The sequence below is a fragment of the Hamadaea sp. genome, assembly GCF_013362815.1.
Lineage (GTDB): Bacteria > Actinomycetota > Actinomycetes > Mycobacteriales > Micromonosporaceae > Hamadaea.
The window spans coordinates 1-57671 of the sequence record NZ_JABFVK010000087.1 but is presented as its reverse complement, the minus strand read 5'-3'; the positions used below and the strand labels follow the sequence as shown (position 1 = coordinate 57671).

51 protein-coding genes (1 of these 51 running past the window's edge) are annotated in these 57671 nt (G+C 69.0%); 27 read left to right on the top strand and 24 right to left on the bottom strand.

Annotated elements, in window-relative coordinates:
* The 8 genes from HOV77_RS30330 to HOV77_RS30295 all read left to right on the top strand — a co-directional run.
* Positions 1–558 carry the 3' end of a Wzz/FepE/Etk N-terminal domain-containing protein gene (locus HOV77_RS30330; protein WP_290868357.1) on the top strand. The gene continues 1137 nt to the left of window position 1, outside the view, so the window shows 558 of its 1695 coding nt (coding positions 1138–1695); the start codon falls outside the window, past its left edge; its stop codon occupies positions 556–558.
* A gap of 50 nt (positions 559–608) precedes the next feature.
* The gene (locus HOV77_RS30325; RefSeq protein ID WP_290868355.1) at positions 609–1985 is read left to right on the top strand and encodes a hypothetical protein; all 1377 of its coding nucleotides are present in this window, start codon (positions 609–611) and stop codon (positions 1983–1985) included.
* Positions 1982–3262, top strand: a complete 1281-nt coding sequence (locus tag HOV77_RS30320; protein ID WP_290868352.1) for a hypothetical protein — start codon at positions 1982–1984, stop codon at positions 3260–3262. The genes HOV77_RS30325 and HOV77_RS30320 overlap by 4 nt, the downstream gene beginning before the upstream one ends.
* Entirely contained in the window at positions 3259–4131 is an 873-nt protein-coding gene (locus tag HOV77_RS30315; RefSeq protein WP_290868349.1) for a sulfotransferase domain-containing protein, read from the top strand. The genes HOV77_RS30320 and HOV77_RS30315 overlap by 4 nt, the downstream gene beginning before the upstream one ends.
* Positions 4128–5666: a polysaccharide biosynthesis C-terminal domain-containing protein gene (locus tag HOV77_RS30310; protein WP_290868346.1), complete on the top strand. Its 1539-nt coding sequence runs from the start codon at positions 4128–4130 to the stop codon at positions 5664–5666. Before HOV77_RS30315 ends, HOV77_RS30310 begins: the two co-directional genes overlap by 4 nt.
* Positions 5667–5684: 18 nt before the next feature.
* Positions 5685–6620 (top strand): methyltransferase domain-containing protein, encoded by a 936-nt coding sequence (locus tag HOV77_RS30305; RefSeq protein WP_290868343.1) that lies wholly within the window; start codon positions 5685–5687, stop codon positions 6618–6620.
* Entirely contained in the window at positions 6617–7591 is a 975-nt protein-coding gene (locus HOV77_RS30300; protein WP_290868340.1) for a glycosyl hydrolase, read from the top strand. The genes HOV77_RS30305 and HOV77_RS30300 overlap by 4 nt, the downstream gene beginning before the upstream one ends.
* Positions 7592–7911: 320 nt before the next feature.
* On the top strand, positions 7912–8628 hold the full coding sequence (locus tag HOV77_RS30295; protein WP_290868337.1) for a hypothetical protein: 717 nt from the start codon (positions 7912–7914) through the stop codon (positions 8626–8628).
* Between the two features lie 114 nt (positions 8629–8742).
* Here HOV77_RS30295 and HOV77_RS30290 read toward each other — a convergent pair whose 3' ends face one another.
* Positions 8743–9594, bottom strand: a complete 852-nt coding sequence (locus HOV77_RS30290) for a WecB/TagA/CpsF family glycosyltransferase (RefSeq protein WP_290868333.1) — start codon at positions 9592–9594, stop codon at positions 8743–8745.
* 89 nt (positions 9595–9683) lie between these two features.
* On the opposite strand from HOV77_RS30290, the gene HOV77_RS30285 reads away from it, so the two are divergent.
* The 6 genes from HOV77_RS30285 (at position 9684) to HOV77_RS30260 (ending at position 15639) form a co-directional block, all read left to right on the top strand.
* Positions 9684–10625, top strand: coding sequence for a sulfotransferase (locus HOV77_RS30285; RefSeq protein WP_290868331.1), 942 nt, complete (start codon positions 9684–9686; stop codon positions 10623–10625).
* On the top strand, positions 10622–11533 hold the full coding sequence (locus HOV77_RS30280) for a glycosyltransferase family A protein (protein WP_290868328.1): 912 nt from the start codon (positions 10622–10624) through the stop codon (positions 11531–11533). The genes HOV77_RS30285 and HOV77_RS30280 overlap by 4 nt, the downstream gene beginning before the upstream one ends.
* 193 nt (positions 11534–11726) lie before the next feature.
* Positions 11727–12500: a DeoR/GlpR family DNA-binding transcription regulator gene (locus HOV77_RS30275; protein WP_290868325.1), complete on the top strand. Its 774-nt coding sequence runs from the start codon at positions 11727–11729 to the stop codon at positions 12498–12500.
* Positions 12497–13585, top strand: coding sequence for a galactose-1-phosphate uridylyltransferase (gene galT / locus HOV77_RS30270; protein WP_290868322.1), 1089 nt, complete (start codon positions 12497–12499; stop codon positions 13583–13585). The genes HOV77_RS30275 and galT overlap by 4 nt, the downstream gene beginning before the upstream one ends.
* Positions 13586–13606: 21 nt before the next feature.
* A complete protein-coding gene (locus HOV77_RS30265) occupies positions 13607–14443 on the top strand; it encodes an alpha/beta hydrolase (RefSeq protein WP_290868319.1) in 837 nt (278 codons plus the stop codon).
* Between the two features lie 5 nt (positions 14444–14448).
* A complete protein-coding gene (locus HOV77_RS30260) occupies positions 14449–15639 on the top strand; it encodes a hypothetical protein (protein ID WP_290868316.1) in 1191 nt (396 codons plus the stop codon).
* 458 nt (positions 15640–16097) lie between these two features.
* Here HOV77_RS30260 and HOV77_RS30255 read toward each other — a convergent pair whose 3' ends face one another.
* The 5 genes from HOV77_RS30255 to HOV77_RS30235 form a co-directional block, all read right to left on the bottom strand.
* Positions 16098–17315: an NADP-dependent isocitrate dehydrogenase gene (locus HOV77_RS30255; protein ID WP_290868315.1), complete on the bottom strand. Its 1218-nt coding sequence runs from the start codon at positions 17313–17315 to the stop codon at positions 16098–16100.
* Positions 17316–17457: 142 nt separating this feature from the next.
* On the bottom strand, positions 17458–18135 hold the full coding sequence (locus HOV77_RS30250; protein WP_290868313.1) for a uracil-DNA glycosylase: 678 nt from the start codon (positions 18133–18135) through the stop codon (positions 17458–17460).
* A gap of 204 nt (positions 18136–18339) precedes the next feature.
* A complete protein-coding gene (gene mdh / locus HOV77_RS30245) occupies positions 18340–19290 on the bottom strand; it encodes a malate dehydrogenase (RefSeq protein WP_290868311.1) in 951 nt (316 codons plus the stop codon).
* A 216-nt stretch (positions 19291–19506) separates the two neighbouring features.
* Complete coding sequence (locus tag HOV77_RS30240) at positions 19507–20283, bottom strand: M23 family metallopeptidase (protein WP_290868309.1); 777 nt, start codon at positions 20281–20283, stop codon at positions 19507–19509.
* Between the two features lie 275 nt (positions 20284–20558).
* Positions 20559–21119, bottom strand: coding sequence for a M23 family metallopeptidase (locus HOV77_RS30235; protein WP_363261226.1), 561 nt, complete (start codon positions 21117–21119; stop codon positions 20559–20561).
* 512 nt (positions 21120–21631) lie between these two features.
* Between HOV77_RS30235 and HOV77_RS30230 the strand changes: the two genes are divergently transcribed.
* The 3 genes from HOV77_RS30230 (at position 21632) to sucD (ending at position 24742) form a co-directional block, all read left to right on the top strand.
* The gene (locus HOV77_RS30230) at positions 21632–22039 is read left to right on the top strand and encodes a cobalamin B12-binding domain-containing protein (RefSeq protein ID WP_290868307.1); all 408 of its coding nucleotides are present in this window, start codon (positions 21632–21634) and stop codon (positions 22037–22039) included.
* 610 nt (positions 22040–22649) lie between these two features.
* Entirely contained in the window at positions 22650–23828 is a 1179-nt protein-coding gene (gene sucC / locus HOV77_RS30225; protein WP_290868306.1) for an ADP-forming succinate--CoA ligase subunit beta, read from the top strand.
* Between the two features lie 2 nt (positions 23829–23830).
* The gene (gene sucD, locus HOV77_RS30220; RefSeq protein WP_290868373.1) at positions 23831–24742 is read left to right on the top strand and encodes a succinate--CoA ligase subunit alpha; all 912 of its coding nucleotides are present in this window, start codon (positions 23831–23833) and stop codon (positions 24740–24742) included.
* A gap of 65 nt (positions 24743–24807) precedes the next feature.
* Here the strand turns inward: sucD and HOV77_RS30215 are convergent, their stop codons facing one another.
* Positions 24808–25371 carry a hypothetical protein gene (locus HOV77_RS30215; protein ID WP_290868304.1) on the bottom strand — a complete coding sequence of 188 codons (564 nt, stop codon included), beginning with the start codon at positions 25369–25371 and terminating at the stop codon, positions 24808–24810.
* A 9-nt stretch (positions 25372–25380) separates the two neighbouring features.
* Positions 25381–25638: a DUF4190 domain-containing protein gene (locus HOV77_RS30210; protein WP_290868303.1), complete on the bottom strand. Its 258-nt coding sequence runs from the start codon at positions 25636–25638 to the stop codon at positions 25381–25383.
* A 114-nt stretch (positions 25639–25752) separates the two neighbouring features.
* Here HOV77_RS30210 and HOV77_RS30205 point away from each other — a divergent pair, with 114 nt between their 5' ends.
* On the top strand, positions 25753–27126 hold the full coding sequence (locus HOV77_RS30205; RefSeq protein WP_290868301.1) for a DUF6350 family protein: 1374 nt from the start codon (positions 25753–25755) through the stop codon (positions 27124–27126).
* 39 nt (positions 27127–27165) lie between these two features.
* Here HOV77_RS30205 and HOV77_RS30200 read toward each other — a convergent pair whose 3' ends face one another.
* Together HOV77_RS30200 and HOV77_RS30195 are read right to left on the bottom strand one after the other, a co-directional pair.
* The gene (locus HOV77_RS30200) at positions 27166–27402 is read right to left on the bottom strand and encodes a hypothetical protein (protein ID WP_290868299.1); all 237 of its coding nucleotides are present in this window, start codon (positions 27400–27402) and stop codon (positions 27166–27168) included.
* A gap of 169 nt (positions 27403–27571) precedes the next feature.
* Positions 27572–28201 carry a DUF4190 domain-containing protein gene (locus HOV77_RS30195; protein WP_290868297.1) on the bottom strand — a complete coding sequence of 210 codons (630 nt, stop codon included), beginning with the start codon at positions 28199–28201 and terminating at the stop codon, positions 27572–27574.
* Between the two features lie 113 nt (positions 28202–28314).
* Here HOV77_RS30195 and purN point away from each other — a divergent pair, with 113 nt between their 5' ends.
* Both purN and purH read left to right on the top strand, forming a co-directional pair.
* Positions 28315–28932 (top strand): phosphoribosylglycinamide formyltransferase, encoded by a 618-nt coding sequence (purN, locus tag HOV77_RS30190; RefSeq protein ID WP_290868295.1) that lies wholly within the window; start codon positions 28315–28317, stop codon positions 28930–28932.
* Positions 28929–30542, top strand: a complete 1614-nt coding sequence (gene purH / locus HOV77_RS30185; protein WP_290868294.1) for a bifunctional phosphoribosylaminoimidazolecarboxamide formyltransferase/IMP cyclohydrolase — start codon at positions 28929–28931, stop codon at positions 30540–30542. Before purN ends, purH begins: the two co-directional genes overlap by 4 nt.
* 160 nt (positions 30543–30702) lie before the next feature.
* Here the strand turns inward: purH and HOV77_RS30180 are convergent, their stop codons facing one another.
* The 5 genes from HOV77_RS30180 to HOV77_RS30160 all read right to left on the bottom strand — a co-directional run bounded on the left by HOV77_RS30180 (position 30703) and on the right by HOV77_RS30160 (position 36342).
* The gene (locus HOV77_RS30180) at positions 30703–31713 is read right to left on the bottom strand and encodes a dipeptide ABC transporter ATP-binding protein (protein ID WP_290868292.1); all 1011 of its coding nucleotides are present in this window, start codon (positions 31711–31713) and stop codon (positions 30703–30705) included.
* A complete protein-coding gene (locus HOV77_RS30175) occupies positions 31700–32689 on the bottom strand; it encodes an ABC transporter ATP-binding protein (RefSeq protein ID WP_290868290.1) in 990 nt (329 codons plus the stop codon). Before HOV77_RS30175 ends, HOV77_RS30180 begins: the two co-directional genes overlap by 14 nt.
* Before the next feature lie 5 nt (positions 32690–32694).
* Positions 32695–33648 carry an ABC transporter permease gene (locus HOV77_RS30170; RefSeq protein ID WP_363261221.1) on the bottom strand — a complete coding sequence of 318 codons (954 nt, stop codon included), beginning with the start codon at positions 33646–33648 and terminating at the stop codon, positions 32695–32697.
* Positions 33641–34564: an ABC transporter permease gene (locus tag HOV77_RS30165; RefSeq protein WP_290868288.1), complete on the bottom strand. Its 924-nt coding sequence runs from the start codon at positions 34562–34564 to the stop codon at positions 33641–33643. The genes HOV77_RS30170 and HOV77_RS30165 overlap by 8 nt, the downstream gene beginning before the upstream one ends.
* 161 nt (positions 34565–34725) lie before the next feature.
* Positions 34726–36342 carry an ABC transporter substrate-binding protein gene (locus HOV77_RS30160; protein ID WP_290868286.1) on the bottom strand — a complete coding sequence of 539 codons (1617 nt, stop codon included), beginning with the start codon at positions 36340–36342 and terminating at the stop codon, positions 34726–34728.
* Positions 36343–36825: 483 nt separating this feature from the next.
* On the opposite strand from HOV77_RS30160, the gene HOV77_RS30155 reads away from it, so the two are divergent.
* Positions 36826–37701, top strand: a complete 876-nt coding sequence (locus HOV77_RS30155; RefSeq protein ID WP_290868284.1) for a bifunctional methylenetetrahydrofolate dehydrogenase/methenyltetrahydrofolate cyclohydrolase — start codon at positions 36826–36828, stop codon at positions 37699–37701.
* 297 nt (positions 37702–37998) lie between these two features.
* Here HOV77_RS30155 and pcrA read toward each other — a convergent pair whose 3' ends face one another.
* Complete coding sequence (gene pcrA, locus HOV77_RS30150) at positions 37999–40410, bottom strand: DNA helicase PcrA (RefSeq protein WP_290868283.1); 2412 nt, start codon at positions 40408–40410, stop codon at positions 37999–38001.
* Positions 40411–40568: 158 nt separating this feature from the next.
* Here pcrA and HOV77_RS30145 point away from each other — a divergent pair, with 158 nt between their 5' ends.
* Together HOV77_RS30145 and HOV77_RS30140 are read left to right on the top strand one after the other, a co-directional pair.
* A complete protein-coding gene (locus tag HOV77_RS30145; RefSeq protein WP_290868281.1) occupies positions 40569–42461 on the top strand; it encodes a bifunctional metallophosphatase/5'-nucleotidase in 1893 nt (630 codons plus the stop codon).
* Between the two features lie 216 nt (positions 42462–42677).
* Positions 42678–43007: a chorismate mutase gene (locus HOV77_RS30140; protein WP_290868279.1), complete on the top strand. Its 330-nt coding sequence runs from the start codon at positions 42678–42680 to the stop codon at positions 43005–43007.
* A gap of 3 nt (positions 43008–43010) precedes the next feature.
* Here HOV77_RS30140 and HOV77_RS30135 read toward each other — a convergent pair whose 3' ends face one another.
* Positions 43011–43694: a response regulator transcription factor gene (locus tag HOV77_RS30135; RefSeq protein ID WP_290868277.1), complete on the bottom strand. Its 684-nt coding sequence runs from the start codon at positions 43692–43694 to the stop codon at positions 43011–43013.
* Positions 43694–44899, bottom strand: a complete 1206-nt coding sequence (locus HOV77_RS30130; protein WP_290868274.1) for an ATP-binding protein — start codon at positions 44897–44899, stop codon at positions 43694–43696. Before HOV77_RS30130 ends, HOV77_RS30135 begins: the two co-directional genes overlap by 1 nt.
* A gap of 134 nt (positions 44900–45033) precedes the next feature.
* Between HOV77_RS30130 and HOV77_RS30125 the strand changes: the two genes are divergently transcribed.
* The 3 genes from HOV77_RS30125 (at position 45034) to HOV77_RS30115 (ending at position 48264) form a co-directional block, all read left to right on the top strand.
* On the top strand, positions 45034–46476 hold the full coding sequence (locus HOV77_RS30125) for a PspC domain-containing protein (RefSeq protein WP_290868271.1): 1443 nt from the start codon (positions 45034–45036) through the stop codon (positions 46474–46476).
* Positions 46473–46724 carry a hypothetical protein gene (locus tag HOV77_RS30120; protein ID WP_290868269.1) on the top strand — a complete coding sequence of 84 codons (252 nt, stop codon included), beginning with the start codon at positions 46473–46475 and terminating at the stop codon, positions 46722–46724. The genes HOV77_RS30125 and HOV77_RS30120 overlap by 4 nt, the downstream gene beginning before the upstream one ends.
* A 298-nt stretch (positions 46725–47022) precedes the next feature.
* On the top strand, positions 47023–48264 hold the full coding sequence (locus HOV77_RS30115) for a phosphatidylserine decarboxylase (RefSeq protein ID WP_290868266.1): 1242 nt from the start codon (positions 47023–47025) through the stop codon (positions 48262–48264).
* 57 nt (positions 48265–48321) lie between these two features.
* On the opposite strand, the gene HOV77_RS30110 is transcribed toward HOV77_RS30115, so the two are convergent.
* Complete coding sequence (locus HOV77_RS30110) at positions 48322–49236, bottom strand: CDP-alcohol phosphatidyltransferase family protein (protein ID WP_290868371.1); 915 nt, start codon at positions 49234–49236, stop codon at positions 48322–48324.
* Between the two features lie 341 nt (positions 49237–49577).
* Entirely contained in the window at positions 49578–50456 is an 879-nt protein-coding gene (locus HOV77_RS30105; RefSeq protein ID WP_290868263.1) for an NUDIX domain-containing protein, read from the bottom strand.
* Positions 50457–50607: 151 nt separating this feature from the next.
* Here HOV77_RS30105 and HOV77_RS30100 point away from each other — a divergent pair, with 151 nt between their 5' ends.
* Entirely contained in the window at positions 50608–51603 is a 996-nt protein-coding gene (locus HOV77_RS30100) for an NUDIX hydrolase (RefSeq protein ID WP_290868262.1), read from the top strand.
* A 77-nt stretch (positions 51604–51680) separates the two neighbouring features.
* On the opposite strand, the gene guaA is transcribed toward HOV77_RS30100, so the two are convergent.
* From guaA to HOV77_RS30080, 4 genes are read right to left on the bottom strand one after another with little or no spacing between them, the layout of a single operon-like run.
* The gene (gene guaA, locus HOV77_RS30095) at positions 51681–53231 is read right to left on the bottom strand and encodes a glutamine-hydrolyzing GMP synthase (protein ID WP_290868259.1); all 1551 of its coding nucleotides are present in this window, start codon (positions 53229–53231) and stop codon (positions 51681–51683) included.
* Between the two features lie 31 nt (positions 53232–53262).
* Positions 53263–54966 carry a GMC family oxidoreductase gene (locus HOV77_RS30090; RefSeq protein ID WP_290868256.1) on the bottom strand — a complete coding sequence of 568 codons (1704 nt, stop codon included), beginning with the start codon at positions 54964–54966 and terminating at the stop codon, positions 53263–53265.
* Positions 54967–54999: 33 nt separating this feature from the next.
* The gene (locus HOV77_RS30085; RefSeq protein ID WP_290868253.1) at positions 55000–56442 is read right to left on the bottom strand and encodes a M1 family metallopeptidase; all 1443 of its coding nucleotides are present in this window, start codon (positions 56440–56442) and stop codon (positions 55000–55002) included.
* A 13-nt stretch (positions 56443–56455) separates the two neighbouring features.
* Positions 56456–57577 carry a GuaB3 family IMP dehydrogenase-related protein gene (locus HOV77_RS30080; protein WP_290868250.1) on the bottom strand — a complete coding sequence of 374 codons (1122 nt, stop codon included), beginning with the start codon at positions 57575–57577 and terminating at the stop codon, positions 56456–56458.
* Positions 57578–57671 lie beyond the last annotated feature (94 nt).

Sequence of the window (57671 nt, the reverse complement as noted above, 5' to 3'; positions counted from 1 at the left end):
GCGGGAATGGTCGGGGTGCAACCCACCCCCGGGTTGTCCGATGTCATCTGCGGCCGGGTCGCGCTGGCCACCGCGTTGCAGCGCGCTCCGCGTACGCCGCACCTGCGGGTGCTGGCCACCGGCGCGACCGCCAGCGCGGCCGGGCTGTTGCAGTCCCAAGCGCTCCGCGACATCGTCGCCCAACTGCGTACGCAGTGCGACTACCTGATCATCGAGGCCCCGTCGACCGAGGCGAGTGCGGACGCACAGAGTCTGGCCGGGGTGGCCGACGCCGCCATCGTCGCGATCGAGCTTCGGCGTACGCGGTATCCCCAGGTCACGGACGCCGCCGAGCAGCTGCGCCGGGTCGGCACTGTTTTGCTGGGCGCGGTCGTCGTGCCGCGGCTCAAGCCGACCGCTCCCGGTCCGGCACCCACTTTCGCTCCGTCGGCTGCGCAGGCCTCGTCGGCTGCTCTCGTCTCGTCGGGTGCTCTGGTCGAGGACACCCAGCACTTCCAGTGCCTCGACGACACCAAGCTGGCCGAGCTCGACGCGACCGCCGGGCAGGGCGCCGCGTGACCGCTCCCCCCGTCTCGCGCGAACGCTGGATCAGGGATCCAGGTCGAATCTTGGGTCAAGATTCGACCGAGATCCCTGATCCAGCGCACAAAGCAACAGCGCCGAAAGCGCCGGGGCCCTGGCCGCTGGTAGCGCTCCTGGCGTTCTACCCGGTCTGGTGGGCGCTCGGCCTCGGCGTACTGATCTTCCCGATTCTCGCGGTGCCGATGGTCGCTCAGCTCGTGAAGAAGCACCGCCGTGGCGAGCGGATCAAGCTGCCCCCGGGCTTCCCGCTCTGGCTGGTCTTCCTGGGCGCGGTCGTGATCGGCGTCGCCGTGCTCGGCTCCGATCCGGACGGCGTCGTCGTGGCAGGCGCGGCCGAACGGATCACCGGCGTGGCGTTCCGCCTAATCGAGTACGTCGCGCTCACGGTCCTGCTGATCTACGCCGGGAACCTGCCGACCGGCACGCTCTCGCAAGCCCGCCTGGTAAAGCTGCTGGCCTGGCTCTTCGTGGTCACGGTCGCGGGCGGCCTGCTGGGCACGTTCGCGGGCCACTTCGGCTTCACCTCGCCCGTCGAACTGCTACTCCCCCCGGGCGTGCGCGGCAAGGGCTTCATCAAGTCGCTCGTCCATCCCTACGCCGCGCAGATCATGGACATCGTCGGCGACCCGCAGCCGCGCCCGGCCGCGCCGTGGGGTTACACCAACACCTGGGGCAACAACTTCTGCCTGCTCGTCGTCTGGTTCGTGGTCGCGGTCCGCGCCACCCTCACCCGCCGGGTCAAGGTCGCGGCCTTCGCACTCCTGGTGGTCGCGGCCGTTCCGGTCGTCCACTCGCTCAATCGGGGGCTCTGGATCGGGCTCGGGGTCACTCTCGCCTACGTGGCGGTACGCCAGGCGCAGTCGGGCCGCCTGGGCATGCTTCTGGCCGGGGCGGGCGCAGCGGCAGCGTTGGCCGGCGTACTCGCGGTGACGCCCCTGGGGGACGTCGTCAACAAGCGCCTCGAGAACGGGAAGTCCAACGGCGTACGCCTGTATCTCACCGAGCGGGCGCTGGACGGATTCCACCAGTCGCCGCTGGTCGGGTTCGGTTCGACCCGCAACACGCTCGGCGGCCGGCAGTCCATCGCAGTCGGCGAGAGCGCCGGCTGTGAACGCTGCGGCAATTTCACCGTCGGCGGCAACGGCCAATTCTGGCAACTGCTGTTCGCGCACGGCGCGGTCGGCACCGTCGGCTATCTGGGCTTCTTCGGCTACGGCCTGTGGCGGTTCCGCCGCGACCGCACGCCGATCGGGATCGCGGGCCAGGCCGCGATCGTGGGGACCTTCGTCGCGATGTTCTGGTACAACTCGCTGGTCACCCCGCTCGCCTTCACCTTCCTGGCGTACGCGCTGCTCTGGCGCGCAAACCTCCCGAAGACGAACTCTGATCGGGGTGTCGCATGAGTCCGGTGACCACTGCTCCCGCCCAACTGACCGCCGCCGACGCACAACTACGCCATCAGTACCTCGCCGAAGTCCTCGATCTGCTCTATCCCGCGCCCTGTTCGCTCACCGGCGACGGGCCGGACCGGGTGGCGGAGTATCTCGTCGTTCCCCATGCGCGACGGCCGAAGCTGCTGATCCCGATGGGGTCCCGGCGGGTCGCCGCCGCCGCCGTACGCCGGTTCGCCGAGCCGCAGACCCGGCTCGCCAAGCTCAAACGGGACGCCGTCGTGGCGGCGTTGCGGACCGGGGCGTGGCCCGCACTCCTGCGTGATCGCGTACGCATCAACGCACCGTCGCCCGGGGCCGACTCCATCGACAGCTACCTGGAGCAGCACCTTCAGGCCCCGCTGAGCATCAGTATCCACATCGGACCGGCGAGGGCCAACCGGAAGCCGGTCCTGCAACTGCTCACGCCGACCGGGCGTACGTTCGGCTTCGCCAAGCTGGGCACGGGACCGCTGACGCGTCGGCTCGTCCGGGCCGAGACCGCGGCGTTGACCGCGTTGTCGCACATCGACCTCAAGGAAGTCGCCGTCCCCCGCGTCCTCCACACCGGACAGTGGCACGGCCATCAAGTGCTCGTGCAGTCCGCGCTGCCGATCTGGCGTCCTCGCGTACCACTGGCTCCGGAAAGACTGACCACGGCGATGCTGGAGGTGGCCCGGGCGGTGGGCACCACCCGGGGCTGGCTGGCCACCAGCCCGTACTGGGCCGACCTGCGCAACCGCCTCGTGCAGGTGGCCGACCACGCCGACGGCGCGCCGTTGCTGGACGCCGCGCGGACCTTGATCGACCGAAGCGGTGACGTGCCGCTGAGCTACGGCGCGTGGCACGGGGACTGGGCCCCCTGGAACATGGCTTGTGTTCGCGGCGGCACGGAAGCCGCCCCTGGCGGCACCGGCGAGACCGACCCTGATCTCCTGGTGTGGGACTGGGAAAGGTTCACGCCGGGCGTGCCGATGGGCTTCGACGCGCTTCATTACGAGCTGCAGCGCCGGATTCAGCAAGACGCGGACGCTCGGGGCTGTGTGGCGGACGTCGTCGCCCAGGCGTCCACATTGCTCGATCCGTTCGACGTGGTCCCCGACGGGCGCGAAGTCACCGCCCTGCTCTACCTCGTGGACCTCGCCGCCCGCTATCTGGCCGACCGCCAGGCCGAGGCGGGTGCGCGCCTCGGTGTCCTCGGCACCTGGCTGCTGCCCGTGCTCATCGACCGCGTCCGGAGGCTGACGTGAACTCCAGTACCGTCCCCGAACCCGTCAAGCGGATCATCCACGCCGGATCGCGTTCGTTCGGCCGGCTCACCGCCGGTTCGCGCATGCTGCCCTCGTTCCTCATCTGCGGCGGGCAGCGCTGCGGAACCACCTCGCTCTACCGGGCGCTCTCGCAGCATCCCCTGGTGCTCAAGGCGGTGCTGCACAAGGGCGTGCACTACTTCGACACCAACTACCACCGCGGGCCGGACTGGTATCGCGCCCACTTCCCGCTGCGCCGGGCCGCCGAGAAGCTACTCGAAGAGCACGGCTATCCGGGGCAGACCTTCGAGTCCAGCCCTTACTACCTCTACCACCCGCATGCGGCCGCCCGGATCGCCCGCGACCTGCCCGGCGTACGCGCGATCGTGCTCGTGCGGGATCCGGTCGAGCGGGCGTACTCGCAGCACGCCCACGAAGTCGCCCGGGGCTTCGAGCTGGAAGCCGACTTCGCCCGCGCGCTCGCCCTGGAACCGAGCCGGCTGCGGGGTCAGCAGGCCCGGCTGACCGCCGACCCGTTCGCGTACTCGTTCGCCCACCAGCACCACGCGTACCGGGCCCGGGGCGAATACGCCATCGCGCTGGAGCAGATGGCGCATCAGCTCGGCCGGGACAACATCCTCGTCCAGGAGGCGGAGGAGTTCTTCACCGACCCGAAGACCGTCTACGAGCGGGTGCAGGACTTCCTCGGCCTGCCGCACCTCGGCTTCCCCGAGTTCGAACAGCACAACGCCCGGCCCCGGGAGACCGAGCTGCCCGACGAGATCCGCGCGGAGCTCCGCGTGCACTTCGCTCCGCACGATGCGGCCTTGACCGCCTGGCTTGGGCGTACGCCTGCCTGGCGACAATGACCACGGAGAACCCGACACGTATCCAGCCGCCGCCGCATCGGGAAGTCGTCTCCCGCGGCGACGCGCTGGCCTCCACCGCGCGCGGCGGCGTCGCGAACCTGCTGGGCGCGGGCCTGGCCGGAGTCGCGGGCCTCGGAGTGACCTGGCTGGTCGCGCGCGGGCTCGGAGCCGAGCAGGCGGGTTCGTTCTTCGCCGCCACCGCCGCGTTCACCCTGGTGGGCGGCGTGGCGCGACTGGGCACCGTGACCGGGCTGGTGTACTGGCCGGCCCGGCTGCGCGCACTGTCCACACCGGAACTGATCGGCGCGTGCCTCCGGGTCTCGCTGCCGCCCGTGTTCCTCGCCGGGCTGGCACTCACCCTGGTCACCTACTGGCTCGCGCCGATCGTGACCCCCGAGTACGCCGATCCCCTACGCGCGCTGGCGTTCTTCCTGCCGCTCGCCGCGCTCGCCGACGCTTTGCTGGCCGCGACCCGCGGCTATCGGCAGATGCGCCCGACCGTACTGCTCGAGAAGATCACCCGGCCGGCGCTGCAACTGATCCTGCTGGCCGCGGTGTTCCTGGTCGGCGCGCCGGTCGCGGTGTGGGCCGTCGCCTGGGCCGCGCCGTTCCTGCCGGTCTGCGTCGCCGCCGGCTACCTCCTCTGGCGCGCTTTCCGCGCTGGATCAGGGTTCCGGGTCGAATCTTGGCGCAAGATTCGACCGAGATCCGTGATCCAGCGCTCGGAAGACGCCGGGATGGGGTGGCGGTTCTGGCGGTTCACCGCGCCCCGGGCCCTCGCGAACGTCGCCCAGACCGCTCTCCAACGCATCGATGTGCTGCTGGTCGCCGCGCTCGCCGGGCTCGCTCCGGCGGCGGCGTACTCGGTCGCGGGGCGGTTCGTCGTCGTCGGCCAGCTCGCCAACGGCGCGATCTCGCAGGCGGTGCAGCCGCGGCTCGCGGAGGCGCTCGCGGTCGGGGACCTGCCCACCGCCCGGCGGCTGTACCAGACGGCGACCGGCTGGCTCATCCTCACGAGCTGGCCCTTGCACCTCACCGTCCTTCAGTACGCCGGTGACTACCTGGGCCTGTTCGGCGCGCACTACCGGCAAGCCGTTCCGGTGGTACGCGTTCTCGCCCTCGCAATGCTGCTGGCCACCGGCTGCGGCATGGTCGACATGGTGCTCGCCATGGGCGGGCGCACCGTCTGGAACCTCGTCAACGTTCTCGCGGCCCTGACCGCGATGGTCGCCGCGGATCTCCTCCTCATCCCGGCGCTCGGCATCGCTGGGGCCGCCATCGGGCTGGCCTGCGCGGTCGCCGTGAACAACCTGCTGCCCCTCGCCCAGATCGTGGTCTCGATGCGGCTGCACCCCTTCGGCGGCGACACCCTCGCCGCCGCGCTGCTGACCGCCGTCAGCTTCGGCGCGGTGCCGGCCGCGCTGCACGCGTCCCCGCCTTGGCTGGCCATCGGAGCCGGGGCGGTCGCGTACCTGCTGGGGGTGGTGCTGCTGCGCCGCCGCCTGCCCCTGACCCCATTGAGCCGGCGGGTCTGACAACACTCGAGGAGAACCATGCGCACCGATTACACCCAGATCTTCCAGGACTCCGCGGCGGTGGAGAAATACGAGCACATCGTGTACGCCCCCGACAGCTACTGGTCGGCGATCAACCGGCGGCAGCGGGAGTACCTGCGGCGGCTGGCCCGGCGGGCGTTCCCCTATCGCCGTCCGGTGCAGCACGACTTCGCCTGCGGCACCGGCCGCGCCATCCGCATCCTGCACGGGCTGGTCCGGGGGGCGCACGGCTACGACACCAGCGCCGCCATGCTGGCCAAGGCGCAGGAGGTCGGCGCGTACGCCGTTATGCACCAGATCGACGAGACCGGCCCGGTGCCCACTCCGGTCCCGACCGACGCGCCCGCCCTCGTCACCGTCTTCCGGCTGCTCCTCAACGTCGACGAGGTGGTACGCGACCGGGCGATCGCCTTCGCCGCCCAGGCCCTGCCGCACTACGACGCCGGACTGCTCGTCGTGGAGAACCACGGCAACGCCCACTCTTTGCGGCACCTACGTCATCGCCGCCACGGCGCGAAGCCCTGGTTCGCCGAGCTCTCCCACGACGACGTCGCCACGATCCTCGACCGGCACGGGTTCACCGTCGTCGAGCAGCGCGGCTTCGCCCTGTTCACCCAGGGCTGGTACGGCCGCCGCTGGCTACGCCCGATCGCGCAGCTCGTGGACGATCTGGCCACCCGGGTCGGCCTCGCCGGCAAGTACGCCGTCAACGTGCTCTACATCGCCCGGCGTACCCGGCCGACGTTGGGCAGCCTGGCCAGCGGAGACCTGACGTCGACCACGTCCGAGTTGCCGACCGTTCCTTCGCACTCGGACTCGGCGGCCCCGGCCGACTCGGGCGCTTCAGCTCCCTCGGGCTCGGCGGAGCCGGCGGAACCTTCGTCGGCGGAGCCGGAGCGGCCGCGACGCGACCCGGACGCGGAGAGCTGGTGAGGCGCTTTCTAGCCACGGTGGCGGTCGGGCTACTGGCCTTGACTGCCTGCTCGCCGCCACCGCAGAAGCCCACGCCGACGCCGTCCCGATTGGACGACGTCCGGCCGAACGCCGGTCCCTTCACCGGGGGCGCGGTGACCCCGCCGATCACCGGTGCCTGGCTGGGCGCGTGGGTCCGGCCGCCTCAGCTCACCCAGGCCGGCCGGATCGCGGCGGTACGCCAGTACGAGGAGTCGCTCGGCAGCCGCCTGCGGATCGTCAACACATACCGGCGGATCGACGAGCCGTTCGACACCTTCAGCGACCGCCAGCTCGGCCGCAAGGGCAGCACGCTCATGCTCAGCTGGGCCACCGGCGACACCCGCTCGATCACCCTCGGGCACGCCGACCGGGTCCTGCGTACGCGGGCCGCCGAGCTCCGCCGCTTCGGCGATCCGGTGCTGCTTCGCGTCCGCTGGGAGATGGACCGGCCGAACCTGGCCGCCACGATGTGGAGCCCCGAGGACTACATCGCCGCCTGGCGGCACATTCGAGCGGTGTTCGCTGAAGAAGGCGTACGCAACGTCGCCTGGGTGTGGTGCCCGACCGCGGAAGGTTTCGCCGCCGGCCGGGCAGCCGCCTTCTACCCCGGCGACGACACGGTGGACTGGATCTGCGTCGACGCGTACGCCGGAAGCAAGTACGCGTCGCTGCGAGACCTCCTCGCCCCGTTCCTCCTCTGGGCCGCCCAACGCCCGAAGCCCATCGTCGTCGGGGAATTCGGCGTCGCCCGCAGTTGGGGTCCGCCGACGCGGGTTCGCTGGCTTTCCGACGCCGCTGCCTTCGTGCAGAGCTGGCCGCAGATCAAGGCGGTGGCCTACTTCGAATCCGATCCCGACGGCAACGGGGAGAACGGGCGATTCCGGCTGGTGAACGACGCTGCGGCGTTCGCCGCCTTCCGCTCCTCGTTCACCTCGCTCACCCCCCACTAGTTTGGCGCTGGATCAGGGTTCTGGGTCGAATCAAGGCGCAAGATTCGACCCAGAACCCTGATCCAACTGTGGCGGGTTATCCACAGGCGTTGTGATCTCACCATCCCGACTGCAACGGTCGGCTGATGCCGCGTCGACCACAGATTCCACCAGCACTCCGGGGACGGATCTTCCGGGGTGGCGACGCCGTACGCGAAGGTCTCGTCACTCGGACGCAGCTGTCCGGCAAGACCTGGCGGAGACTCTTTCGGGATGTGTATGTGGAAGCAACTGCGGAAGTGGATCACCTGACTAGATGCGCAGCCGCGGTTGAACACCTCTTGCCGGAGGGCATCCTTACCGGAGTCTCGGCCGCATTCGCGTACGGGATTCCGCTCAGTGCGACCGACCTCGTCGAGCTGTTACTGCCCGCGCCTCATGGCCCAGTCAAGGGCGTGCTCCTGCATCACGGGCCGACGCTTGCCGACGACGTACGCGACCTGGCCGGGCTGCGGATCGCATCGCCGACTCGCGCATGCTGGGATCTCGTTCGCCATCGCCCGTTGGCAGACGCCATCGTCTATCTGGATCAGTTCCTGGGCCGACGTCTCGTCACGGTGGCAGAACTGGAGAAGTACGCGTGGGAGCGGGCGGCCGAGGCGTACTGGCAGCGCTTTCTGCAGGCCACCCGGCTGGCCGATGGCGGCGCGGAGTCGCCCGGAGAATCTCGCGGCCGGCTTATGCTCGTCACGAACGGCGTTCCCCGCCCGGTCACCCAATTCGTGATCACCCATCGCGGAGCGTTCATCGCGCGCGTGGACATGGCCTGGCCGGATTATCGCGTCGCGCTCGAATACGACGGCTTCGAGTACCACAGTTCGCGGTCGGACCTCGCCCGCGACCGTGTTCGATTGAACCAGCAAGTCCTCGCCGGCTGGCTCGTCATTCACGTAACCGGGGATCGGCTACGCCGCGACCTTCCGGCTGTCGTAGCAGAAGTTCTCGCCGCGCTCCGGAAACGCGGGTGGCCCGAACGGCCGCACCTCTCCGACTCCTGACGTCTCCCAGATCAGCTGCGCTGGATCAGGGTTCTGGGTCGAATCAAGGCGCAAGATTCGACCCAGAACCCTGATCCAGCGCGAAAGCGAACGCGAGCGCGGGGCGCGAGGGGGTCAGGGGCGGCGGAGGGCGGCGCCCGCGAGCAGCCGGACGGCGTACGGGGCGTCGTGGCGCAAGTAGCGAGAGGCGAGCCGCCGCGGCTCCTGGGCCAGCCGGTGCGCCCATTCGAGTCCACTGCGCTGCATCCAGATCGGGGCCCGCTGCTGCTCACCGGCGATGAAGTTGATCGCCGCCCCGCAGCCGAGGAACCAGGTCGACGGCAGGGCGTCACGGAGATCGGTGATCACCCGCTCCTGCCGCGGGAAGCCCAGGCCGACGAAGCAGACGTCGGGACGGGCGGCGATCACGGCGTCCAGCACTGGGGCGTACAAGTCGGGATCGGAGTCGAAGCCGAACGGTGGGGCCGAGCAGCCTGCGATGGCCAGCCCGGGGCAGGCGGCGGCGAGTTCCGCGGCGGCCCGGTGCGCTCCGTCAGCGGTACGCCCGGCGACCCCCACGGCAGAGGCCATGAGCAGCCAGTCGTCGCCTTCCGCCGGTTCGGTCGCCGACGGCACCGGCGCTCCGCCGAGCAGGTAGACCGATCCGGCGATGTCACCGATGGCCTGCGAGATCGTCCAGATCAGGCTGGATCCGGCGACCCGTTCGGGCAACGGGTTGCCCGCGAGTTTGCTCGCCCACACCAGCGGCATGCCGTCGGCGACCACGAGGGTGGCGTCGTCGAGGAAGCTGCGTACCTCTGCCGCGATCGGGCGGTCGCTGTCGGCGAGCCGCAGGATGTCGACGTTCGGGGTGACGATCCGGCCGCCTTCGCCCCGGCTCAGCGCCTCCACGACGCAGGCGGCGACCTCTTCCTCGGTGATCGCGTCGAATTCCCGGCCGGCCAGTCTCACGCGCTCATTTCCCACGAAATTGGACAATAGCGGGTCAATGCCTGCGTATCACTCGTTAACCGCAGTGACACACGAACCGACACAACCGTGCAGGGGGTGCGCCGATGGCGCGGGTCATCTTCCTCGGCGGGCTGGGACGCAGCGGCACGACGCTGATCGAGCGCGTCCTCGGCGAGGTGCCGGGCGTCTGCGCCGTCGGCGAGCTGGTCCATCTCTGGCAGCGCGACCTGCGCGACGACGAGAAATGCGCCTGCGGCAGCCACTTCTGGGGCTGCGACTTCTGGGAACGCGTCGGCATCGCGGCCTTCGGCGGCTGGCACCGGGTCGACGTCCATCGGGTCCTCGCGCTGCGCGATCTGGTCGAACGCACCCGCCACATCCCGCGCCTCGCGACTCGCGTGCCCAGCGGCTATGCCGAACTGGTACGCGAATACGCCGACTACTACGTCCGCATCTACGAGGCAGCGGCCGCCGTCAGCGGCGCGGAGGTGATCGTGGATTCGTCGAAGCACTCCGCGCTCGCTCATGTTCTCCGCTACGCGACAAGTGCCGAACCACCGCTCGACCTTCGCGTACTGCATGTGGTTCGGGACCCTCGTGGGGTGGCGTACTCGTGGACGAAGAAGGTGCTCCGGCCGGAGGCGGCCACCGACGAGATGACCAGGTACTCCCCGGCGCGCTCGGCTCTGCTGTGGACCGCGCACAACGCCGCGTTCTCGCTGCTCCGCCGCCGGGGCGTACGCGTACGCACGCTGCGCTATGAGGAATTCCTCGCCGATCCGCAGTCGACGCTGCGGCGGCTGGTCACGTTCGCCGGGCTCGACCCGTCCGCAGTGGACCTCGGATGGCTGGAATCCGACCAGGTGACCCTGGGCGTGTCGCACAGCGCTGCCGGGAACCCGATGCGGTTCGCCACGGGCGTCGTGCCCCTGCGACAGGACGACGCTTGGCGTACGCACCTCGCACCGAGACAACGGGCAGTCGTGAACGCGGTGTGCGCGCCGATGCTCAAGGCGTACGGGTACGAATTGGGGGTCAAGCGATGACGATCTGGCCTTCGGTTGATGTAGTCGTGCCGACACGCGACCGGCCCGAGCTGCTCACCCGCACGATCGACGGCATCCTGGAGCAGGACTACGAGGGCCCCATCCGCATCCTCGTCGTCTACGACCAGGCCGAGCCCGACCCGTCCCGGGAATCCGACGACGAACGTCCGGTGACCGTGCACTGCAATGTGCGTACCCCTGGATTGGCCGGAGCCCGGAACACCGGCATCCTGGAGTGTGACGCGGACCTGGTGGCTTTCTGTGACGACGACGACGTCTGGGTGCCGAACAAGCTGCGGGACCAGGTGACGGCCTTGCGCCATCACGCGGAGGCCGAGATGGTGACCTGCGCGATCGAGGTGCAGTACGCGGACCGGCGCAGCATCCGGCTGGCCGGGTGTGACCTCGTGACCATCGATGATCTTGCGCGGTCCCGGATGGCGATGCTGCACTCCTCGGGGTTCCTGTTCCGGCGAACCGCGCTGATCGAGACCGGAATGGTCGCCGAAGACGCCCCGGGCAGCCAGAACGAGGACTGGGACCTGCTGATCCGGGCGGCGCGGCGGCATCCGATCCTGCACGTCGACGAGCCGCTCGTGCGGGTGCTGTGGGGCCGGAGTTCGTTCTACGCCTACGAGTACGCCACCAAGATCTCGTCGCTGCGCTGGATGATGGCCCGGCATCCCGAGATCAAGGGCTGTCCGCCCGGCGCCGCCCGGGTGTACGGCCAGCTCGCCTGCTGGTCGGCGGCGGCCGGCAACCGCTCGGACGCCTGGAAGTGGACCCGGGAGACCGTACGCGCGAACTGGCGGGAGCCTCGGGCTGCCATCGCCCTCGCTGCGCTGACCGGGGCCGTGCGGATCGAGCGGGTGCTGAGTGCGCTGCACAAGCACGGCCACGGGATCTAGTTTTCTGCGCTGGCCTTCCGCTGGCCTTCCGCTGGCCTTCCGCCGGCCTTCCGCCGGCCTTCCGCCGGATCAGGGTTCTGGGTCGTATTCGCGCCAAGATTCGACCCAGAACCCTGATCCAGCGCTGCTCCGCAGTGGGGGTGTATGTTGGAACGTGTTGAGACACGTTTGAGCATGTTCACCTGGAGGCGCAGTGCTCGCAGCCCAGCGGCAGGCCGCGATCTTGGACGCGGTCCGGGCGACCGGCGGCGTACGCGTAGCCGACCTGGTGGACCGGTTCGGCGTCTCGGACATGACCATCCGTCGTGACTTGGAGATGCTGTCCGATCGCGGGCTGATTCTCAAGGTGCACGGTGGTGCGACCGCGCTGCGGCCGGGGGCCACCGAGGAACCCGGGTTCGCCGCCAAGGCGGAGCTCCACCAGCGGCAGAAGGAAGCGATCGCCGACCGCGCTGCGGAGTTGGTCCAGCCGGGGACGGCGATCGCGCTGTCGGCCGGGACGACGACCGCCCGCTTGGCGCAACGACTCACCCAGGTCGAAGGACTGACCGTGGTGACCAATTCGATCCCGGTCGCCGACCTCTTCCATCGGGCCGGGCGCGCCGACCAGACCGTCGTGCTCACGGGCGGGGTGCGTACGCCGTCGGACGCGTTGGTGGGCCCGATCGCGAGTGCGGCGATCCGCAGTCTGCACGTCGATCTGCTGTTCCTCGGTGTACACGGGATGAGCGTCCGGGCCGGGTTCACCACTCCGAATCTGCTGGAGGCCGAGACCGACCGGGCGTTGATCGATTCCGCCCGCCGCACGGTCGTGGTGGCCGACTCCTCCAAATGGGACGTCGTCGGCATCGCCTCGATCGCCGAACTCGATGAGGCGCACGTCCTCGTCACCGACGGCGGTCTCCCCGACGAGGCCCGCGAGACCCTCCGGGAAACCGAACTCCTCATCACAAAGGACCAACCGTGAAGCACACCTCGATCCGCTTGGCCGACGGCCGCGAGCTGATCTACTTCGACGAGGCCGACGACGCCGTACGCGCCTCGGTGGACCAGCGGGATCTCGCGGCCCCGCCCGCGCCGACCCAGCTGCGGCGCGACCCGCTGACCGAGGAATGGGTGGCCATCGCGAGCAGCCGTCAGGGCCGCCCGCTGCTGCCGCCGACCAGCGAATGCCCGTTGTGCCCGTCGAAGCCCGACTACTTCACGGAGATCCCCGCCGACGACTACGACGTGGTCGTCTTCGAGAACCGATTCCCGTCGTTCTCGACGAGCGCTCCCATCGAGCCGGCGAGTGACGACTACCCCAGCACCCGGCCGGGCGTCGGCCGCTGCGAGGTCGTGTGCTTCACACCGGACCACGAATCGTCCTTCGGCAGGCTCTCCGAGACCCGGGTGCGCACCGTCCTCGCCGCGCTGGCGCAGCGTACCGCCGAACTGTCTCAGGTTCCCGGCGTCGAGCAGGTCTTCTGCTTCGAGAACCGCGGTGTCGAGATCGGTGTCACGATGCACCACCCACACGGGCAGATTTACGCGTACCCCTATGTCACGCCCAAGACCCGGCAGCATCTCGCGGCCGCGCGCCGCCACCACGAGGCCACCGGCCGCAACCTCTACGCGGACGTCCTGGCCGCGGAGATCGCGGACGGTGCGCGCGTCCTCGCGCGCAACGACCACTGGACCGCCTTCGTGCCGGCCTTCGCGCGCTGGCCGTTCGAGGTCCATCTCGCGCCGCACCGCCAGGTCCCGGACCTCGCCGCGCTGTCCGACGAAGAGCGCGAGGCCGCGGCTCCGCTGTGGCTTTCACTTGTACGCGGTTTCGACGCGCTCTTCGACGCTCCCATGCCTTACATCGGGGCCTGGCATCAGGCACCGGTACGCGAAGACCGCGAGCTCGCCTACCTCCACCTGCAGTTGTTCAGCATCCGGCGGGGTCCCGGGAAGCTGAAGTACCTCGCCGGTTCGGAGTCGGCGATGGGCGCCTTCGTCAACGACATCCCGCCGGAGGAGTCGGCTTCCGCACTCCGTGCCGCAATGCAGGCGACCTTGTCGTAGGTCCCCGCTAGTGTCGGTGGCATGCGACCGCTGCATGTCACGCTGCCCGACGCCACCCTGAGTGTGCGCCATTTCGGTGATGGCGCGCCGGGTCGCGGGTTCCTGCTGGTGCACGGGCTCGCCTCGAACGCCCGGTTGTGGGACGAGACCGCGGCCGCCCTGGTCGAGGCGGGTCACCCGACGTGGGCCGTCGACCTGCGCGGGCACGGCGACTCGACGCTGCCCGCCGACGGCTTCGACACGGCGACCGCCGCGAACGACCTCGCGGCGGTCTGTGCCGCGCTCGGCCTCAGCTCGGTGATCGTGGCCGGGCAGTCTTGGGGCGGCAACGTCGTCGTGCGGTTCGCCGCCGAGCATCCGGAGCTGGTCGCCGGGCTGGCGCTGGTCGACGGCGGCTGGATCGACCTCGCCGGCGAGTTCGCGTCCTGGGAGGACTGCGAGGATGCGCTGCGGCCGCCGTCCGTCGACGGGATGCGGGCCGGCGACCTCGAGGCGTACCTGCGGCGGGCTCATCCCGACTGGTCGGCCGCTGCCGTCGCGGCGACTGCGTACAACCTGCGGGAGCTGCCCGACGGCACGGTCGAGCGGCGGCTGCCCATCCCCCGGCACATGGAGATCGTGCGGGACATGTGGGACCACCCCGTGTGGGACTGGCTGCCCCGGATCACCGCGCCGACCCTGCTGCTTCCCGCGCTCCCCAACGATCCCGTCCGAGCCGAGCGGACCCGGGGCCGGGTCGAGCGAGCCGCCGCCGCGGTGCCCGACGCCCGCATCCGGGAGTACGCCGGCGGCGACCACGACTTGCACGCCCAACGGCCCAAAGAGCTGGCCGCCGATCTGCTGAGCCTGGCGGAGTGATCTGAATGACCGAACTGATCGTCCTCATGGGATCGGGCGAGACGACGCCCACCATGATCAAACCTCATCGCGCCATCCTCGATCGAGTCGGCGACGCCCCCGCCGTCCTGCTCGACACCCCATACGGCTTCCAGTCCAATGCCGACGACATCTCGGCCCGGGCGGTGGCGTACTTCAAGGCCAGCGTGGGCCGAGACATCGGCGTGGTCTCCTGGCGGCGGCGCGACCTCCCACCGGTGGAGGCTGAGCGAGCGCTGACCTCGTTGCGACAGGCCGAGTGGCTCTTCGCCGGTCCCGGCTCCCCGACGTACGCCTTGACGCATTGGCGGGACACGCCGATTCCGGGCCTGATCACGAAGTCGAAGGTCGTCATCTTCGCGAGTGCGGCGGCGCTGACCCTCGGCTCCCATGCCATCCCGGTCTACGAGATCTACAAAGCGGGCCTCGATCCGCACTGGGTTCCGGCGCTGGACATCTTCCGGGAGCTGACCGGCGTACCGGCGGTGATCATTCCGCACTACGACAACGCCGAGGGCGGCCACCACGACACCCGGTTCTGTTACCTCGGCGAGAGCCGGCTCGCCCGGATGGAGCAGTGGCTGCCCGAGGAGTCGGTGATCGTCGGGATCGACGAGCACACCGCCGTTCTCGTCGACCTGCCCACCCGATCCGTGCAGGTCGTCGGTCAGGGCGGGCTGACCTTGCGCCGACGCGGCGAGAGCCGGGTCTACCCCACCGGCAGTACGCTGCCGCTCGAAGCGCTCGCCGACACCTCGGCCGCTGCGGTCGCCCCTCCGGCGCCACCGGCGCCTTCGGAGGCCGCCGCGGAGCCGGCCGCCGCCTCCGTCGGCCAGGTCGCCGAAGCGCTCAACGCCCGGTTCGCCACTGCCCTCGCCGCCCAGGACGTGCAGGAATGCGTCGCCGCCGCGCTAGAACTCGAGACCGCGATCGACGACTGGGCCGCCGACACCAACGTCTCCCCCGACCACGAACACGCCCGCAGCCTCCTGCGCGGCATGATCGTGCAGCTCGGGCAGTTGGCGACCGAGGCGCACGAAGCGGTCCCCGCCCTGGTGTCCTCCGTACGCGCCGCCCGCGAGCAGGCCCGGGCCGGTCGCGACTTCGCCATGGCCGACGCGCTCCGTGATGCCTTGACCGGGGCCGGATTCACCGTCCAGGACCAGCGCATCAAGTAGCACCGCTCGCTAAAGGGCGCGTCCGGGAACGGGCGTGCCCCTTTTCTCGTCACTTGTTCCGCCTCGCCCCGCGGGCTCGCTCGCTCGCTTGCTCGCCCGCTCGCTCGGCGCTCGGCCGGCGCTCGGCTGCATGATCATCGCGTTATCCGGGATAACGCGGCCTTGCGAGCTCGAATAACCGCGTTGTCCCGGGATAACGCGCAAGCGCGCTACCCGCCACAAACGCGCTACCCGCCACAAACGCGCTGCCCGCAACAACGCGCTACCCGCCGCAAGCGCGGGCGCTCCCGGCGCAGGGCGGGCGCTCCCGGTGCACGGCGAGCGCCGAAAGACAGGGACGGGGCGGGCTCCCATGGAGCCCGCCCCGGGGAAGGGACGGCAGGTGAATTCACTTCGGGTGAGTGCGGCTGGCTCCGCTCTCACTATTCGTAACGAATCACCCAAACCGGAGTAACGCGTCAGGCCGAGAGTCGCTTGGCCAGGTTCGTGTCGAGGGTGTTCATGAACTCCTCGGTGGTCTGCCACGGAGCGTCCGGCGCGATGAGGAGAGCCAGGTCCTTGGTCATCGCCCCGCCCTCGACGGTGTCGATGATGACCTGCTCCAGCGTGTCGGCGAACTCGGTGACGGCCGGGGTGCCGTCGAGCTTGCCCCGGTGGGCCAGGCCCCGCGTCCAGGCGAAGATCGACGCGATCGGGTTGGTCGACGTCTTCTGGCCCTTCTGCCACTGCCGGTAATGCCGGGTGACCGTGCCGTGCGCGGCCTCGGCCTCGACCGTACGCCCGTCCGGCGTCATGAGAACCGAGGTCATCAGGCCGAGCGAGCCGAAGCCCTGGGCCACGATGTCGGACTGGACGTCACCGTCGTAGTTCTTGCAGGCCCAGACGTAGCCGCCCTCCCACTTGAGCGCGGCGGCGACCATGTCGTCGATCAGCCGGTGCTCGTAGGTCAGGCCCTTGGCGTCGAACTCGGCCTTGAACTCGGCCTCGAAGACCTCAGCGAAGATGTCCTTGAACCGGCCGTCGTACGCCTTGAGGATGGTGTTCTTCGTCGACAGGTAGACCGGGTAGTTCCGCAGCAGGCCGTAGCTGAACGAGGCGCGCGCGAAATCGCGGATCGAGTCGTCGTAGTTGTACATGCCCATGGCCACGCCGCCGCCGGGGAAGTCGGCGATCTCGAACTCCATCGGCGCGCTGCCGTCGGCCGGCGTGTAGGTGACGGTCACCTTGCCCGGGCCGGGGACCACGAAGTCGGTGGCCTTGTACTGGTCACCGTGCGCGTGACGGCCGACCACGATCGGCTTGGTCCAGCCGGGGACGAGCCGCGGCACGTTGCTCATGATGATCGGCTCACGGAAGATCACGCCGCCGAGGATGTTGCGGATCGTGCCGTTCGGCGACTTCCACATCTTCTTCAGGCCGAACTCCTCGACCCGGGCCTCGTCCGGCGTGATCGTCGCGCACTTGACGCCGACGCCGTGCTGCTTGATGGCGTTGGCCGCGTCGATCGTGACCTGGTCGTCGGTCGCGTCACGGTGCTCGATGCTGAGGTCGTAGTAGTGCAGGTCGACGTCGAGATAGGGCAGGATCAGCTGCTCACGGATCTGCTTCCAGATGATCCGGGTCATCTCGTCGCCGTCGAGCTCGACGACCGGGTTGGTCACCTTGATCTTCGCCATGGTGCCGGGCGCTCCCCTCGGAGGTGTTGGCAAGTCGCATTAACAGTACGAGCGTACTGCCATCGGGCCGAGGGTACCGACCGGGGGCGGGAACCGGGCGCGATCCCCGCGAGAATCACACCCGGAATCCGGACGAACGACCTCAGGCGCCCCAGTTAACCTCGCCCCGGCCGGCTTCGGCGAGGGCGGCGTTGGCTTGCGAGAACGGCCGCGTACCGAGGAAGCCGCGCGGGTTCATCGGGCTCGGATGGCCGGCCTCGATCACCACGTGGTTCGGGTTGCGGACAAGGGCCGCCTTCTTGCGTGCGTAACTGCCCCAGAGTAGGTAGACCACACGGTAAGGGGACTCGTTGACGGCCTTGATCGCCGCGTCGGTGAAGGCTTCCCAGCCCTTGTCGGCATGACTCGTCGGCGTGCCCTCGCGAACGGTCAGCACGGCGTTGAGCAGCAGTACGCCCTGCTGCGCCCACCGAGTCAGATCCCCGTTCGGCGGCGGAGTCACCCCGAGATCCTCCTGGATCTCCTTGTAGACGTTGCGCAGCGACGGCGGCACGGAAACCCCCGGCCGAACGCTGAAACTCAACCCGTGCGCCTGCCCCCGCTTGTGATAGGGATCCTGCCCCAAAATCAAAACCCGAGTCTGCGCCGGAGTACAAAGCCGAAAGGCAGAGAACAGATCGTCGATGGGAGGGTAGACGATCTGCGAAGCGTACTCACCCTCCACAAACGACGAAAGCCGAGCCACCACATCCAGGTCAAGGTGCGGCTTCATGACGTCCCGCCACTCACCAGGCAGAAGTTCCAACAGGTCGAAGGCCATGCCGCACACCCTACCGTCCAGGTAAGACATGCGGCCCGACAAGTCGAGCCTCCCAACTCCGTCGAGCCTTCCAACTCCGTCCAACCCCACTAGCCCCAACCCCCACGGCCGCGCCAAACAGAAGGAGGGGCGGAGTAACCACCGGCGGGATCAAGCCTGACCGCCCAGAGGTGGTTACTTCGCCCCTCCTAACCCAAAGAGCGCCTAGAGCGAAGCGACGTCAGCCTGCTTCGCGCGAACCGCCTCAGCAGCCTCCTTGAGCCCCGCCAACTCCGACTCGGTCAAAGAAGTCTCAACAACGGAACGGACACCCGAAGCTCCGATAGCAGCCTCGACACCGAGGTAAACCCCGGAGATGCCGTACTCCCCGTCAACCCAAGCACACACGGGCATGACAGCGCCGCTGTCCTCGGCAACCGCCTTGGCCATACGCGCTGCGGCCGCCGACGGCGCGTAGTACGCCGAGCCGGTCTTGAGCAGCGCGACGACCTCGGCCCCGCCGTTGCGCGTACGCACGACGAGCTCTTCGATCTTCTCGGCGGGCAGCAGGTCGGTGAGCGGCTTGCCGTCGACGGTGCACTGGGACGGCACGGGCACCATGGTGTCGCCGTGCGAACCCAGGGTCAGCGTCTTGACCGACTTGACCGGCACGTTGAGGGTCTCGGCGACGAAGTTCGTGAAGCGAGCGGTGTCGAGCATGCCGGCCTGGCCGATGACCCGGTTCTTCGGGAACTGGGTGGCGATCTGCGCGAGGGCGGTCATCTCGTCGAGCGGGTTCGACACGACGATGATCACGGCGTTGGGGGCATGCTTGGCGATCTGCTCCGCGACGCCACGGACGATCTTGGCGTTGACGCCGAGGAGGTCCATCCGGCTCATGCCGGGCTTGCGCGGAAGGCCGGCGGTGATCACGACGATGTCGGAGTCGGCGATCGCCTCGTAGCCCTCGCCGTTGGGGCCGGTCGTGACGCCGACGATCTTGGTTTCGAAGCCTTCGATCGGGCGGGACTGGTTCATGTCCAGCGCGAGGCCTTCGGGCTTGCCCTCCACGATGTCGGTGAGCACCACCGTCTCGAAGACGTCGTATTCCGCCAGGCGCTGCGCGGTCGTCGAGCCGTAGAAGCCGGCGCCGACGACGGTGACCTTCTTGCCCATTGTTCAGACCTTCCCAAAACTGCGGCCCACGGCTCGCATCCTCACGTTCACGACCGGCGATGCCGGACGTCTCGCACCATAGCCCCGCTGCCCGATCCAGGCCCGTCCGGGTCCGGTTCGTGTGGTCTATATGGTTACGCCGAGAGCAGCAGACGAAGCCGCCGCCCGGCGCCAGAGGGTTCCGGCGTGGGCGGCGGCTCCGCTATGGAGTTGAGGTCAGCTGCAGCTGGTCGTGATCCCGTGCGCCTTCAGCCACGGGGCGGGGTCGATCTGCCCCCACATGCCCTTCCACACCTCGAAGTGCAGGTGCGGCCCGGTCGAGTCGCCGGTGGAGCCCTCGTATCCGATGACCTGGCCGGCGGCGACCTTCTGGCCCGCCTTCACCGTGGTCTTGTTCATGTGGGCGTAGTGGGTGTAGGTCCCGTTGCCGTGGTCGATCAGCACCGAGATGCCGTAGCCGGAGTAGACCCAGCCTGCGGCGATCACAGTGCCCGCGCCGACGGCGTGCTCGGGGGTGTTCTCGGCGGCGGCGAAGTCGATCCCGGCGTGCAGTACGCCCCAGCGCTGTCCGTAGCAGGAGGTGACCTGCGCCCCGGGGAGCGGGCTCTGCCAGGCGGCGGCCGCCTTCGCCGCAGCCGCCTTCTTCGCGTCCGCAGCCTTCTTGGCCGCCGCGGCGTCCGCTGCCTTTTTCGCGTCGGCGGCTTTCTTGGCGGCGTCCGTCGAGGCTGACGCGGAAGCTGCGACGTCTCGCGCCGAACGGTCGGCGATCATCGCGGCGGCGCTCCGCGACGTGTCCAGTGCGGCGGCTGATGTGGGGGTTGTGGGGGTGACGGAGAGGTTCGCCGCGGCGAGCCCGACTCCGGTGATGCCGGCGAGCGCAGCGATCACGATGACCTTGCGGCTTTTGCCGGCGAGTCCGCCCCGAACCCGGGTGACGAGGTGCGTCATACGCCGCCCAGCGTCCAGAACGGTCTTCGATTTATCCTCAGGCACCAATGCCTCCCTCGGGGGTCCTCGTTGACACGAGGCACAAGAGTGCCTGGTCAGAGCCCTAATGGCGACCCCTAGGGGTAACGGCCTTCCGGCAAATCGGGCCATTTCCACAGAATTCAGCTAGGTAAATGGGCGTGACCTGAATCACCGCAACGTTTGTGACCGCGATCACATCGAACCGGACATCCCGTACGCGACAGACCAGCGCTGGGCAAGGCGGGGACCAGCAAAAACGCCCACACCGCAACGGTGTGGGCGAATGTCCGCAGACGGATCTAGCTGAAGATGTTCTCCATCTCGAGCTTCAGATCGACGCCGTGTTGCTTGAACCAGGCGACCGGCTCGACAGCCTCGCCATTGACGTGGATCTCCAGGTGCAGGTGCGGCCCGGTCGACTGGCCGGTGTTGCCGACGAGTGCGATGACCTGTCCGGCCTTCACCTTGTCGCCCGCCTTGACCAGCAGCTGCGACGAGTGACCGTAGACGGTGGCCAGGCCGTTCCCGTGGTCGATCATGATCATGTTTCCGTAGCCGCCGCGCCACTCGGCGATGACGACGGTGCCGTCGTGGACGGCTGTGAACGGCGTGCCTTCCGGCGCGGCGAGGTCGACACCCTTGTGCGGGCGGCCCCAGCGCATGCCGAAGTTGGAGGTGAACTCGTAGTCGTGCAGCGGCAGCAGCCAGGCGTCGGACGCCGCGACGGTCGTAGAGGCCAGCCCGGCCCCACCGGTGCGGTCGTTACGGCTGGTCTGATCGGCGGCTGCGTTGCGCTCCTGCGCGAGAGTCGAACTGTCCGCGCTGTCGAGAGCGGAAGCATTGGCCTTCTGATCGGGCATCGCGGCACCGGCGCCTAGAGCGACGATTCCGGCTCCGACCAGTGCGGTGGTGACTACGCCGACGTAGCGGCTGCGAGGGGGCGTCGGGACGCGGCGGCGACCTCGGTACTTATCGCGCTCTCGTAGCGGCTCCGGCCGGTACTGCAACGCAAACACCCTCCGTCGATGTGGCCCGGTGGCGTTCTCCGGACCCGACCACCTCGGTGAACTTCAGGTGATCCTGACCTTGTGCATCGGTAGCGCAGTCAAAGGCACTGCGGGACAACGTAGCGAACCCCTAGGGGTTCACACAAGTTCCGATGCGTGATCAACATACGGACAGTGCGAGTGTGCGACACGAACTGTCCGAGTCCGACACTATTAGGCAGGAAAATCGTTGATTACTCTCCGTCGCATTTGGAGAACTCTGCGGTAGCTTCGGACCGCCTTACCGAACCGAGGTTCCGCAGGTTACCGTTCGTTAAGGCCCGCGATGGACGGCGGGTACGCCGAGAGCGTGAGAGGGCGGAAGCATGTCGGAGCCGATCAGGGTGGTCGTCGCCAAGCCGGGCCTGGACGGGCACGACCGCGGAGCCAAGGTGGTGGCACGGGCGTTGCGCGACGCCGGCATGGAGGTCGTCTACACCGGCCTGCACCAGACGCCGGAGCAGATCGTGCAGACGGCGATCCAGGAGGACGCGGGAGCGATCGGCTTGTCCGTGCTCTCCGGCGCGCACCTCACGCTTTTCCGGCGTGTCGTGGAGCTGCTGAAGGAGCGCGAGGCGACCGACATCGTCGTCTTCGGCGGCGGCATCATCCCGGACGCCGACATCCCCGAGCTGGAGCAGCTGGGCGTCGCCAAGATCTTCACCCCGGGCGCCACGACGCAGTCCATAGTCGACTGGGTCCGAACCCACGTCCCCACCCACACCGCCGCCTAACGAGGCCGCAGCGCCGGTCGCCGGTCGATCACGTACCTAGGGGCACCGACACGCCGCCAAAGGGAACCCTAAGTTCATGATCAACGCAACCAGCCCCTAACAGCGACAGCGCCCACTTCCCCGCTGCCAGCGCCCGGACTCGCCTACCTTTTGCGTTTCCGCCCGGCCGCAACCACGTCAGCCGGAATGGGGAGTTACCCACGCAGGGATCAAGCGACCCGCTCGCAGCGCGGAGGACCCTGGCGTCCAAGATGCCCGTCGGGCAAAAACAAAAGGGAGGAGCCGGACGCACCCCTCACACGTCCGGCTCCTCATATGCACGACGCCCCGCCGCCACCCCTCGACCGACAGGGCATCGGCCGTTTTACCTTGTCAGAGCCACCCCTCAGTGCTCTGACATCCACTTCAACGAGGCCTCGCCGAGGGGGTTACGCGGCTCGGCGAAAAAAGATCCGGCACCGGAATCAAGATCCGTTGGGCTGTGGGATCGTGCACAAATGGGCACCCGAACGGCCGTTCGGGTAGGGGGTGGTAGTTAGGCTGCCGCTAATAGATGGCCCGTCTCATCAGGCGACGGGCTTCCCCAGACTGGACGGAACGGGACGCTTACGTGGACCTGTACGAGTACCAGGGGCGCGACGTCTTCGAGAAGCACGGCCTGCCCGTGCTCGGCGGCGGCGTGGCGGCGACCCCCGAAGAAGCCCGGACGATCGCCGAGCGCCTTGGCAAGAGCGTGGTTGTCAAGGCTCAGGTGAAGGTCGGTGGCCGAGGCAAGGCCGGTGGCGTGAAGCTGGCGGCGACGCCGGCGGAGGCGTACGACCGCGCGTCCGACATCCTCGGCATGGACATCAAGGGCCACACGGTCCACAAGGTGATGCTGGCCGAGACCGCGGACATCGCCGAGGAGTACTACTTCTCCTACCTGCTCGACCGGGCCAACCGCACCTTCCTCTGCATCGCCAGCGTCGCGGGCGGCATGGAGATCGAGCAGGTTGCGCACGAGGCGCCGGACAAGGTCGTCAAGCGCCCGATCGACGCGACCGTCGGCGTGACGCCGGAGATCGCCCGCGAGATCGTGACCGCCGGCCAGTTCCCGGCGGAGGTGGCCGACCAGGTCGCCGACATCGCCGTGAAGCTGTGGCAGACCTTCGTCGCCGAGGACGCCACGCTGGTCGAGGTCAACCCGCTCGCCAAGACGGCCGAGGGCAAGGTGCTCTGCCTCGACGCGAAGGTGACGCTGGACGAGAACGCCGGTTTCCGTCACCCCGACCACGAGGCGCTCGAGGACAAGTCGGCGGTCGACCCGCTGGAGCAGGCCGCCAAGGCCAAGGACCTCAACTACGTCAAGCTCGACGGCGAGGTCGGCATCATCGGCAACGGCGCGGGCCTGGTCATGTCGACCCTCGACGTGGTCGCGTACGCCGGTGAGGAGTTCGGTGGCGTCAAGCCCGCGAACTTCCTCGACATCGGCGGTGGCGCGAGCGCCGAGGTGATGGCGAACGGTCTGGAGATCGTCCTGTCCGACCCGGCCGTCAAGAGCGTCTTCGTGAACGTCTTCGGCGGCATCACCGCCTGTGACGCGGTCGCCAACGGCATCCTGCAGGCGCTGACCCTGCTCGGCGAGCGGGGCGAGAACGTCACCAAGCCGCTGGTCGTCCGGCTGGACGGCAACAACGCGGAGGCCGGCCGGGCGATCCTGGACGGCGCGAACAACCCGCTGGTCGAGCGGGTGGACACCATGGACGGCGCCGCGAAGCGCGCCGCTGAGCTCGCCGCAGTGGGGGCATGACAATGGCCATCTGGCTCACCAAGGACTCCAAGGTCATCGTCCAGGGCATGACCGGCTCGGAGGGGTCGAAGCACACCCGCCGCATGCTGAAGGCCGGGACGAACATCGTCGGCGGCGTGAACCCGCGCAAGGCCGGCACGACTGTCTCGTTCGCCGAAGGCGAAGCCGGCAAGCACAGTGACGGGACCGAGGTTCCGGTCTTCGCGACGGTCGCCGACGCCATGGCCGCGACCGGCGCCAATGTGTCTGTGATTTTTGTTCCTCCCGCCCATACAAAGGCGGCCGTGATCGACGCGATCGACGCCGGCATCGAGCTGGCCGTCGTCATCACCGAGGGCGTACCGGTGCACGACAGCGCCTCGTTCTGGGCGTACAACGTCGCCAAGGGCGGCCAGACCCGGATCATCGGCCCGAACTGCCCCGGGATCGCGTCGCCCGGCGCGAGCAACGCGGGCATCATCCCGGCCGACATCACCGGCTCCGGCCGGATCGGCCTGGTCAGCAAGTCCGGCACGCTGACCTACCAGATGATGTTCGAGCTCTCCGACATCGGTTTCTCCACCTGTGTCGGCATCGGCGGCGACCCGGTCATCGGGACCACGCACATCGATGCGCTCGCGGCCTTCCAGGAGGACCCCGAGACCGACGCGATCGTCATGATCGGCGAGATCGGCGGCGACGCCGAGGAGCGGGCGGCCGAGTTCATCAAGGCCAACGTGACCAAGCCGGTCGTCGGCTACATCGCCGGCTTCACCGCGCCGCCCGGCAAGACCATGGGTCACGCCGGCGCGATCATCTCCGGCTCGTCCGGCACCGCCGAGGCGAAGAAGACGGCCCTCGAGGCCGCGGGGGTCAAGGTCGGCAAGACCCCCTCGGAGACGGCCCGCCTGATGCGCGAGATCATGGGTCGCTGAATCAGCTCGTATGCCTAAAGGAGTCCCCGGCACCGTCACCCGGTGCCAGGGGCTCCTTTCGTTCGCTAGTAATTCGAGTTGTCGCTGCTGAAGACGCCCGCGCAGATCGCGATGAGACCACCGATCACGGCGAGCGCGGTGAGCCCGATGCCGAGCCAGAAGGCGACCTTGCCCAGGGTGGCGTCACTGCCGGTCTTCTTGGCCTCGTTCATCGACAGCCAGCCGAACAGAATGCCGACGGGCGCGCAGCAGACCACGCCCAGAACGATGCCCAGGATGCCGAAGAGCATCGTGTTGTTCCGGCCGCCCGGCGTCACCGGGTTGGCCGTCGCCTGGTAGCCCGGCGGGTACTGACCCGGCTGCTGGCCGTACGGCGGCTGTTGCCCGTACGGCGGCGGCTGTCCGTAGGGCGTGCCTCCACCGGGCGGCTGGTACGCCGAGCTCTCGTAGACCGAGCCGCCACCGGTGGTCGGGGCTTGATAGCCACCACCGGTCGTGGGGTCGTACCCACTGCCCGCGCTCGGTGGTTCCTGGCCGCCGGCCGCGCCCGAGGTCGGGGTGGGGCCGGTGTCGCCGCCGCCGGACGAGCCGGGCGGCTCGTAGGGCGAGGGCGGGTTCTGGTCCGTCATCGGGGTCTCCTAATTCCGGCTGACGCTGTAGATGCCGCCGACGACCGCGGCCACCACGCTGAGGACGATCGCCACGATGCCGAGGACGGACGACTTGCCGTGCGCCTTCGCCTCCCGGATCGACAGGATGCCCAGCACGATGCCGATGATCGGGCAGCAGATGAACCCGATGACGATGCCCAGGATGCCGTAGAGATTGGTGCGGTCCGGCTTGGCCGGAGCGACCGGCATCGGCGGCGGGGGCGGCGCGTTATACGGCTCGGTCACTACAGCCTCCTCGCTACGATCAGTATTCGACCTTGAGCAGAGCGTAAAGCCGACACAGCGGACGTGTGAGTACTTTGTGGTTATCAAGTTGCTCGTGTGGTTAGGTTGGCGCTGATGGCAGGCACCCCCGACGAAGAAACCCTCGCCGCAGCGGAGGCGAAGCACCTGTCGCTGCGCGAGACGGTGGCGTTCGACCTGCACGAGCCGGCTGGGCCCACCGACACCGACGAGCCGCGAGTGCCGCGGCAGAGCGCGCGCGGCAGCGCGCCGGCGATGGCGACGTCCCGCCGCGTACGCCCACTGCCCTGGCCTCGGGCGCTCGGTGCGACGGTGGTGAACGCCCTGTTGGCGGCGCTCACGGCGGTTCTGCCCGTGACACTGCTGACCGCGGGAGCGCTGCTCGCCGCGGATCAGCCCGTGAACACCGCGACGAGTGTCCGGGTGGGACTGGCGGGCTGGCTGCTCAGCCTCGGCGTACCGCTGCGAACGGATCTCGGGACCTTGACGCTGGCCCCGCTGGCGCTCGGCGTACTGGCGTGGTGGCGGCTGTTTCGGGCCGGGGTGCACACGACTCGGGCGCTGGGCGCGCGCGGCAGCCGGGATCTGCGCCGGGTCGGCCAGATCGGGCTGCTCCTCGGCGTGGCGTACGCCGTCCTCGCCGGACTGTCCGGGTGGTTCGTCGACGCCGGGGCGATCGGGGTGGCTCCGTTGCGGGCAGCCCTCCACGGCTTGGTCGTCGGCGCGATCTTCGCCGGACTCGGTGCACTGCGAGCCACCGGCGCCATCGCGGTCGTGGCTCGACGCGTACCCAAAGTGCTCAGAGATGCGACGCGGACCGGCGGCGTGGCCGCGTTGCTGGTGATCGGCGCGGGCGCGGGCGTGACCGGCGTGGCGGTGGCGCTGCACGGCGGCGACGCCAACGCGATCCTCGCGGGATACAAGACGGATGTGGCGGGGCAGGCCGGCGTGACGCTGGTGAGCCTGGCGATCGCCCCGAACATGGCGGTGTGGGCCGCCGCCTATCTCCTCGGCCCCGGCTTCGCCTTCGGGCCGGCGGGCGTCGTGCGGGCTTCCTTCGTCGGCCTCGACGACGTACGCCTCCCGGCGCTGCCGGTGTTCGCGGCGATGCCGGAGAGCGCGCTCGGCGGCCTGGCCAACGCGGTGCTCGGCTTGCCGTTGCTGGCCGGGATCACGGCCGGATGGCTGCTGACCCGGCGGCGACTGCGCCCGCGGGACGGGGTGATCCCGGAGGTGCGGTGGGGGCACCTGCTGACCGGCTCGATCCTCGCCGGTCCCGTCGCCGGGCTGGCGCTGGGACTGGCCGCGATCGCCGCGAGTGGACGGTTGACCACGGCGGTCGGCCAGGTCGGACCCGCTCCCCTGAGCGTCGCGCTCGTCGGCGCGGGCGTGACCGCGCTCGGGTGCCTGTTGGGAGCGCTCGGCACTCGGCCGATCTATGAGGCCCGCCGCCGCAGTACGCCGGAATGACAACAGCGGGTGGCCCTTCGGCCACCCGCTGTCTCAGGTTCAGCGGTTCGAGTTGATGATGATGCCAGCGATGATGTTCAGCACGGCGACGACGTAGGCCACGATCGCGAGGGTGGCCGGCTTGCCGTTCTTGTTCGCCTGCAGGTGCGACAGCACACCGAAGACGATGCCGACCGGCGCGCAGCACAGCGCGAAGACGATGCCGAGCACACCGAAGAGGGTGGTGTTGTCCTTCCCGGCCGGGGCAGCTGGCTGAGGCACGACGGGCTGGGTCATGAGGGGTTCTCCTTAGCTTGTCAGCCCCGTCAATGGGGCACGCGGGATTGTAATCACGTCTTGCAACTCTTGGGACAGGTGTTTCACGAGTAAATCTGTGGGGCCGCTGTGAAAATACAGCGCGGCGGCCGGAGATCCACCCGAATCTCCGGCCGCCGTAAGCCACTCGCTAGTAGTCGTCGACGACTTGGTCGTGCAGGTTGTCATTCCAATGGGTGGTGAAGTTGCACAAAGCGCCGAGAAGCGCGATGACGCCGAGCGCAATGCCCACCCAGCCCAGCCACTTCATGCTGGCCCGGTGCTGCTTGATCCGCTGCAGATGCAGGAAGCCGAGGATGATCGCGGGAATGCCACCCAGGAACGGCGCGCCGTCGAGGAACCAGCAACAGCAACAACCGGTGCCGATGATGCCGAAGATCAGCGCCAGCCAGCCGAGGATGTTGTTCGGCCCGCCCATCCGGTTCATCATCGAGTTCGGGTCACCCGGCGGTGGCGACGCTGGTGGGGCGTACGTGGTCTGCTGGTAACCAGGCGGCGGCGTCGCGCTGGGCGGCAACGGCGGCGGCTCGGCGGCGGCCTGCGGAGTCGCGTGCGGAGCCGTCGGCGGCGTCGGCTGCGGCGTGAGCGGCGGAATGTCCGGTGTGGTCGACTGCCCCACCGGATCCGGTGCGGCGACCGGTTCGGGCGCGGCGGGCGGCACGGCCCACGACGCCCCTTGGCCGCTACTGGACGGCGGCGTCTCGGGCGTGGCGGGCGTACCGGCGGCGCGCTCCGGTTCCGGTGTGTCCGGTGAGGTCACGGCAACCTCCTCCTGGCGGTCTTAGCCGACTATGTGGTGTTTTGCCCAACATAGGGCAATTCATCGGGCTGGGTCCGCGAAATCGCAGATACCGGGCCGGATAGGGTTTGCCGGTGACCACTCGCGGCCCCAGCAAACTCGTGGTGCTGATCTCCGGCTCGGGCTCCAACCTCCAGGCCCTTCTCGACGCCTGCGCCGATCCGGCGTACGGGGCTCAAGTGGTGGCCGTCGGAGCCGACCGGGACCGCATCGCCGGGCTGGACCGGGCCACTGCGGCCGGCGTACCGGTCTTCGTGCACAAGGTCGCCGATTACCCCGATCGGGTGGCGTGGGACCTGGCGCTGACCCAGTCGGTCCGGGAGTACGAGCCGGATCTGGTGATCAGCGCGGGCTTCCTGAAGCTCGTCGGCAAGGCGTTCCTCGCGGAGTACGGCGGCCGCTACATCAATACGCACAACGCTTTGCTGCCGTCGTTCCCGGGCATCCACGGCCCGCGCGACGCCCTGGCGTACGGCGTGAAGATCTCCGGCGCGACGCTGTTCGTCGTGGACGACGGTGTCGACACCGGACAGATCATCGCGCAGGTCGCGGTGCCGGTCCTCGACGACGACACCGAGGAGACGCTGACCGAGCGCATCAAGGAAGCCGAGCGGGCACAGCTCGTCGAATACGTCGGGCGCATGGCCCGCAACGGTTGGACCATCTCTGGACGAAAGGTGACAGTCGGGTGACCATCGAGGCCGCCGCCGAGCGTAAGCCGATCAAGCGGGCGCTGATCAGCGTCATGGACAAGTCTGGGCTGGAAGGCCTGGTGAAGGCGCTCCGCCAGGCAGACGTGGAGATCTTCGCGACCAGCTCCACCGCGGCCTACCTGGAGACCATGGGACCGCCGGTAAACCGGGTCGAGGACCTCACCGGGTTCGGCGAAGCGCTCGGCGGCCGGGTGAAGACCCTGCACCCGAACGTCCACGCCGGACTGCTGGCCGACATGACGAACCCTGAGCACGTCGCCGAGCTGGAGAAGCTCGGCATCGAGCCGTTCGACCTGCTGGTCTCGAACCTCTACCCGTTCCAGAAGACGGTGGCCTCCGGCGCGTCGCTGGAGGAGTGCGTCGAGAACATCGACATCGGCGGACCGGCGATGGTCCGGGCGGCCGCGAAGAACCACAACAGCGTCGCCGTGGTGGTCGCGCCACAGGACTACACCGTCATCCACGCCGCGCTGAAGCTGGGCGGATTCACCCTCACCGAGCGGCGCGCGATGGCGGCCCGGGCGTACGCCGAGATCGCCGACTACGACCTCGCCATCGCTCAGTGGACCGGCGCGAACCTCGTCGAGCTGGAGCCGACCGCGCCGGGTGCCAACTGCTGGCCGGAGTTCGGCGGAGTTGCCGGGTGGCGCGTCGCCAACCTGCGCTACGGCGAGAACCCGCACCAGGCCGCGGCGCTCTACATCGACCCGTGGGGCGCTCCCGGGCTGGCCCGGGCGCAGCAGCTCGGCGGCAAGGAGATGTCCTACAACAACTACGTGGACGCCGATGCCGCCTGGGCCGCGTGCAACACCTACGAAGGTGTCGCCTGCGTCGCCATCGTCAAGCACAACAACCCCTGCGGCATAGCGATCTCGCTGGACTCGGTGGCCGACGCGCACCGCAAGGCGCACGCGTGCGACCCAGTTTCGGCGTACGGCGGCGTCATCGCGGCCAACACCATCGTGGACGAGGAGATGGCCCGCCAGCTGGACGGTGTGTTCACGGAGGTGATCGTCGCCCCCGGCTACACCGACGACGCGCTCGCCGTGCTCACCGCCAAGAAGAATCTGCGTACGCTCGTCGCCCCGGAATGGCAGTCGCAGGGCGTCGAGCTGAAGCAGATCTCGGGCGGCTTCCTGGCGCAGACCCGTGACCTGCTGCAGGCCGACGGCGACTACGTGGACAACTGGCGGCTGGTCTCCGGCGAGCCGGCCACCGCCGAGCAGCTCGACGACCTCGAATTCGCCTGGGGTGCCGCGAAGTTCGTCAAGAGCAACTCGATCCTCCTCGCCAAGGGCGGCGCGGCGGTCGGCATCGGCATGGGCCAGGTCAACCGGATCGACTCCGCCCGGCTGGCCGTCTCCCGGGCCAACACGCTGGGCGAGGACGGAGCCGAACGGGCGCGCGGCGCGGTCGCGGCGTCCGACGCGTACTTCCCGTTCCCGGACGGGCTCGAGATCCTGATCGAGGCCGGCGTGACGGCCGTCGTCCAGCCCGGAGGCTCCATCCGGGACGACCAGGTAATCGAGGCGGCGCAGAAGGCCGGCATCACGATGTACTTCACCGGCTCCCGCCACTTCTGGCACTAGCAGGCGTTGAGCCCCGTTGATCATGAACCTATGGTTCCGCAGAAGACCGTAGCGGAACCTTAGGTTCATGATCAACGCGGAAGTGAGACGCGGAAGTGAGACGCAACGCGAAAACGCCCGCTCCCAGACGGGGGCGGGCGTTTCTGCGTACAAGTTGGATTTAAGCGACCACGTGCCGCTGCTCGGCGAAGTGGCACGCGGACGGGTGCGGGTCCGCGGCCGGGCGGAGCACGAGCAGCGGCTCCTCCTTGGCGCACTTCTCCTGGGCTTTCCAGCAACGCGTGCGGAACCGGCAGCCGGACGGCGGATTGGCCGGCGACGGCACGTCGCCCTCGAGCCGGATGACCTCGCGGTGAGCGCGGGCCTCGGGGTCCGGTACCGGCACCGCCGAGAGCAGCGCCTGGGTGTAGGGGTGCGTGGGCCGCGCGTAGATCTCGTCCTCGGTCCCGATCTCGACGATCTTGCCGAGGTACATCACGCCGACCCGGTCGGAGATGTGGCGGACCACGGACAGGTCGTGGGCGATGAAGATGTAGGAGAGCCCGAACTCGTCCTGCAGCTTCTCCAGCAGGTTGATGACCTGGGCCTGAATCGAGACGTCGAGCGCGGAGACCGGCTCGTCGCAGACGATGACCTCCGGTCGCAGGGCGAGCGCCCGGGCGATGCCGATGCGCTGGCGCTGACCGCCGGAGAACTGGTGCGGATAGCGGTTGATGTGCTCGGGGTTGAGTCCGACCAGATCCAGCAGTTCCTGTACGCGCCGCTGACGGTCGCCCCGGGGAGCCGCCTCCGGGTGGATCTCGTAAGGCTCGCCGATGATGTCGCCGACGGTCATCCGCGGGTTCAACGACGTGTACGGGTCCTGCATGACCATCTGGACATTGCGCCGCAGCCGCCGAAGCTCCGAGCCGCCCATCCTGTAGATGTCGCGGCCGTTCAGCCTGGCGCGACCGGCCGTCGGCGTCTCCAGCCGCATGAGCAGCTTGGCCAGGGTCGACTTGCCGCAGCCGGACTCGCCCACGATGCCCAGGGTCTCGCCCCGCTTCAGCTCGAAGGAGACCCCGTCGACCGCCTTGACCTCGCCGACCTTCTTCTTGAACAGGATGCCCTGCCGGATCGGGAAGTGCTTGACCAGGTTCTCGACCTGCAGGATGGTCTCAGATTCGGCCATCGAGAAGCTCCTTCGCGAAGTGGCAGGCGCTGGTCCGACCTCCACCGAGGTCGAGCAGCGGCGGCGTGGTCGTCACGCAGATGTCCTGGGCGTACTTGCAGCGTGGGTGGAACGCGCATCCCGTCGGCGGCCGCAGCAGGTTCGGCGGCAGGCCCTTGATGGTGGCCAGCTCCGTGCCCTTGGCATCCAGCCGCGGGATCGACTCCAGCAACCCCTTGGTGTACGGGTGTGCCGGGTTCTTGTAGAGCGCGTGGACGTCCGCGTGCTCGACGATGCGGCCGGCGTACATGACGGCGATCCGGTCCGCCACGTCGGCGACGACGCCGAGGTCGTGGGTGATCAGGATCATCGCCATGTTGAGGTCACGCCGCAGCTCGGCCAGCAGGTCCATGATCTGGGCCTGAACGGTCACGTCGAGTGCGGTCGTCGGCTCGTCGGCGATGAGCACCTTGGGATCCATCGCCAGCGACATCGCGATCATCACACGCTGGCGCATACCGCCGGAGAACTGGTGTGGGTAGTCCTTCACCCGCTCCTTGGCTCCGGGGATCTTCACCTGGTCCATCAGCTCGACGGCCCGCTTCATGGCGTCCGCCTTGGACATGCCCTTGCGCTTGCGCAAGGTCTCCGAGATCTGGTTGCCGACGGTGAAGACCGGGTTCAGCGAGGACAGGGCGTCCTGGAAGACCATCGCGATCTCCTCGCCGCGGACCTTCCGGCGCTCCTCCTTCGACATGGTCAGCAGGTCGCGACCCCGGTAGAGGATCCGGCCCCGGGTGATCTTGCCGGGCGGCATGTCGAGGATGCCCATGATGGCCTGGGCGGTCACCGACTTGCCAGAACCCGATTCGCCGAGCACGGCCAGCGTCTCACCCGCGTTCAGGTGGTACGAGACGCCGTTGATGACCTTCGAAACCCCGTCCCGAGTGTGGAACTCGATGAAGAGGTTGTCGACTTCCAGCAGATGCTCATTCATTCACGTCACCGCATCTTCGGGTCGAAGGCTTCGCGGATGGCGTCGCCCAGCATGATGAAGGCCAGCACCGTCAGGGCCAGGAACACCGACGGCACGATCAGCGGAGTGGCGTCCTCTCGCATGTGCACGCGGGCGCTGGAGATGTCCAGACCCCAGGAGATGCTCGGCGACTGGAGACCGACGCCCAGGAAGGACAACGTCGCCTCGGCGGCGATGAACGACCCCAGCGCGATCGTGATGATCACCAGGAACGGCGCCAGCACGTTCGGCATGATGTGCCGCCACATGATCCGGCCGTTGCCCGCACCCAGCATCCGGGCCGCCGACACGTAGTCCTGCTGCTTGGCGCTGATCACCGAGGACCGGACGACCCGGGCCGCGGTGGTCCAGCCGAAGACGCCCAAGATGCCGATGAGAGCGAACAGACGCAGGTTCTGGTCGTTGTTCGGCAGGTTCTTCATCAGCACGATCGCGGCCAGGATCAGCGGCACGGCCAGGGCGACCTCGATGATGCGGGAGATGATCGCGTCGACCCAGCCGCCGAAGAAGCCGGCGACCATGCCGACGAGCATCGCCAGTACGCCCGAGAGCAGCGCCGCCCCGGTTCCGATGAGCAGAGAGTTGCGGGTGCCGTAGACCGCGTGCGCCCAGACGTCGCAGCCCTGGAAGTCGTAGCCGAAGATCGCCGCACCGGACGGGCCCTGCATCTGCCGGGATCCGAGACAGAAGTTGGGGTCGGCCGGAGTGAACAACGACGGCCAGACGGCCATCACGAGCGCCACCAGCGCGATCACGAGACCGACCCAGAAGACGCCGTTGCGCCGCAGCTCGTGCCAGGCGTCGGCGGTCGCACTGCGTACCTTGGTGACCTCTTGGCTCGGCGGAGTGCCGTTGGCGAAGAAGGCGCCGGGCGTCGCGGTGCTCAGCTCGCTGCCGGTCTCGGTCTCAAAGTCACTCATAGCGAATCCTCGGGTCCAGTACGGCGTAGAGCAGGTCGACCACCAGGTTGGCCACGATGTAGATGACCACCAGGAGGCTGACGAAGGTGATGACGGTCGGCCCGTCGTCCAGGCCGATGGCCTTGTAGAGCTGGCCGCCGATGCCGGGGATGTTGAAGACGCCCTCGGTGATGATCGCGCCGCCCATCAGGTTGCCCAGCTCGACGCCGAGGAAGGTGATGATCGGGATCAGCGAGTTCCGCAGCACGTGTACGCCGACCACCCGGAAGCGGGTGAGGCCCTTGGAGGTGGCGGTCCGGACGTAGTCGGCGCGGAGGTTGTCGAAGAACGAGGCGCGGGTGAGCCGCATCGCCGTCGCCAGCGACAGGGTGCCGAGGACGAGGCCGGGCAGGATGAGCGAGACGAACGGCTTCTCGAAGGTGTAGTTGACCGGGAAGATCTTCCACTGGATGCCGAAGAGGTACTGGGCCAGCGGTGCCAGCACGATGCTCGGGATGCCGATCACGACGAGGGTGAGGATCAGCGAGGATGTGTCGAAGATTCCGCCCCGGCGCAGTGCCGCCACGATGCCCAGGGTGACGCCGACGACGATCGTGAAGATGATCGCGATCAGGGCGATCTTGCCCGTCAACTGCAGGGCGCTGCCGACGTTCTCGAAGACGTCGCGGCCCGTGTAGGACTTCAGGTTGCCGGTGAAGAAGTCCTTGAGGAAGTACAAGTAGCGCGCGAAGAAGTTGTCGTCGAGGTGGAACTGCTCGGTCAGTGCCGCGCGCTGCTGCGCGGTGACCGGCTTCTCACCGGCGAGCGCCTGGATGGGGTCGCCGCCGCCGGCGAACATCAGGCAATACACGACGAACGTCGCGCCGAAGAAGGTGAGAACACCTTGCAGCAGGCGGCGCACGATGTAGCGGAACATGAGTCAAGTCTCTCCGGATGTGGGAGGGTTCGGGGCGAATCCCCCAAATCGGGACTGCCCCCGCACGGGCCCGGAAAGATCTTGAGGCCCGGCTCAGTGGGGGGTGGCGCCGCCCCCCTCCTCGGCGGAGAGTGACGACGCCACCCCGATCGGCTGGACTGTCAGCCGGTGTACTCGATCTTCAGCAGGTCGACCCGGTTGAAGAGGTCGATGTCGACGTTCTTCACCTTGGTCGAGATGCCGTAGTTGTTCTGGCCGAACCGGAGCGGCAGCACCGGCATGTCCTTGGCGAGGAGGTCCTCGGCCTGCTGCCACTTCTGGATGGCGGCGTCCGAGGTGCTGGCCTCCCGGCCTTCCTGGACCAGCTTGTCGAACTCGGCGTTGCTGTAGCCGTAGTAGTTCGACGAGCCGTTGGTGCTGTACAGCGGGCCGAGGTAGTTCTCCATGGACGGGTAGTCCATGATCCAGCCCATCCGGAACATACCGACTTCCTGCTTCTTCTCGACCTTGTTGAGCAGGTCGGCGAACTTGGCGGTCGGGATGCCCACGCACTCCACACCCAGGTTGTTCTTCAGCTGGTTGCAGGTGGCGTCGACCCAGTCCTTGTGACCACCGTCAGCGTTGTAGCTGATCTCGATCTTCGACGGACCGTTGTTCTCCGTGTAGAGCTGCTTCGCCTGGGTGGCGTTGAACTCGCAGTTCGCACCGCAGGTGTTGTCGCGGTAGCCGCCGACGACCGGCGAGACGAACGAGTACGCCGCCTTCTGCGAGCCCTTGAAGACCTGGTCCACGATCGCCTGGCGGTCGATCGCCATCGAGATCGCCTTCCGGACGTTGACGTTCGAGAAGTTCTTGTCGTACGTCGGGAACGCCAGGAACTGGAAGCTCGAGGCCGGGCTGTGCAGGTAACGGTCGCCCAGGTCGCCCTCGGCGGTGGAGAGGTTCTCGGTCGGGATCGTCAGCATGACGTCGTTGTTCCCGGCCAGCAGGTCGGCGTACTCGGCCGAGGGCTGCTGGTAGATGGTGAACTGAACGGCGGTGACCTTCGGCTGAGTGCCCTTGTAGTCGTCGTACTTGGTGACCGAGATCTTCTGGTCGTGCTGCCAGGTGCCGTCCATCTTGAACGGCCCGTCACCGATCGGAGCGTCCTTGAAGGTCGACTTCACGGTGCCGTCGGACTCGAAGGCCGCCTTCGGCAGCGGGTAGAAGGCCGTGTAGCCCAGCATCGTCTTGAAGTCGCTGAACGGGGCCGAGAGCGTCACGGTGAAGGTCGTGTCGTCGACCTTCTTCAGACCGGACAGCTTCTGCGCGGTCGGCGACGGGGACGGGGTCGCGTCCGTGGCCGCCGGGGCAACCTCGTTGTAGCCCGCGATCTGCGAGAAGAAGTACGCGTTCTGGGACGCGCCCTTGTAGGCGGCGGCGTTCCAGGCGTCGATGTAGCTGTCGGACGTGACAGCCTCGCCGTTGTGGAAGGTCCAGCCACTCTTGATCTTGATCGTCCAGACCTTGTTGTCCGACGACGTGATCGACTCGGCCTGAACCTCGACCGGCTTGTTATCGGCGTCGTAGTTCACGAGCGGCGCATAGAGCGCGGCAAGGACCTGCGAACCGCTGGTCTCGTTGGTGTCCGCCGGGGTCAGGTACTGCGGCTCGGCAATACCGATCCTGACGGTGCCGCTGGAGCTGCTACCGCTGTCGCCGCCGCCACCGCAGGCCGAGAGGGCCAGTGCGGCGCTGAGCGGGATCGCAGTCCAGGCAGCAAGCCTGCGAACCTGCATTGAGCCTCCTCATCTCCTACGTCGTCACAGGGTGTGACCCGCGACAACGTCCGGCAAAGGTATGGCGAAGCTCGACGCACACACAAACTCGATCAATCACATTTCTGTGACGATCGAGAGATGTGAACTTGCGCAGCATCTCCTTGCTCTGGTATAGAGCACCGCCCTGCCGGACGGGCGGATATTTCCGGATTATGCCTTATTTAGGAGTTCGCCGGACCGAAGGTGGCCGTCACACTCCGCAAACCCAGCGTGTCCGTTTTATAGCGGTATGGTGGTCCAGATAGTGGAATGATGCAGGTCAGATGGCCGGGAAGTGACACTTTTAACAAACATCACCGCGCAGTTGCTGTCGTTATGGCAGCATCAGCGGGACTTTGATCTTGGGGAGTTATCCACAGGCCTATGGATGTGACGCTGGGTTGTCACAGGGCGTACCCCCGCCGACCGGGCGGAAACGTTCGTGCTGGCACGATGGACGGCGTGACGGCGAGCATCCTGGACGGCAAGGCCACGGCGGCGGCGATCAAAGACGAGCTCAAGGCGCGAGTCGCCCGGCTACACGACCGAGGTGTCGTCCCCGGGCTGGGAACGGTTCTCGTCGGCGACGACCCCGGCTCGCACGCGTACGTGGTCGGCAAGCACCGTGACTGCGCCGAGGTCGGCATCGCCTCGCTGCGCAAGGACCTGCCTGCCGACGCGACCCAGGCCCAGGTCGAGGAGGCGATCGCCGAGCTCAACGCCGACCCGGCGTGCCACGGCTACATCGTCCAGCTGCCCCTGCCGAAGGGGCTCTCCGAGCAGCGCGCCCTGGAACTGATCGACCCCGGCAAGGACGCCGACGGGCTGCACCCGATCAACCTCGGACGCCTCGTGCTCGGCTACCCCGCTCCCCTGCCGTGCACCCCGCGCGGCATCGTGGAGCTGCTGCACCGTTACGAAGTCCCGCTCAACGGGGCCGAAGTGGTGGTCGTCGGCCGGGGCACCACCGTCGGACGTCCCCTCGGGCTGCTGCTGACTCGGCGTACCGAGAACGCCACCGTCACCCTGTGCCACACCGGGACGAAGGACCTCGCTGCGCATACGCGGCGAGCCGACATCGTCATCGTCGCCGCCGGCAACCCCGGCCTGCTCGCCGCGGACATGATCCGCCCGGGCGCGGCCGTCGTGGACGTCGGCATCACCCGGGTCGTCGGCGAGGATGGCAAGGGCCGCTACACCGGCGACGTCGCCCCCGAGGTCGCCGAGGTGGCCGGATGGCTCGCCCCGATGCCCGGGGCGGTCGGTCCGATGACCCGGGCCATGCTGCTCGCCAACGTCGTCGAACGCGCTGAGCAGCTCACGCCCGCTTCCGCTTGACGGTGTGCGCGATCGGCGCGCCGCAAGATCAGCGCGCCGCAAGATCACCGCGTTATCCCGGGATAACGCGGTTATCTGCGCTCGAATAGCCGCATTATCCGGCGTCCTGCGATGATCTTGGGGCACGGATCTCGGCGCACGGATCTTGACGCACGGATCTTGACGCACGAGCCCGCACCGTCGGTGGAGCGCGGAGTCGGCAGGGAGGGCCGCCGACTGGCTCGCGCAAGCGCTCCCCGGCGGCGGCCCGACCGGTGCCCGCGGGAGCGACGGTCGGAACCCCGGCGGACCTGGGAGCTAGATCTTCTCGAGCGAGGCGTGCCGCAGGACCAGCCACATCACCTGGTCGCCGAAGTCGACCTGGACTTGCGCGCGCGGGCCGTGGCCCTCGACGGCGAGCACGCGGCCCATGCCGTAACGCTGGTGGTTGACCCGGTCGCCGGGCTCCAGCGAGGGCACTTTGGCGAGGTCGCTGGCGGTGGCCAGGCGGGACGGGTCGATGCCCATCTTCGAGGCGAGCTGGGTCGCCCGAGCCGTGCCGCCGACGAAGGTCGAGGACCTGTCGCGATCACGGTCCCGCGAGCCGGAGCCGAAGCCACCACCCCACGAGGTCGCCGCGCTCTCGGTCCGCTCCCAGTGGGTGACCTCGGGCGGCAGCTCCTCCAGGAACCGCGACGGCGGGTTGTACTGGGGCTGGCCCCAAGCCGACCGGGTGGCCGCGCGGCTGAGGAACAGTCGCTGGCGAGCGCGCGTGATCCCCACGTACGCGAGCCGCCGTTCCTCCTCCAGTTCGGCGACCTCGCTGAGGCTGCGCATGTGCGGGAAGACGCCGTCCTCCAGACCGGTCAGGAAGACCACCGGGAATTCGAGGCCTTTCGCGGTGTGGAGCGTCATGAGCGTGACGACGCCCTGGTGGTCGGGGTCGTCGCTGGGGATCTCGTCGGCGTCGGCGACCAGGGCCACCTGCTCGAGGAAGCCGTCCAGAGTGGCCGGTTCCTCGGCGTCCCCGGCGCGCTCGGTGTACTCGCGGGCGACGCTGACGAGTTCCTGGAGGTTCTCCACCCGGCCTTCGTCCTGCGGGTCGAGGCTGCCTTCCAGCTCGGTGAGGTAGCCGGAACCGGTCAGCACGAGTTCGAGGACCTCTTCCGGCGGCGCGGTCCGGGCCTTGTCCCGGGCGTCGTCCATGAGCTGCACGAACTCGCGGATCGAGTTCGCCGCCCGGGTGGAGATGCCGGGCGCTTCGGAGGCGCGCCGCAGGGCCGCCCCGAAGGAGATCCGATCCCGGTTGGCCAGCGCCTCGACGCACGCCTCGGCCCGATCGCCGATGCCCCGGCGGGGGGTGTTGAGGATTCGACGGACCGAGACGGTGTCGTCCTCATTGGCCACGGCGCGCAGGTACGCCAACGCGTCCTTGACCTCTTTGCGCTCGTAGAACCGGACACCGCCGACGACCTTGTAGGGCAGGCCGAATCGGATGAAGACTTCTTCGAACACCCGGGACTGGGCGTTGGTCCGGTAGAAGACCGCGACGTCGCCCGGGCGCGCCTCGTCCTTGTCGGCCATGGAGTCGATCTGGCGTGCCACCCAGTCGGCCTCGGCGTGTTCGGAGTCGGCGACGTAGCCGACGATCTTCTCGCCTTCGCCCTGGTCGGACCACAACCGCTTGGGTTTGCGCCCGGAGTTGCGGTCGATCACGGCGTTCGCCGCGGTCAGGATGGTCTGGGTCGACCGGTAGTTCTGTTCCAGCAGGATCGTGCGCGCCTGCGGGTAGTCGCGCTCGAACTCGAGGATGTTGCGGATGGTCGCGCCACGGAAGGCGTAGATGGACTGGTCGGCGTCGCCGACGACGCAGAGCTCGCCGGTCTCCCCCACCAGCTCCTTGACCAGCTGATACTGCGCGTGGTTGGTGTCCTGGTACTCGTCGACGAGCACGTGCCGGAACCGCCGCCGGTACTTGTCGGCCACCTCCGGCTTGCTCTGGAGCAAGTGGACGGTCCGCATGATGAGGTCGTCGAAGTCCATCGCCTGCGCCTCGGCCAGCCGCCGCTGATACAGCGTGTACGCCTCGGCCAGCGCACGCTCGTGCGGGCCGGCGGGCTGGAACGAGTCGGGATCGATCAGCTCGTTCTTCAGGTTGCTGACCTGGGTGACCAGGGCCCGTGGCGGATAGCGCTTCGGATCGAGGTCCAGCTCCCGGGCCACCATCGTCATCAACCGGCGCGAGTCGTCGGTGTCGTAGATGGTGAAGCTGCTCTTGAGCCCGGCCGCCTCGTGCTCCGCGCGAAGGATGCGTACGCAGGCGGAGTGGAACGTGCTCACCCACATCAGCCGGGCCCGGCTGCCCACGACGGCCGCGACGCGTTCCTTGAGCTCACCGGCGGCCTTGTTCGTGAAGGTGATCGCCAGGATCTCCCCGGGATGAACGTCGCGCGCCGCCAGCAGGTACGCGATCCGCTGCGTCAGCACCCGGGTCTTGCCGGAGCCCGCGCCCGCCACGATCAGCAACGGCGACCCCGAATGGGTGACCGCCTCCCGCTGCGGCGGGTTGAGCCCGGCCAGCAGCTCTTCCACCGACGGCTTCGGCCGCCGGGGTTTCTCCTCGGGCCGGCTCGGCCCGGGAACGGGCTGGGCAGCGGCGCGCGACCCGCCGCCGGACGGTTTTCCGTCATCGGCGGGCGGCTGGGCAGGGAGGTCGAATAGCGCGTGCATCGGGTGTGAAGTCTATGTCCGCCCACCGACATCGGCGAAGGCGCGCACGCCGGAGCCGTTTCCAGGCAGCTGTCAGAAATTCACATCAGGCGCTCTGGTGCCCGGCGTGGCACAACCGCGAAGATGGGGCGACAAACCCCCGACTCCGGAGGCTCACCATGTCTTCAACCCGCCGATCCAGCCGGTTCGCGCTGGTCCGGCTCTCCGCCGTCCCGGCGCTGGCGCTCGCGGTGGTGCTCGCGCTGCCCCTGGCCGACGCCGGGCGTACCGACCGGGCGGGTGAGAGCGGCTGGACCCCGCTCAGCCCGGTCTCGGTCACCTATGACCAGAAGGTGCCGCCGGGTCAGACCGCGCACGGCAACCTGCTGGCGTTCAACGACTTCCACGGGGCGATCGACCCGCCCACCGGCAGCGGCGGCCTGATCAACGGCACCCCGGCCGGCGGCGTGGAGTTCCTGACCACCTGGGTGAAGAAGCTGCGCGCCGAGGCCGAGGCCTCCGGCGAGCGGTCGCTCACCGTGGCGGCCGGCGACCTCATCGGCGCCAGCCCGTTGGTCAGCGCCGGATTCCACGACGAGCCGAGCATCGAGCTGATGGACAACCTCGGGCTCGACGTCGCCTCGGTCGGCAACCACGAGTTCGACGAGGGCACCGACGAGCTGCTGCGCATGCAGAACGGCGGCTGCCACCCGGTCGACGGCTGCCTCGACGGCGACGGGTTCGCCGGGGCCGAGTTCGAGTACCTCGCGGCCAACGCGATCGTCAAGGACACGGGCAAGTCGCTGCTGCCGTCGGTCACCGTGAAGAACTTCCAGGGCGTACGCGTCGGGTTCGTCGGCATGACGCTGCAGAACACGGCGGGCATCGTCGACCCGGCCGGCATCTCCAGCATCGAGTTCAAGAGCGAGGTGGAGACGGCGAACAAGCAGGCCCAGCTGCTGCAGCGGGCGGGTGTCTCCGCCGTCGTGCTGCTGATCCACGAAGGTGGTCAGCAGAACGCCCCCGCGCCGCTCGACATCTCCGGCTGCGCCGCGTTCGCCGGGGCGATCACCCCGATCGTCGCCGGTCTCGACCCCGCCTTCGGGCTGGTCGTGTCCGGGCACACGCACCGCTACTACTCCTGCGCTCTGCCCAACTCGGCCGGTACGCCGATCGCGGTGACCAGCGCCGGAAGCAACGGCCAGCTCGTCACCGACATCTCGTTCACGCTGGACAAGAAGACCGACAAGTTCACCTCGGTCGAGGCGCACAACGTGATCGTGGAGAACGGCGTACGCAACGCCGACGGCTCGTGGCAGATCGACGCCAGCGGCATTCCGGTCCGCAACGAGGCGTTGAAGGACGCGACCGCGAAGACGATCGCCGACAAGTACCGCGACAAGATCAAGCCGATCCAGAACAAGGTCGTCGGCAAGATCACCGGCGACATCACGCGTACCGCCGTGGCCAGCGGGGAGAGCCCGCTCGGTGACGTGGTCGCGGACGCGCAGCTGGCGTACACCCAGTCGGCCGGGGCGCAGATCGCCCTCATGAACCCGGGCGGCATCCGCGACAACCTCGTCTTCGCCGCGTCGACCGGCGGCGAGCCCGCCGGCGACATCACCTACGGCGAGTGCTTCATCGTCCAGCCGTTCAACAACACGCTGGTCACCAAGACGATGACCGGCGAGCAGCTCCGCTGGGCGCTGGAGCAGCAGTTCGTCGGGTTCGAGGGCCAGAGCTCCACCAAGATCCTGCAGGTGAGCAGCGGCTTCACCTACACGTACTCGGCGAGCGCCGCCCTGGGCAGCCGTATCTCGAACCTCGCCCTCAACGGGGTGGCCATCGACCCGGCCGCCACGTTCCGGGTGACGATGAACGGCTTCCTCGACGGCGGTGGCGACTTCACCGCGTACAACCCGGACGGGACGGTCAAGAACCCGAGCCGGCTCAACGTGGGCACCGACAAGATCGTGCACCCGGGCTTCGACATCGACGCCCTGGTCGCGTACTTCGGGGCCAACAGCCAGGTGGCTCCGGGCCCGGCCAACCGGATCACCCGCGTCGCCTGACTCTCACATCGTGGTCGGGCCTGGTGACGGGCCCGACCACCGTGCCATAGTGGTCAAGTGCTTCAGCAGGTGCGATTTTATTTTTACGGCTTCGGGAGTCCCGCTGCCGTAGGTCGCGCCTGAGCGCATACCGACCGACGAAAGCCCCGGGCTCCACGAGCCCGGGGCTTTTCGCTGCCTAGGGCCGAAACCGGACGCAGACCCAAGGAGAACACGATGACCACCACGGCCCTCACCGGCACGAACGACGGCCTCAGCGGCACTGGTACGCGGGAAGAAGACGCCGCCGGGCAGATCCTGGATCTCCGCGCGCGGATCGACGAGATCGATGCCGCGCTGATCTCGCTCTGGAAGGAGCGCGCCGGGATCTCCCAGCGAGTCGGGGCGACCCGGGTCGCCTCGGGCGGCACGCGCCTGGTGCTCTCCCGGGAGCGGGAGATCCTCGACCGGTTCCGCAACGAGCTGGGCGCCGACGGTACGCAGCTTGCCCTGCTCATCCTCCGGGCCGGCCGCGGCCCGCTGGGGACCGGCGCGACCGCCGAGTGAGGCTCAGACCAACCGGCGATCGGCCGCCCAGCGGGACAGCTCGTACCGGTTGGACATCTGCAGCTTCCGGAGCACGTTGCTGACGTGCGTCTCGACCGTCTTGATCGAGATGTAGAGCTCCTTGGCGATCTCCTTGTACGCGTAACCCCGGGCGAGCAGGCGCAGCACTTCACGCTCCCGGTTGGTGAGCTGATCGAGTTCGGGGTCGGCGAGCGATGCGTCCGGGCGGGCGGCGAAGGCGTCCAGGACGAACCCGGCCAGCCGGGGGCTGAAGACGGCGTCGCCGTCGGCCACCCGGCGAATGGCGGCGGCCAGCTCATCCGGGGAGATCGTCTTCGTGACGTATCCCCGGGCCCCGGCGCGGATGAGGCCGATGACGTCCTCCGCCGCGTCGGAAACGCTCAGGGCGAGGAACCGCACCTGCGGGTACGCCCGCCGGGTGGCTTCGAGGACGGCCCGCCCGCCGCCCTCGGGCATGTGGACGTCGAGCAGCACGACGTCGGGCTGGTGCGCGGCGATGGCCGAGATCGCCTCGGGGACGGTGGCGGCCTCGCCGATGACGTCCACGTGGACGCCCAGCTCGGCGCGTACGCCCGCGCGGAACATCGCGTGATCGTCGACGAGGAAGACGCGCAGCCGGCGCGGCGCGGACTCGGTCGGGGTGGGCTGAGTGGTGTCGCCGCTCATCAGGCTGTCTCCTTGCTGGTGCCGATCGGCAGGTGCAGACGCACCTCGGTGCCCTCGCCCGGCTCGCTGCGGATCTCCGCCCGGCCGCCGTGGCGTTGCATCCGGCCGACGATGGAGCCTCTCACGCCGTGCCGGTTGTCGTCGATTGTGGACATGTCGAACCCGACGCCGCGGTCGCGGACGAACACGCTCATCTCGTCCGGTTCCACTTCGGCGTACAACGAGACGGTGCCGACCTTGGCATGCCGGGCGGCGTTGACCAACGCCTCCCGCGTCGCGGCGACCAGCGCCCGGATCCGATCGTCCACCTTGCAGTCGCCGACCACGACCGTCTCGACCGCGATCGCGAAGGTGTCCTCCACCTCGGCCGCCGCCTCCTCGACCGCGGCCGCGAAGTACTCCTCGGCCGAGCCCATCGGCTTGTAGAGCCAGTTCCGCAGCGACCGTTCCTGGCCGCGGGCGAGCCGGGTGACCGTGGCGGTGTCGGCGGCGTTGCGCTGGATGAGGGCCAGCGTGTGCAGAACCTGGTCGTGCACCATCGCAGCCAGCTCCGCACGCTCCTGTTCCCGGATGCGGCCTTCCTTCTCCGCCCGCAACGCCGTCGCCGTACGCCACAACGTGGGGGCGGCGACCACCCCGACGCCGGTCAGCGCGATGAGCGCGAAGACGACCGCGAACGCCACGACGGACAGGCTCGGGCCCTCGACCGGGGAGTAGAGCGTGGCCAGGCCGATGATGCCGACCGCGACCAGCAGACCGCCGCCGAGCAGGCTGAGCACGAACGCGGGCCGGCGATCGCCGCCGAGCAGGCCGGTCAGCTTCGTCAGCCGGCCCGGTTCGGCCTGATGCCAGATCAGGCCGCCGCCGAGCACCACGAGGGCCAGCAGCCAGCCGGCCGCCAGGGAGATCCCGTCGCCGCCGAAGAGCAGCGTCATCGCCACGATGATGCCGAAGCCGAGGATCAGATACGGGATGGTCTTCACCAGATCGCGACGAACCGGGACATCGCTGTCCTCGTCGCGCATGACCGCCCAATAGACGGCGTACAGCACAGCGCCGAGCCCATGAGCGGCCAGCAGCACGAGGAACACCACCCGGATGGCGGCCACTGGCACGCGGACGTGCTCGGCGATGCCACCGGCGACGCCGGCGACCATGCGATCCGAGCGGCTGCGGCGCAGCGGGGCGTACGCGGTGGTGGTCACCTGACGATCGTCACATGCCCGCTGCGCGGCGACGACCCTACGCGACCCTGATTCTGTTGTGAGCTGGATTATCAGGGTGGGCTCAGGGTCGGCGCCGGAGGTCTCTGGGGCCCCTCGGGCCGCAGGATGGTGCCATGACCGAGTTCGACGACGCCCAGCGAGCGCCACAGCCGCCCGCGGAGAGCGATCCGCCTCCGCCGGAGGCCGCCGCGAGCACACCGCCGCCCGGTGCGGAGACGCCGCCGGGTGCCGCGGACGCGACCACACCACCACCGCCGGGGCCGCAGACGCCGCCGCCCGGCTACCAGCCTCCCCCATCGGGCGCGTTCGCCGCCCGCTACGGGCTCGTCCGCCCGCGTACCGGCCGTTATCTGGCCGGCGTCAGCGGCGCGCTCAGCCGGGCCACCAACACCGATCCGGTGCTCTGGCGCGTCCTGTTCGTCGTCCTCACCTTCTTCGGCGGGTTCGGCATCCTGGCGTACATCGTGCTGTGGCTGGGCACACCGGCCGACGGGGACACCGCGTCACCGGCCGAGGCGCTGTTCGGACGCGGACGGTCCAGCACTTCCTCGACGCTGACCGTGATCGCCGGGGCCATCACGCTGCTGATCTTCTTCGGCACCCTGGACGACCGGCCCTGGCCCGTCCTGTGGTTCCTGCTGATCGCGGCGGCCATCGTCTTCGCGGTGTATATGCAGCGCAATCGAGGTGCTCGCCCGCCCGCGCCGACAGCTCCGGCCGCTCCCACCGCAGCCACGCCGCCGGCCGGCTCCACCGCGGCCCACTATCCCGCGTACGCCCCGTCGAACGCCGTGACGGAGCCGATCCCGCCGGTGGGCGCACCGGTGCCGCCGCCGACCGCGCCCGGCTACCAGCCGGCGTTCGCCCCGCACGGGCCGTTCGCGGGCGCACCGACTCCTCCGCCGTTGAAGCCGCTCAAGCCGCCGAAACTGCCGAAGGAGCACTCCCGGCTCGGTTCGCTGATCTTCTCTATCGGACTCGTGGTGCTCGGCCTCATGGGTCTGCTCGACGTCGCGAACGTGGCGGACATCAGCGCCGCCGCTTACGTGGCCGCCGCGCTGGGCGTCGTCGGGTTCGGCCTCGTCCTGGGAGCCTGGCTCGGCCGGGCCCGGGGCTGGATCTTCATCGGGCTGGGGCTGGTGCTCGCGCTGAGCATCACCTCTATCGACGAGCGCGACCGGAACTGGGATGCCGCCCGCAACGGCGGTGGCGAGATCGTCTGGCAGCCGACCACCCTGGCCGCGCTGCGGGGCGACTACGAGCACAAGGCGGGCAGCGCCACCCTCGACCTGACCGATCTCGACTTCACCGGGCAGGAACGGACGGTCCGGGTCAAGATCCAGGCGGGCAACCTCCAGGTGCTCCTGCCGGACAAGGTCGACGTCACCGCGGTGGCCGACGTACGCCTCGGCAGCGCGACGATCTTCGACCGCAACGCCAACGGCGTACGCATCAACGACTTCACCGTCACCGACCTCGGAACCGACGGTGAAGGCGGCGGCAAGCTGCACCTGGAGCTGGACGTGAGCCTGAGCGACGCGGAGGTCTACCGATGAAGAAGCACCCGCTCGACCTGACGTCGCTGATCTTCGGCCTGGTCTTCCTCCTGGTCGCCGGGCTCTGGACGGTGCACCGGACGATCGACATCGAGCTGCCGCCGGCCGGCTGGTTCGTCGCCGGGGGCCTGATCCTGGTCGGGCTGCTCGGCATCGGCTCGATCGTCCGCGGCGTGCTGCGCGGCGATCGACCCGCGGCGGAATCCGAGGACGGCGGGGCCGACACCCAGCCGCCGATGCACGGATAGCCGCGAATCCCAAGGGGGGATGGGCAGGGCGTCGGGATGGGGGTCCCGGCGCCCTGCCGGCTTCCCGGCCCGACCCGTGCGGCGACGTCCACGCCGTACCGGCGGATCAGGGTTCTCGGTCGAATCTTGGGGGAAGATTCGACCCGGAACCCTGATCCAGCGCTAAAGGCAGCGCCCCGGGGCGAGCGCCGGAGCGCCAAGGGCGGCCGCTACGCGAGAGCGAGCGCCGTGAGCGCGTGTCGGCCCCGGCGCATATGCTGAGGCCCGTACGCGCCGATGACGAAGGTGGAGTCAACTCATGTCGCAGGCATCGCTCGGCCCCCTCGGCCAGGTCAGGATCGGGGAGCGCGCCGCCCGCACGCTCACCGCCGAGCTGCAGCGCCACCCGGGACCGAAGTCCGCCCTGATCGTGGGAGCTGGACCGGATTCGCTGGTGCTCGGGGAGGCGCTCGACGCCCTTCAGCCCGACGACCAGCTCACGATCGTCGGCGGGGACCAGGTCGCCGCCCTGCGGGCGTACATCGCAGGGCTGGACACGGAGATCGCCGAGGCGTGCACCGTCGTCCAGACGCCGACGGAGGCCAGCCCGGCCGAGATCGTGATCGTCGCCGAGCCCGTCGTCGGCGCGGCCGAGGACGCCCGGCTGACCATCGAGAGCTTGACCAAGCTGGTCGCCGAGGGCGGCGTACTGGTCGTGGCGGTCGTCGCCGTGCCGGGGGTCGCCGGTGGCGCGGCCGACGAGCTGGACCGCCGCTCCGCGCAGTTCGGCGTCGGCGCCGACCTCGTCCTGCTCAACACCCCGCCGGTGCGGGTGCACAAACTGCGCTTCAGCGAGGCCGATGCCGCCGTCGCCGCGGGGCTGGCTCCGGCGTACCGGACTTCCAGCGTGCCGCTGACCAGCACGATGCACATCGACTCCAACGGCGTCGCGGCGGCCGGCATCGCGCTCGGCCTGGCCGCCGTTCTGCGTACGGTCCGCCCGAAGTCCAAGGCGTGGCTGGTCCCGGCGCTCGCCGCCGGTCCGGTGGCGGCCTTCTTCCGCGACCCGCACCGCCATGTCCCGGCCGATCCGGCGGCCGTCGTCGCCGCCAGCGACGGCAAGGTGCTCTCGGTCGAGCGTCTCTACGACGAGCGGTTCGCCGACGAGGAGTTTCTGCGCATCGCGGTCTTCCTGTCCGTGCTCGACGTGCACGTCAACCGGTCGCCGGTCGCCGGCAAGGTGGTCGACTACTTCGTCGAGGACGGCGGTTACGCGGCGGCGATGAAGCCCGAGGCGGAGCACAACGTCGCGGCGTACACCGTCCTCGAGGACGCACTCGGGCACGGCAAGGTCGTGATCGCCCAGCGTACTGGCCTGATCGCGCGGCGGATCGTGCAACGGGCGCCCGTCGGCGCACTGCTGGCCAAGGGCGAGCGGTTCGGGCTCATCCGGTTCGGCTCGCGTACCGACGTTTATCTGCCCGCGTCGGCGGCGGAGGCTGTGGTCGCCCCCGGAGACCGAGTGATCGGCGCGGAGACGGTCATCGCCCGCTGGCTGTAGCGAAAAGGCAAGAACGGCGCGCCTGGTGACCAGGCGCGCCGTTTGCTTGCGCTTCGTCTAGACTCGCGCGCTCTTGCGCTGATACGCCCACAGCAGCGGACCGCTCAGCAGGTAGGCGAGCACCACCAAGCCGAAGGTGAGCCGCGGATTGAGCAGCGCGCCGAAGACGGGCAGGATGAGCAGCCACGGGGGCAGCCGGAAGACCTTCACGAGTTTGGCGTAGGGGAAGCTGGAGACCATCGCGATCGCGATGAGCGCGACTCCGGCGACCATCACCGAACCGGGCAGGCCCAGACCGAGCAGCACGCTCAGGGCGAGTACCGCCGCCGCCATCGTCGTCGGCACGCCGCAGAAGAAGCGGCCGTCCTTGGGCGAGACGTTGAACCGGGCGAGCCGGATCGCGGCACATGCGGCGACCAGCGCACACGTCCCGATCAGGACGCCGGTCGGCACCTCGCCACGCAGCGCGGCGTAGACGACGACGGGCGCGGCGATGCCGAAACTCGTCATGTCGCCCAGCGAGTCCATCTGTACGCCGAACGGGCTGGCGACGCCGAACTTGCGGGCCAGCGCCCCGTCGAGCCCGTCGAAGGTGATGCAGGCGAGCAGGCAGGCAGCGCCGAGTCGGGGGTCCGCTCCGGCCACTGCCAGCATGATCGCCGTCATGCCCAGCAGCAGGCTGGCCAGGGTGCAGCCCTGGACCACGGCGAACTTGACCCGGCGGCTGACGGACCGCTCGCCCGGGAGCAGTGGAATGGGTGCGGGCGGCACGGGAGTCGCGGGCACCTCGACCGTCACGATCGGGGCGGGGCTGACCGGGGCGAGTGCCTCGATCTGAGCCAGGCTCCGCGGGTCGAGGTCCGGCAGCCGTGTGGCGCTCGGCACAGGGGCGTCGATGACCGGTGTCGCACCGCGCTGACGACCCACCCGAACCAGCAGCATCTGCCGGGCGAAACTACTGCCCTGACGCAGGCGGCCGGCCCATTGCCGCCCTTGCGGGCGCGGGCTGTCCGTCGTACGGCGCCGACGCCAGATGGCTCTCGGCACGTGTCCCTCCATCGCCGAACGGTTCCTCTCCGCCGCCTCGACGGCCGCTCGGCTGTGCGGTACACGATCGCACATCCGGGCACGGCTTGGCGATACCCATCGAGGACTCAGACCGGCGATTCACAGGCGATTCGGTCCGATTGTCGAGGATATTTCGCATCCCGAGGGGGCATAACGGCTGGTAGATCAACTACAGAACGTGACCAGCACGGATCTATCGGGCATCAACTCTACCCGAAGGCATCCACCGTTCTCTGCTACCGCCGTCACAGGCGGCGCATCGCCCGCCGGGTGAGATCGGTGATCGTCAGCGTCGCGACCTCGGCCGGGAGGAACCAGCCCGACTGTGCGGTCGAGCCACCGGCGGCCTCGGTGACCGTCGCCGATGTGGGCGAGCTCACCGTGCCGCGGAACACGGAGCGGACCGAGAACCAGTCCATCGGCACGCCCTCCGGGCCCATGGCCGCCGGATTGTGGAAGAACGACACGTCGAGCAGCTCGCCCACCTCGGCCCGCTGGCCGGTCTCCTCGAAGACCTCCCGGACCACCGCCTGCGTCGGCTGCTCGCCGAAGTCCGTGCCGCCGCCGGGCAGATGCCACCGCCCCTCGCCGGGGTAGCCGCGGGCGATCTGGCTGAGTAGCACCCGGCCGTCCGGATCGGTGATCAACCCGTACGCCGCGAACCGCCGGACGCGGTTGGCCGGTTCCTCCGGATCGTCGAACGGCCGGCTTCGCTGGTTGATCTCGTTGCCGAGGTCCGATCCGAGCAGGACCCGGGCGGCGAACGGAACGAGCTCGACGGACTCCGGATCGATCCACTCGGCGAGTTCGCCCTCCTCCGGGGTGAGCGTCCCGGCGACGATCTTCACGTCGAAGACCAGCCGATCGTGGTGCTGAAGGACGCCGAGCTGCGGAAACTCGATCAGATCGGCGGACACGTCGCGTACGCCGACGACCTCGACGTCGAATCCGGTCTCCTCCTGGAACTCCCGGATCACCGCAGCGCGTGGATCCTCCGCGTGATCGAGACCGCCCCCGGGCAGGTGCCATCGCGGGGTGGGCGCCGACGACCCGGAGACCAGCAGGACTCGCCCTTGCTCGTCGCGTACGACCCCGTATGCCCCGATTCTCCGACGCTTCTCCACGGCTTCACCGTAGCGGCACCGGGCGACGCGCTGGGACCGCCTCGGATGGCCGTGGGGTAAACGCTTCCAGGCATCGGACGCTGCGAATCTGCTCAGCATGTGGAATCGGACATCTTGCCAGGATCTTCGCCTGGCGGGAGAATGATTCTCTGTGACTACCGACGTCGAGCTCTCCCTTGACGGAGCCGGCGACCGGCTTGCTCCGGTACGCCGGATCGCCGCGTACGCCGTGGTGAGCCGCGAGGATGCGGCACATCCCGGACGGCAGGAGATCCTCCTGGTCCGCAACTCCGACCGGTCGGGCACGCCCGGCGTCTGGTCCCTCCCCGGTGGCGCCGTCGACCACGGTGAGCACCCCAACGACACGGCGATCCGGGAGACGGCGGCCGAGACCGGCTTGTCGATCTCCCTGACCGGGCTCCGCGACGTCCTCGCCGACCTGCGCGCCCTGCCGCACCGCGGCGTCACGATTCACACCGATCGGCTCATCTATTCGGGTCGAATCCGCGGGGGTGCCCTCCGGGAAAGGCACGATCAGGCGACCGACCTAGTCCGCTGGGTTCCGCTCGACGAAGCCGGGCAGTTGTTGCTGCGCCCGTTCACCGCTGACGCGCTCGGCGTACCGGCCGCCGAGGTGGACCTGCGGCCCGACGAGATCCCCGACTTCCCCAGCTTCCATATCGAGGAAGGTAACGACGGGTTGCACCGCACGCAGCGCTTCGCGGCGTACGCGGTGGCGACCGACCGGCTCGACCGGGTGCTGCTGACCCGGGTCTCCCCCGGGTACCCCGGCGAGGGGCGCTGGCACCTACCCGGCGGCGGCACGGACTTCGGCGAGCAGCCGGCGCACGCGCTGATCCGGGAACTGCTCGAGGAGACCGGGCAGGCCGGGCGGCTGGGCGGGCTCCTGGGCGTGGCCAGCCACCGTGATCCGGCGTCGCTGGGGCCCGAAGGCTTCCCGATCGACTGGCACGGCGTACGCGCCTTCTACCGAGTCACCGTCGAGAGGGCCACTCAGCCCCGCGTTCATGACAAAGGCGGCTCGACCTCCGGTGCCTACTGGCTCCCCAAGGACGAAGTCGAGGCCCTCACGGAGGATGAGATGACCGAAGTCACCGCGGACGCCCTCAAAGCCGCAGGCCTGTAGTCGTCAGTTGATCATGAGGTTCGGTGGTCCGACACGCCGACGAGGCGGACCTTAGGTTCATGATCAACGCGAAGGGGTTACTCCCACTCGATGGTGCCCGGGGGCTTGCTGGTCACGTCGAGCACCACCCGGTTGACCTCGCGGACCTCGTTGGTGATCCGGGTCGAGATCTGGGCGATGACGTCGTTGGGCAGCCGCGACCAGTCCGCCGTCATGGCGTCCTCACTGGACACCGGCCGGAGGACCACCGGGTGCCCATAGGTACGCCCATCGCCCTGTACGCCCACCGACCGGACGTCGGCGAGCAGCACCACCGGGAACTGCCAGACGTCGCGGTCGAGCCCGGCGGCGGTCAGCTCCTCGCGGGCGATCTTGTCGGCGGCGCGCAGGATGTCGAGGCGCTCGCGGTCGACCGCGCCGATGATCCGGATGGCGAGGCCGGGGCCGGGGAACGGGTGCCGCCAGACCATCTCGTCGGGCAGGCCGAGGGTGGCGCCGAGCGTCCGGACCTCGTCCTTGAACAGCGTACGCAGCGGCTCGACCAGCTGGAACTGAAGGTCATCGGGCAGGCCGCCGACGTTGTGGTGGGACTTGATGTTGGCGGTGCCGGTGCCGCCGCCGGACTCGACGACGTCCGGGTAGAGCGTGCCCTGCACGAGGAACCGGACGTCGCCGACGGACGCGATCTCGCGGGCGGCCGCCTCGAAGACCCGGATGAACTCCCGGCCGATGATCTTGCGCTTCTGCTCGGGGTCGGTGACGCCGGCGAGCGCGGTCAGGAAACGCTCGGCGGCGTCCACGACCTTCAGCTTGATCCCGGTCGCGGCGACGTAATCGCGCTCGACCTGCTCGGCCTCGCCCGCCCGGAGCAGCCCGTGGTCCACGAAGACGCAGGTGAGCTGGTCGCCGACGGCCTTGTGGACGAGCGCGGCGGCCACCGCCGAGTCGACGCCGCCCGACAGCCCGCAGATCACCTCGGCCGAGCCGACCTGGGTCTGAATGGCGGCGACCTGGTCGTCGATGATGTTGCCCATGGTCCAGGTGGGCTCGATCTTCGCGATGTCGTAGAGGAAGCGCTCCAGCATCTTCTGGCCGTGCGGCGTATGCCCGACCTCCGGGTGGAACTGCACTCCGGCGAAGCCCTGTGCGACGTGCTCGAACGCGGCCACCGGCGCGCCCGCCGAGGAGGCGGTCACGGTGAAGCCCTGCGGCGCTGCGGAGACTGAGTCGCCGTGGCTCATCCACACGCTCTGCTCGGCCGGCAGCCCGCCCATCAGCGTGCTGTCTCCGGCCAGCTGCAGGACAGTCCCGCCGAACTCCCGCTTGCCAGTGTGCGCCACCGTGCCACCGAGCGCCTGCGCCATCGCCTGGAAGCCGTAGCAGATGCCGAAAACCGGCACGTCCGCGTCGAACAGCTTCGCGTCGATCTGCGGCGCGCCCGGCTCGTAGACGCTCGACGGGCCGCCCGACAGGATGATCGCGGCCGGATCCTTCGCCAGCATCTCGGCGATCGGCATCGAATGCGGCACGATCTCCGAGTAGACCTTCGCCTCGCGTACTCGGCGGGCGATCAGCTGGGCGTACTGGGCTCCGAAGTCCACCACGAGGACCGGGCGCGGCGTCGTCATGCCGTCAACCCTATCGTGCGGACCGCTGTGATCAGCGTCTCGTCAGGGCCGCCGGAGCGGTGTCCGGCACGGCCGGGTGAGCTGGGAAGACCGGTTCGATCCGGGCGTAGGCCGCGCCCAGCGGCGGCCGCGGATCCGCCTCACCCTTGTTCGGCCAGAACGAGAAGGCCCGCTCGGCCTGCGCGGTGATCGTCAGCGACGGGTTCACCCCCAGGTTCGCGGTCACCGCGGCCCCGTCGACGACGTGCAGGCCGTCGTGTCCGAAGATCCGGTGGTACGCGTCTACGACGCCGTCTTCGGCGGTGGCTCCGATCGCAGCACCACCCAGGATGTGCGCCGTCATCGGGACGTTGAACGCCTCGGGCACCGAGCCGCCCGGTATCCCGCCGATCTCGTCGGCGAGGAGGCGTACCGCCTGATTTCCGGCCGGAATCCAGGTCGGGTTGGGCTCGCCGTGGCCGTGCCGGGCGCGCAGCGATCGCCGGTGCCACACCGTCGCCAGGGAGTTGTCGAGGGACTGCATGACCAACGCGATGATCGTGCGTTCCGACCAGCGGCGTACGAGGATCATCTGCGCGGTCGTCAGCGGCTGTCGCAGCATCGTGCCCAGCCAGCGCAGCGGCCGCCGGGGACCACCGTCGACCAGGAGACTCTGGAGCAGCCCCATCGCGTTGGAGCCCTTGCCGTAGCGGACCGGTTCGATGTGCGTACGCGAGTCGGGGTGGAACGAGCTAGTGATGGCTACGCCTTCGCTGTAGTCGACGCCGCCGCGCTTGAAGTCGCCCAACCGCATCGCCGCGCCGAGCAACGCCTCCGAGTTGGTACGCGTCAGCGCGCCGACACGAGGCGACAGTGCGGGCAGGTCGCCGGAGTGACGGGCGGCATGCAGGAGCCGTTGGGTGCCGAGCGCTCCAGCCGCGAAGACGACCTGATCCGCCTCGATCACGCCCCCGCCGATCGCCCGGGAGCGCTTGCGGAATCGGGCGTTCGTCCGCTCGATTTCGATCCGATAGCCGCCTGCGGGGTTCGCCGCCACCCGGGTCACCGTCGTGTACGCGTACACCTGCGCACCGAGCTGCTCGGCGAGATGGAGATAGTTCTTCATCAGGGTGTTCTTCGCGCCGTGCCGGCAACCCGTCATGCACTGTCCACAATGCAGACACCCGGTCCGATCCGGCCCCACACCACCGAAGTACGGGTCGGCGACCTTCTCGCCGGGACGGCCCAGATGCACGCCCACCGGGGTCAGCCGGAACGACTTACCGACGCCCATCCGCTCGGCGACCTTCTTCATCGCCACGTCCGGCGGGGTCATCCGGTCGTAGGTCACCACCCCGAGCATGCGCTCGGCCTGGTCGTAGTGCGGGGCCAGTTCGTCGGCCCAGTCGGTGATCCCACGCCACTGGGGATCGGCGTAGAAGTCGGGCAGCGGGCGGTAGAGCGTGTTGGCGTACACGAGGCTGCCGCCGCCGACGCCCGCACCGGACAGCACCATCACCCCGGCACCCCGCTGACCCTTGGCCGGGCGCAGCAAGGTGATCCGCTGTATGCCGTAGCAGCCGAGCGCGGGCGCCCACAGATAGCGCCGCAGTCGCCAGCTCGTCTTGGCGAAGTCGGCGTCGGCGAACCGGCGGCCGGCCTCCAGCACGGCGACCGAATACCCCTTCTCGGCCAGCCGCAACGCGGCCACACTCCCGCCGAACCCGGAGCCGATGACGACGACGTCGAACCTCATCCGTGGATTATTACCACCGAGTAACCTGTGCCGCTAGGGGTGAGCCGGCCGATCGGTGTCGTATAGCCAGTCCTGGAACAGCGCCTGCAACGACTGCCCGCTGATCCGCTCCGCGACCGCCTGGAACTCCGACGTCGTCCCATTGCCGTCCCGCTTCTCCGCCGCCCAGGTCCTGAGGATCGAGAAGAACTTCTCGTCGCCGACCTTCAGCCGCAGTGCATGCAGCGCCATGCCGCCCCGTTGATAGACCGAGCTGCTGAAGACCTTACTCGCGCCGGGCGCGGCCGGCGGCGTACGCCAGATGGGGCTGAACTCGTTGCGGTATTGGCTCTCGAACTGGCCGGAGACCGTCGGTCCACCAGCGTGCTCCTGCCACATCCATTGGGCGTACGTGGCGAACCCTTCATTGAGCCAGATGTCGGCCCACTGCTTCACCGAGACGCTGTCGCCGAACCACTGGTGCGCCAGCTCGTGAGCGACGACGCCACCGCGGTCGCCGTTGTCCACCATGGACGCCGGATAGATCGGCCGGGTCTGCGTCTCCAGCGAGAAGCCCAGCTCCGGGTCGTCCACCACGATCGCCCCGTACGCCTCGAACGGATACGCCCCGAAGTACTGCTCGAAGTAGTCGCAGATCTCCGGAGTCTTCGCCACAGCCGCCTCGACCTGGGAGCCGGTGATCGTCTTCGCGATCGCGATGCGGACGGGCTTGCCGTTGTGCGTACTCTCGACGGTCCGTAGGTCTCCGACTGCGAAAGTGCTGAGGTAGGACGCCATCGGCGAGCCCACCTGCCACTTCCACGTCGTCCAGCCACCGGCGGACTGTTTGCCGGCGAGCACACCGTTGCTGATGACCTCTTCACCCTCCGGCACGGTGAAGCTCATCGTGTACTTCGCCTTGTCCGACGGATGGTCGTTGACCGGGAACCAGGTGCTCGCCGACTCGGGCTCGCCCGCCATGTACTCGACGCCGTTGATCCGACGGAATCCGGTCTGCCCCAACGTGAGCGATGAGATCTCGCTCGGCTTTCCGGCGTACCGGATGATCGTGGTGAAGGCCGACCCCGACGTGAGCGCGACCTTGGGCCGGATGACCAGCTCGTCGCCGTCGCGGCTGAAGGTGGCGGGGTCCGCGCCGACCTGTACGCCGGCCACCTTGAGCCCGCGCAGGTCGAGGTTGAACTGCTGGAGCGCGGCGGTCGCCTTCGCGGTGAGCGTGGCGACGCCCTCGATGCTGCCGTCGGCGGTGAGCTTGATCGCGAGGTCGTAGGTCTGCACGTCGAAGCCGCCGTTGCCGTACGTCGGGAAGTACGGGTCGCCGATTCCGGCCGAGCCGATGCCCTGCGTCACCGACTCCGGGGCGACCGGAGTCGGCATCGACGGCAGCGTGATCGGATCCGTGCCGGTCGCCTGGCAGCCGGCTAGAGCCGAGGCCAGCAGAAAGGCGACCGTACCGCTGAGAATGCCGCGCCGCATGGCAGCAAAGCTATCAGCGGTCGAGCATCAAGCCGACTTTTTGGAACTCCTTGACGTCGCGATAGCCGCACTTGGCCATGGCGCGCTTGAGCCCGCCGAACAGGTTCATCCGGCCGTACGGGTCGTCGGACGGGCCGTAGAGCACGTGCTCCAGGCTGCCCATGGGCTCGGCGTAGTAGCCGACCGCGCCACGCGGCAGCTTCGGGTGGCTCGCCGCCGGGTGCCACCACAGGCCCCCGGCCGGAGCGCCCTCGGCCAGCGTCAACGGCGCGCCCAGCATGACCGCGTCGGCGCCGCAGGCGAGCGCCCGGGCGATGTCGCCGGAGGTGTGGATGTCTCCGTCGGCGATCAGGTGGACGTAGCGACCACCGGTCTCGTCGAGATAATCCCGGCGCGCGGCCGCCGCGTCCGCGATCGCGGTCGCCATCGGCACCCGGATGCCGAGCACGGTGTCGCTGGTGGAGTCGTCGTCCGCGCCCACGCCGACGATGACCCCGGCCGCTCCCGTACGCATCAAATGCAGCGCGGTCTGGTAATTCGTGCAGCCGCCGACGATCACGGGGAGATCGAGGTCGGCGATGAACTCCTTGAGGTTCAGCGGCTCGTCCACAGTGGAGACGTGCTCCGCCGAGACGACGGTGCCCTGGATGACGAGCAGATCCACGCCCGCATCCAGGATCACCGGGGCGAGCGCGAGCGTGTGCTGCGGCGAAACGCGTACCGCCACGGTGATCCCGGCTTCCCGCATGACGCGAACCCGCTCGGTGATCAGCTCGGGTTTGATCGGCTCGGCATACAGCTCCTGGAGCCGCGGCGTGATCGGCTCGTCCGCCTCGACCACCGTCCGCAGATCGGCGAGCAGCTTCGACGGGTCCTCGTACCGGGTCCACAGGCCCTCGACGTTGAGGATGCCGAGCCCGCCGAGCCGGCCGAGCTCGATCACCCGGTCGGGCGACATCGTCGCGTCGCTCGGATGCGCGGCGCACGGGATCTCGAACCGGTACGCGTCGAGCTGCCAGGCGGTGGAGACGTCGTCGACGTCCCGGGTCCGGCGGCTCGGCACGATGGCCACGTCGTCGAGGTGATAACCGCGCTGCGCGGCCTTCCCCAGTCCGATCTCGACGGTGTCACGCATGGGCGGCCCTTCAGCGGGATTGGTAGTTCGGGGCTTCGACGGTCATCTGGATGTCGTGCGGGTGGCTCTCCTTGAGCCCCGCCGAGGTGATCCG

Excerpts from the sequence above, each read along its gene's own strand:
- HOV77_RS30255 (WP_290868315.1), bottom strand. The coding sequence starts at position 17,315 with ATGGCGAAGATCAAGGTGACCAACCCGGTCGTCGAGCTCGACGGCGAC.
- sucD (WP_290868373.1), top strand. The coding sequence starts at position 23,831 with ATGGCCATCTGGCTCACCAAGGACTCCAAGGTCATCGTCCAGGGCATG.
- HOV77_RS30200 (WP_290868299.1), bottom strand. The coding sequence starts at position 27,402 with ATGACCCAGCCCGTCGTGCCTCAGCCAGCTGCCCCGGCCGGGAAGGAC.
- HOV77_RS30180 (WP_290868292.1), bottom strand. The coding sequence starts at position 31,713 with ATGGCCGAATCTGAGACCATCCTGCAGGTCGAGAACCTGGTCAAGCAC.
- HOV77_RS30230 (WP_290868307.1), top strand. The coding sequence starts at position 21,632 with ATGTCGGAGCCGATCAGGGTGGTCGTCGCCAAGCCGGGCCTGGACGGG.
- HOV77_RS30160 (WP_290868286.1), bottom strand. The coding sequence starts at position 36,342 with ATGCAGGTTCGCAGGCTTGCTGCCTGGACTGCGATCCCGCTCAGCGCC.
- HOV77_RS30080 (WP_290868250.1), bottom strand. The coding sequence starts at position 57,577 with ATGCGTGACACCGTCGAGATCGGACTGGGGAAGGCCGCGCAGCGCGGT.
- HOV77_RS30115 (WP_290868266.1), top strand. The coding sequence starts at position 47,023 with ATGTCGCAGGCATCGCTCGGCCCCCTCGGCCAGGTCAGGATCGGGGAG.
- HOV77_RS30285 (WP_290868331.1), top strand. The coding sequence starts at position 9,684 with ATGGCGCGGGTCATCTTCCTCGGCGGGCTGGGACGCAGCGGCACGACG.
- HOV77_RS30125 (WP_290868271.1), top strand. The coding sequence starts at position 45,034 with ATGACCGAGTTCGACGACGCCCAGCGAGCGCCACAGCCGCCCGCGGAG.
- HOV77_RS30175 (WP_290868290.1), bottom strand. The coding sequence starts at position 32,689 with ATGAATGAGCATCTGCTGGAAGTCGACAACCTCTTCATCGAGTTCCAC.
- HOV77_RS30260 (WP_290868316.1), top strand. The coding sequence starts at position 14,449 with ATGACCGAACTGATCGTCCTCATGGGATCGGGCGAGACGACGCCCACC.
- HOV77_RS30170 (WP_363261221.1), bottom strand. The coding sequence starts at position 33,648 with ATGAGTGACTTTGAGACCGAGACCGGCAGCGAGCTGAGCACCGCGACG.
- mdh (WP_290868311.1), bottom strand. The coding sequence starts at position 19,290 with ATGGGCAAGAAGGTCACCGTCGTCGGCGCCGGCTTCTACGGCTCGACG.
- HOV77_RS30310 (WP_290868346.1), top strand. The coding sequence starts at position 4,128 with ATGACCACGGAGAACCCGACACGTATCCAGCCGCCGCCGCATCGGGAA.
- HOV77_RS30090 (WP_290868256.1), bottom strand. The coding sequence starts at position 54,966 with ATGAGGTTCGACGTCGTCGTCATCGGCTCCGGGTTCGGCGGGAGTGTG.
- HOV77_RS30235 (WP_363261226.1), bottom strand. The coding sequence starts at position 21,119 with ATGCCCGATCAGAAGGCCAATGCTTCCGCTCTCGACAGCGCGGACAGT.
- HOV77_RS30320 (WP_290868352.1), top strand. The coding sequence starts at position 1,982 with ATGAGTCCGGTGACCACTGCTCCCGCCCAACTGACCGCCGCCGACGCA.
- HOV77_RS30135 (WP_290868277.1), bottom strand. The coding sequence starts at position 43,694 with ATGAGCGGCGACACCACTCAGCCCACCCCGACCGAGTCCGCGCCGCGC.
- pcrA (WP_290868283.1), bottom strand. The coding sequence starts at position 40,410 with ATGCACGCGCTATTCGACCTCCCTGCCCAGCCGCCCGCCGATGACGGA.
- HOV77_RS30165 (WP_290868288.1), bottom strand. The coding sequence starts at position 34,564 with ATGTTCCGCTACATCGTGCGCCGCCTGCTGCAAGGTGTTCTCACCTTC.
- HOV77_RS30205 (WP_290868301.1), top strand. The coding sequence starts at position 25,753 with ATGGCAGGCACCCCCGACGAAGAAACCCTCGCCGCAGCGGAGGCGAAG.
- HOV77_RS30215 (WP_290868304.1), bottom strand. The coding sequence starts at position 25,371 with ATGACGGACCAGAACCCGCCCTCGCCCTACGAGCCGCCCGGCTCGTCC.
- HOV77_RS30085 (WP_290868253.1), bottom strand. The coding sequence starts at position 56,442 with ATGCGGCGCGGCATTCTCAGCGGTACGGTCGCCTTTCTGCTGGCCTCG.
- HOV77_RS30120 (WP_290868269.1), top strand. The coding sequence starts at position 46,473 with ATGAAGAAGCACCCGCTCGACCTGACGTCGCTGATCTTCGGCCTGGTC.
- HOV77_RS30280 (WP_290868328.1), top strand. The coding sequence starts at position 10,622 with ATGACGATCTGGCCTTCGGTTGATGTAGTCGTGCCGACACGCGACCGG.
- HOV77_RS30305 (WP_290868343.1), top strand. The coding sequence starts at position 5,685 with ATGCGCACCGATTACACCCAGATCTTCCAGGACTCCGCGGCGGTGGAG.
- guaA (WP_290868259.1), bottom strand. The coding sequence starts at position 53,231 with ATGACGACGCCGCGCCCGGTCCTCGTGGTGGACTTCGGAGCCCAGTAC.
- HOV77_RS30140 (WP_290868279.1), top strand. The coding sequence starts at position 42,678 with ATGACCACCACGGCCCTCACCGGCACGAACGACGGCCTCAGCGGCACT.
- HOV77_RS30250 (WP_290868313.1), bottom strand. The coding sequence starts at position 18,135 with ATGGCCTTCGACCTGTTGGAACTTCTGCCTGGTGAGTGGCGGGACGTC.
- HOV77_RS30265 (WP_290868319.1), top strand. The coding sequence starts at position 13,607 with ATGCGACCGCTGCATGTCACGCTGCCCGACGCCACCCTGAGTGTGCGC.
- HOV77_RS30145 (WP_290868281.1), top strand. The coding sequence starts at position 40,569 with ATGTCTTCAACCCGCCGATCCAGCCGGTTCGCGCTGGTCCGGCTCTCC.